Origin of the sequence: Caballeronia telluris (genome assembly GCF_001544495.1) — a bacterium.
Classification (GTDB): Bacteria; Pseudomonadota; Gammaproteobacteria; order Burkholderiales; family Burkholderiaceae; genus Caballeronia; species Caballeronia telluris.
Map to the genome: position 1 here is coordinate 399,270 of NZ_FCNZ02000001.1, position 54,512 is coordinate 453,781.

Annotated in this window: 57 protein-coding genes and 1 riboswitch (2 of these 58 cut by a window edge); of the genes, 40 read left to right on the forward strand and 17 right to left on the reverse strand. The window is 65.7% G+C overall.

Annotated elements, in window-relative coordinates:
* Positions 1–223, forward strand: partial view of a nitrogen fixation protein NifQ gene (locus AWB66_RS01785; protein WP_087628779.1) — the final stretch only. It extends 353 nt beyond the left edge of the window; the window shows 223 of its 576 coding nt (coding positions 354–576); its start codon lies off the left edge, out of view; it ends in the stop codon at positions 221–223.
* 6 nt (positions 224–229) lie between these two features.
* Here the strand turns inward: AWB66_RS01785 and AWB66_RS01790 are convergent, their stop codons facing one another.
* On the reverse strand, positions 230–1,621 hold the full coding sequence (locus tag AWB66_RS01790; RefSeq protein WP_087628534.1) for a TAXI family TRAP transporter solute-binding subunit: 1,392 nt from the start codon (positions 1,619–1,621) through the stop codon (positions 230–232).
* A 146-nt stretch (positions 1,622–1,767) separates the two neighbouring features.
* On the reverse strand, positions 1,768–2,169 hold the full coding sequence (locus AWB66_RS01795) for a GFA family protein (RefSeq protein WP_087628535.1): 402 nt from the start codon (positions 2,167–2,169) through the stop codon (positions 1,768–1,770).
* A 138-nt stretch (positions 2,170–2,307) separates the two neighbouring features.
* Here AWB66_RS01795 and AWB66_RS01800 point away from each other — a divergent pair, with 138 nt between their 5' ends.
* Complete coding sequence (locus AWB66_RS01800) at positions 2,308–2,907, forward strand: GNAT family N-acetyltransferase (protein WP_087628536.1); 600 nt, start codon at positions 2,308–2,310, stop codon at positions 2,905–2,907.
* Between the two features lie 3 nt (positions 2,908–2,910).
* On the opposite strand, the gene AWB66_RS01805 is transcribed toward AWB66_RS01800, so the two are convergent.
* Positions 2,911–3,612 carry a carbonic anhydrase gene (locus AWB66_RS01805; RefSeq protein WP_087628537.1) on the reverse strand — a complete coding sequence of 234 codons (702 nt, stop codon included), beginning with the start codon at positions 3,610–3,612 and terminating at the stop codon, positions 2,911–2,913.
* 252 nt (positions 3,613–3,864) lie between these two features.
* Between AWB66_RS01805 and AWB66_RS01815 the strand changes: the two genes are divergently transcribed.
* The 4 genes from AWB66_RS01815 (at position 3,865) to AWB66_RS01830 (ending at position 7,936) form a co-directional block, all read left to right on the forward strand.
* A complete protein-coding gene (locus tag AWB66_RS01815; RefSeq protein WP_125469642.1) occupies positions 3,865–4,119 on the forward strand; it encodes a hypothetical protein in 255 nt (84 codons plus the stop codon).
* A gap of 105 nt (positions 4,120–4,224) precedes the next feature.
* On the forward strand, positions 4,225–4,863 hold the full coding sequence (locus AWB66_RS01820) for a LysE family translocator (protein WP_087628539.1): 639 nt from the start codon (positions 4,225–4,227) through the stop codon (positions 4,861–4,863).
* Between the two features lie 231 nt (positions 4,864–5,094).
* On the forward strand, positions 5,095–7,332 hold the full coding sequence (locus AWB66_RS01825; RefSeq protein WP_087628540.1) for an NADP-dependent isocitrate dehydrogenase: 2,238 nt from the start codon (positions 5,095–5,097) through the stop codon (positions 7,330–7,332).
* A gap of 319 nt (positions 7,333–7,651) precedes the next feature.
* On the forward strand, positions 7,652–7,936 hold the full coding sequence (locus tag AWB66_RS01830) for a superinfection immunity protein (protein ID WP_087628541.1): 285 nt from the start codon (positions 7,652–7,654) through the stop codon (positions 7,934–7,936).
* A 7-nt stretch (positions 7,937–7,943) separates the two neighbouring features.
* Here AWB66_RS01830 and AWB66_RS01835 read toward each other — a convergent pair whose 3' ends face one another.
* The 3 genes from AWB66_RS01835 to AWB66_RS01845 form a co-directional block, all read right to left on the reverse strand.
* Positions 7,944–8,621, reverse strand: coding sequence for a dihydrofolate reductase family protein (locus AWB66_RS01835; RefSeq protein ID WP_087628542.1), 678 nt, complete (start codon positions 8,619–8,621; stop codon positions 7,944–7,946).
* A gap of 433 nt (positions 8,622–9,054) precedes the next feature.
* Entirely contained in the window at positions 9,055–9,315 is a 261-nt protein-coding gene (locus tag AWB66_RS01840) for a DUF1488 family protein (RefSeq protein ID WP_087628543.1), read from the reverse strand.
* 173 nt (positions 9,316–9,488) lie between these two features.
* Positions 9,489–10,412 carry a LysR family transcriptional regulator gene (locus AWB66_RS01845; RefSeq protein ID WP_087628544.1) on the reverse strand — a complete coding sequence of 308 codons (924 nt, stop codon included), beginning with the start codon at positions 10,410–10,412 and terminating at the stop codon, positions 9,489–9,491.
* 97 nt (positions 10,413–10,509) lie between these two features.
* Here AWB66_RS01845 and AWB66_RS01850 point away from each other — a divergent pair, with 97 nt between their 5' ends.
* Both AWB66_RS01850 and AWB66_RS01855 read left to right on the forward strand, forming a co-directional pair.
* Positions 10,510–11,736, forward strand: a complete 1,227-nt coding sequence (locus AWB66_RS01850) for a CaiB/BaiF CoA transferase family protein (protein ID WP_407642248.1) — start codon at positions 10,510–10,512, stop codon at positions 11,734–11,736.
* Positions 11,729–12,868 carry an acyl-CoA dehydrogenase family protein gene (locus AWB66_RS01855; RefSeq protein WP_087628546.1) on the forward strand — a complete coding sequence of 380 codons (1,140 nt, stop codon included), beginning with the start codon at positions 11,729–11,731 and terminating at the stop codon, positions 12,866–12,868. The genes AWB66_RS01850 and AWB66_RS01855 overlap by 8 nt, the downstream gene beginning before the upstream one ends.
* A gap of 9 nt (positions 12,869–12,877) precedes the next feature.
* On the opposite strand, the gene AWB66_RS01860 is transcribed toward AWB66_RS01855, so the two are convergent.
* Positions 12,878–13,462, reverse strand: a complete 585-nt coding sequence (locus AWB66_RS01860; protein ID WP_087628547.1) for a peroxidase-related enzyme — start codon at positions 13,460–13,462, stop codon at positions 12,878–12,880.
* Between the two features lie 181 nt (positions 13,463–13,643).
* Here AWB66_RS01860 and AWB66_RS01865 point away from each other — a divergent pair, with 181 nt between their 5' ends.
* Positions 13,644–14,090 carry a response regulator gene (locus AWB66_RS01865; RefSeq protein WP_087628548.1) on the forward strand — a complete coding sequence of 149 codons (447 nt, stop codon included), beginning with the start codon at positions 13,644–13,646 and terminating at the stop codon, positions 14,088–14,090.
* Positions 14,091–14,456: 366 nt separating this feature from the next.
* Here AWB66_RS01865 and AWB66_RS01870 read toward each other — a convergent pair whose 3' ends face one another.
* Both AWB66_RS01870 and nudC read right to left on the reverse strand, forming a co-directional pair.
* Complete coding sequence (locus AWB66_RS01870; protein ID WP_087628781.1) at positions 14,457–15,158, reverse strand: HisA/HisF-related TIM barrel protein; 702 nt, start codon at positions 15,156–15,158, stop codon at positions 14,457–14,459.
* A 7-nt stretch (positions 15,159–15,165) separates the two neighbouring features.
* Complete coding sequence (gene nudC / locus AWB66_RS01875) at positions 15,166–16,125, reverse strand: NAD(+) diphosphatase (protein ID WP_087628549.1); 960 nt, start codon at positions 16,123–16,125, stop codon at positions 15,166–15,168.
* A 96-nt stretch (positions 16,126–16,221) separates the two neighbouring features.
* Here nudC and AWB66_RS01880 point away from each other — a divergent pair, with 96 nt between their 5' ends.
* The 3 genes from AWB66_RS01880 to AWB66_RS01890 are packed head-to-tail and all read left to right on the forward strand — an operon-like array spanning position 16,222 to position 18,837.
* A complete protein-coding gene (locus tag AWB66_RS01880; RefSeq protein ID WP_087628550.1) occupies positions 16,222–17,205 on the forward strand; it encodes a 2-dehydropantoate 2-reductase in 984 nt (327 codons plus the stop codon).
* A 32-nt stretch (positions 17,206–17,237) separates the two neighbouring features.
* A complete protein-coding gene (locus AWB66_RS01885; RefSeq protein ID WP_087628551.1) occupies positions 17,238–17,621 on the forward strand; it encodes a nucleotide pyrophosphohydrolase in 384 nt (127 codons plus the stop codon).
* A gap of 37 nt (positions 17,622–17,658) precedes the next feature.
* A complete protein-coding gene (locus AWB66_RS01890; protein ID WP_087628552.1) occupies positions 17,659–18,837 on the forward strand; it encodes an acyl-CoA dehydrogenase family protein in 1,179 nt (392 codons plus the stop codon).
* A gap of 48 nt (positions 18,838–18,885) precedes the next feature.
* On the opposite strand, the gene AWB66_RS01895 is transcribed toward AWB66_RS01890, so the two are convergent.
* The gene (locus tag AWB66_RS01895; protein ID WP_087628553.1) at positions 18,886–19,155 is read right to left on the reverse strand and encodes a DUF4148 domain-containing protein; all 270 of its coding nucleotides are present in this window, start codon (positions 19,153–19,155) and stop codon (positions 18,886–18,888) included.
* A 231-nt stretch (positions 19,156–19,386) separates the two neighbouring features.
* Here AWB66_RS01895 and AWB66_RS01900 point away from each other — a divergent pair, with 231 nt between their 5' ends.
* The 4 genes from AWB66_RS01900 to AWB66_RS01915 all read left to right on the forward strand — a co-directional run bounded on the left by AWB66_RS01900 (position 19,387) and on the right by AWB66_RS01915 (position 22,704).
* Entirely contained in the window at positions 19,387–20,421 is a 1,035-nt protein-coding gene (locus tag AWB66_RS01900) for a M14 family zinc carboxypeptidase (RefSeq protein ID WP_087628554.1), read from the forward strand.
* On the forward strand, positions 20,418–21,215 hold the full coding sequence (locus AWB66_RS01905; RefSeq protein ID WP_087628555.1) for an alpha/beta fold hydrolase: 798 nt from the start codon (positions 20,418–20,420) through the stop codon (positions 21,213–21,215). The genes AWB66_RS01900 and AWB66_RS01905 overlap by 4 nt, the downstream gene beginning before the upstream one ends.
* A 223-nt stretch (positions 21,216–21,438) precedes the next feature.
* Positions 21,439–21,675, forward strand: coding sequence for a hypothetical protein (locus AWB66_RS01910; RefSeq protein ID WP_087628556.1), 237 nt, complete (start codon positions 21,439–21,441; stop codon positions 21,673–21,675).
* Positions 21,676–21,840: 165 nt separating this feature from the next.
* Positions 21,841–22,704: a GNAT family N-acetyltransferase gene (locus tag AWB66_RS01915; protein ID WP_235020946.1), complete on the forward strand. Its 864-nt coding sequence runs from the start codon at positions 21,841–21,843 to the stop codon at positions 22,702–22,704.
* Between the two features lie 42 nt (positions 22,705–22,746).
* Here the strand turns inward: AWB66_RS01915 and AWB66_RS01920 are convergent, their stop codons facing one another.
* Positions 22,747–22,956 (reverse strand): DUF1059 domain-containing protein, encoded by a 210-nt coding sequence (locus AWB66_RS01920; protein ID WP_087628557.1) that lies wholly within the window; start codon positions 22,954–22,956, stop codon positions 22,747–22,749.
* A gap of 205 nt (positions 22,957–23,161) precedes the next feature.
* On the opposite strand from AWB66_RS01920, the gene nthA reads away from it, so the two are divergent.
* From nthA to AWB66_RS01950, 6 genes are all read left to right on the forward strand, one after another.
* Positions 23,162–23,809 carry a nitrile hydratase subunit alpha gene (gene nthA / locus AWB66_RS01925; protein WP_087628558.1) on the forward strand — a complete coding sequence of 216 codons (648 nt, stop codon included), beginning with the start codon at positions 23,162–23,164 and terminating at the stop codon, positions 23,807–23,809.
* Positions 23,806–24,468, forward strand: coding sequence for a nitrile hydratase subunit beta (nthB, locus tag AWB66_RS01930; protein ID WP_087628559.1), 663 nt, complete (start codon positions 23,806–23,808; stop codon positions 24,466–24,468). The genes nthA and nthB overlap by 4 nt, the downstream gene beginning before the upstream one ends.
* The gene (locus AWB66_RS01935; protein ID WP_087628560.1) at positions 24,465–24,857 is read left to right on the forward strand and encodes a nitrile hydratase accessory protein; all 393 of its coding nucleotides are present in this window, start codon (positions 24,465–24,467) and stop codon (positions 24,855–24,857) included. Before nthB ends, AWB66_RS01935 begins: the two co-directional genes overlap by 4 nt.
* Positions 24,854–25,291: a DUF3293 domain-containing protein gene (locus AWB66_RS01940; protein ID WP_087628561.1), complete on the forward strand. Its 438-nt coding sequence runs from the start codon at positions 24,854–24,856 to the stop codon at positions 25,289–25,291. The genes AWB66_RS01935 and AWB66_RS01940 overlap by 4 nt, the downstream gene beginning before the upstream one ends.
* Positions 25,292–25,360: 69 nt before the next feature.
* Positions 25,361–27,343, forward strand: coding sequence for a PAS domain-containing hybrid sensor histidine kinase/response regulator (locus tag AWB66_RS01945; RefSeq protein WP_087628562.1), 1,983 nt, complete (start codon positions 25,361–25,363; stop codon positions 27,341–27,343).
* A gap of 49 nt (positions 27,344–27,392) precedes the next feature.
* On the forward strand, positions 27,393–27,860 hold the full coding sequence (locus AWB66_RS01950; protein WP_087628783.1) for a DUF4126 domain-containing protein: 468 nt from the start codon (positions 27,393–27,395) through the stop codon (positions 27,858–27,860).
* A 12-nt stretch (positions 27,861–27,872) separates the two neighbouring features.
* Here AWB66_RS01950 and AWB66_RS01955 read toward each other — a convergent pair whose 3' ends face one another.
* Positions 27,873–28,379: a YgjP-like metallopeptidase domain-containing protein gene (locus tag AWB66_RS01955; RefSeq protein ID WP_087628784.1), complete on the reverse strand. Its 507-nt coding sequence runs from the start codon at positions 28,377–28,379 to the stop codon at positions 27,873–27,875.
* Between the two features lie 153 nt (positions 28,380–28,532).
* Here AWB66_RS01955 and AWB66_RS01960 point away from each other — a divergent pair, with 153 nt between their 5' ends.
* Together AWB66_RS01960 and AWB66_RS01965 are read left to right on the forward strand one after the other, a co-directional pair.
* A complete protein-coding gene (locus tag AWB66_RS01960) occupies positions 28,533–29,060 on the forward strand; it encodes a metal-dependent hydrolase (protein WP_087628785.1) in 528 nt (175 codons plus the stop codon).
* A 47-nt stretch (positions 29,061–29,107) separates the two neighbouring features.
* The gene (locus AWB66_RS01965) at positions 29,108–29,605 is read left to right on the forward strand and encodes an LEA/WHy family protein (protein WP_087628563.1); all 498 of its coding nucleotides are present in this window, start codon (positions 29,108–29,110) and stop codon (positions 29,603–29,605) included.
* Here the strand turns inward: AWB66_RS01965 and AWB66_RS01970 are convergent.
* Positions 29,602–30,021, reverse strand: coding sequence for a cupin domain-containing protein (locus tag AWB66_RS01970; RefSeq protein ID WP_087628564.1), 420 nt, complete (start codon positions 30,019–30,021; stop codon positions 29,602–29,604). The two genes, AWB66_RS01965 and AWB66_RS01970, sit on opposite strands and share 4 nt — an antisense overlap.
* Positions 30,022–30,154: 133 nt before the next feature.
* Here AWB66_RS01970 and AWB66_RS01975 point away from each other — a divergent pair, with 133 nt between their 5' ends.
* The 6 genes from AWB66_RS01975 to AWB66_RS02000 all read left to right on the forward strand — a co-directional run bounded on the left by AWB66_RS01975 (position 30,155) and on the right by AWB66_RS02000 (position 41,016).
* Positions 30,155–34,999: an NAD-glutamate dehydrogenase gene (locus tag AWB66_RS01975; protein WP_087628565.1), complete on the forward strand. Its 4,845-nt coding sequence runs from the start codon at positions 30,155–30,157 to the stop codon at positions 34,997–34,999.
* Positions 35,000–35,061: 62 nt separating this feature from the next.
* Positions 35,062–35,265, forward strand: a complete 204-nt coding sequence (locus AWB66_RS34955) for a hypothetical protein (RefSeq protein WP_159462867.1) — start codon at positions 35,062–35,064, stop codon at positions 35,263–35,265.
* 239 nt (positions 35,266–35,504) lie between these two features.
* Positions 35,505–36,947 (forward strand): alkaline phosphatase family protein, encoded by a 1,443-nt coding sequence (locus AWB66_RS01985; RefSeq protein ID WP_087628567.1) that lies wholly within the window; start codon positions 35,505–35,507, stop codon positions 36,945–36,947.
* 346 nt (positions 36,948–37,293) lie between these two features.
* Positions 37,294–38,670 (forward strand): PAS domain-containing sensor histidine kinase, encoded by a 1,377-nt coding sequence (locus tag AWB66_RS01990; protein WP_235020947.1) that lies wholly within the window; start codon positions 37,294–37,296, stop codon positions 38,668–38,670.
* Complete coding sequence (locus AWB66_RS01995) at positions 38,667–39,314, forward strand: response regulator transcription factor (RefSeq protein WP_087628568.1); 648 nt, start codon at positions 38,667–38,669, stop codon at positions 39,312–39,314. Before AWB66_RS01990 ends, AWB66_RS01995 begins: the two co-directional genes overlap by 4 nt.
* Positions 39,315–39,627: 313 nt before the next feature.
* A complete protein-coding gene (locus tag AWB66_RS02000; RefSeq protein WP_087628569.1) occupies positions 39,628–41,016 on the forward strand; it encodes an FAD-binding oxidoreductase in 1,389 nt (462 codons plus the stop codon).
* Between the two features lie 78 nt (positions 41,017–41,094).
* On the opposite strand, the gene AWB66_RS02005 is transcribed toward AWB66_RS02000, so the two are convergent.
* Positions 41,095–41,451 (reverse strand): host attachment protein, encoded by a 357-nt coding sequence (locus AWB66_RS02005; protein WP_087628570.1) that lies wholly within the window; start codon positions 41,449–41,451, stop codon positions 41,095–41,097.
* 241 nt (positions 41,452–41,692) lie between these two features.
* On the opposite strand from AWB66_RS02005, the gene AWB66_RS02010 reads away from it, so the two are divergent.
* From AWB66_RS02010 to dhaK, 9 genes are all read left to right on the forward strand, one after another.
* Positions 41,693–42,712 (forward strand): LacI family DNA-binding transcriptional regulator, encoded by a 1,020-nt coding sequence (locus AWB66_RS02010; protein ID WP_200818900.1) that lies wholly within the window; start codon positions 41,693–41,695, stop codon positions 42,710–42,712.
* Positions 42,713–42,849: 137 nt separating this feature from the next.
* Positions 42,850–44,181, forward strand: a complete 1,332-nt coding sequence (locus AWB66_RS02015) for an ABC transporter substrate-binding protein (RefSeq protein ID WP_125469643.1) — start codon at positions 42,850–42,852, stop codon at positions 44,179–44,181.
* A 58-nt stretch (positions 44,182–44,239) separates the two neighbouring features.
* The gene (locus tag AWB66_RS02020) at positions 44,240–45,196 is read left to right on the forward strand and encodes a carbohydrate ABC transporter permease (protein WP_087628573.1); all 957 of its coding nucleotides are present in this window, start codon (positions 44,240–44,242) and stop codon (positions 45,194–45,196) included.
* A complete protein-coding gene (locus AWB66_RS02025; protein WP_087628574.1) occupies positions 45,193–46,146 on the forward strand; it encodes a carbohydrate ABC transporter permease in 954 nt (317 codons plus the stop codon). The genes AWB66_RS02020 and AWB66_RS02025 overlap by 4 nt, the downstream gene beginning before the upstream one ends.
* Positions 46,143–46,337: a hypothetical protein gene (locus tag AWB66_RS02030; RefSeq protein WP_087628575.1), complete on the forward strand. Its 195-nt coding sequence runs from the start codon at positions 46,143–46,145 to the stop codon at positions 46,335–46,337. The genes AWB66_RS02025 and AWB66_RS02030 overlap by 4 nt, the downstream gene beginning before the upstream one ends.
* A 3-nt stretch (positions 46,338–46,340) precedes the next feature.
* Complete coding sequence (locus tag AWB66_RS02035; RefSeq protein ID WP_087628576.1) at positions 46,341–47,417, forward strand: ABC transporter ATP-binding protein; 1,077 nt, start codon at positions 46,341–46,343, stop codon at positions 47,415–47,417.
* Positions 47,410–48,429 (forward strand): ABC transporter ATP-binding protein, encoded by a 1,020-nt coding sequence (locus tag AWB66_RS02040; RefSeq protein ID WP_087628577.1) that lies wholly within the window; start codon positions 47,410–47,412, stop codon positions 48,427–48,429. Before AWB66_RS02035 ends, AWB66_RS02040 begins: the two co-directional genes overlap by 8 nt.
* On the forward strand, positions 48,426–49,055 hold the full coding sequence (gene dhaL / locus AWB66_RS02045; protein ID WP_087628578.1) for a dihydroxyacetone kinase subunit DhaL: 630 nt from the start codon (positions 48,426–48,428) through the stop codon (positions 49,053–49,055). Before AWB66_RS02040 ends, dhaL begins: the two co-directional genes overlap by 4 nt.
* Positions 49,056–49,069: 14 nt before the next feature.
* The gene (gene dhaK, locus AWB66_RS02050; RefSeq protein WP_087628579.1) at positions 49,070–50,059 is read left to right on the forward strand and encodes a dihydroxyacetone kinase subunit DhaK; all 990 of its coding nucleotides are present in this window, start codon (positions 49,070–49,072) and stop codon (positions 50,057–50,059) included.
* Between the two features lie 4 nt (positions 50,060–50,063).
* Here dhaK and AWB66_RS02055 read toward each other — a convergent pair whose 3' ends face one another.
* Together AWB66_RS02055 and AWB66_RS02060 are read right to left on the reverse strand one after the other, a co-directional pair.
* Positions 50,064–50,741 (reverse strand): Fe2+-dependent dioxygenase, encoded by a 678-nt coding sequence (locus AWB66_RS02055; RefSeq protein ID WP_087628580.1) that lies wholly within the window; start codon positions 50,739–50,741, stop codon positions 50,064–50,066.
* 77 nt (positions 50,742–50,818) lie between these two features.
* Positions 50,819–53,080: a TonB-dependent receptor gene (locus AWB66_RS02060; protein WP_087628581.1), complete on the reverse strand. Its 2,262-nt coding sequence runs from the start codon at positions 53,078–53,080 to the stop codon at positions 50,819–50,821.
* A gap of 261 nt (positions 53,081–53,341) precedes the next feature.
* A riboswitch (yybP-ykoY riboswitch) is annotated at positions 53,342–53,510 on the forward strand.
* A gap of 14 nt (positions 53,511–53,524) precedes the next feature.
* On the opposite strand from AWB66_RS02060, the gene mntP reads away from it, so the two are divergent.
* Positions 53,525–54,094, forward strand: coding sequence for a manganese efflux pump MntP (gene mntP, locus AWB66_RS02065; protein WP_087628582.1), 570 nt, complete (start codon positions 53,525–53,527; stop codon positions 54,092–54,094).
* A 65-nt stretch (positions 54,095–54,159) separates the two neighbouring features.
* On the opposite strand, the gene AWB66_RS02070 is transcribed toward mntP, so the two are convergent.
* A protein-coding gene (locus tag AWB66_RS02070; protein WP_087628583.1) for a cellulose synthase subunit BcsC-related outer membrane protein crosses the window boundary here: on the reverse strand, positions 54,160–54,512 show its final stretch. 4,168 nt of this gene lie beyond the right edge of the window; only the last 353 of its 4,521 coding nucleotides appear in the window; its start codon lies off the right edge, out of view; its stop codon occupies positions 54,160–54,162.

Here is a 54,512-nt window from a genome sequence, read left to right on the forward strand (position 1 = left end):
CGATCATCTGTGGCGCGACCTGGGCCTCTCCGGTCGCGACGACGTCACGGCGATCCTTGAGCGCCACTATCCCCGGCTGGTCGAGCGGAACGTGCACGGGCTGCGCTGGAAGAAGTTTCTCGCGCAGGAAGTGGCGCTCGCGCATGGCCGCGCGGTCACGGGCGCGCCCGGCTGCCCGGGTTGCGAGGACGTCGGGTTCTGCTATCCCGACAGCGCGCGCTGAAAAAGCTCACTGCGCGGACGTCACGCTCACCGGCGACTGACGCGCGCGATCCCTCGCGGCTTCGCTCAAACGGTCGCGCACGAATCCGACGTGCTCGCGCAGGACGTAGAACGCATCCGCATGCGCGAGCGGCATGCGCAACCTGTTGAGCGATTCCTCGATCTGGTCGAGTTCGGCGACGAGCGCCTTGCGTTCTTCGGCGGTCGAATGGTCGAAGGCGCGGCGTTCGATCGCGATCAGCGACCCGTAGTAGCGATAGATGCGCGAGCGCACGCGCCACTGGTAGAGCGCCGGAAGCAGCCGCAACGCCGGCACGAGCAGGACCGCGACGGGCAGCAGCAGGAACAGCAGCCGGTCGACCACGCTCGCGACCCAGAACGGCATCGTGCGGAACAGCAGGCTCTTGCCGGAACGGTAGTAGCGCTTGGCGTCGTCGCTGATCGCGTATTCGTGCGTGACCGGGCTCGGGAACTGTCCGGCCCGTTGCAGGAGCCCGGGCCTGCCGTGGATTTCCTGCGCGGCTTCGATGATGAGGTCCGAGATGGCCGGATGCAGATTCGGACGCGCGACGATCTCCACCGTCGGGCTGATCAGATGCACGGTCTCGGGCGGAATGCGGCGGGCGAGATCGAGCACGCCGGGCGCCAGGTCGATCTCGTCGAGATAGGGAAAGAGGCGCGTGTAGGCGGCGGCTTCCGTGAAATCCATCACCGAGATGCCGGGCACGCGCAACAGGCGCAGCATCAGCGCGCGCGTGGCGGAATCGCCGTTCAGGATCGCCGCATCGACTTCGCCCGCGACCAGTTGCTTCGCGGCGTCGAGGCCGTCGCTGGGCAGAAGCGTCGTGCCCGTGCCGGTCCCGTTGGCCGGGTCGATGCCGTTGGCGGCCAGCAGCTTGAGCGAGAGCATGCGCGTGCCGCTGCCTTCGCGGCCGATCGCGATCCGCTTGCCGTTGAGTTGCGAAAGCTGCGTCAGGCCGCGTCCGCGATAGAACACGACGACCGGCACATAGAAGACATTGCCGAGCGAGATGAGCGACGACGTATCGAACCCGTCCGACACGCCGCCCTGCACGAGCGCCAGATCGACGTGCTGCTTCGGGTCGAGCAGGCGCTGGAGATTCTGCACCGAGCCGTCGGAGAGCAGCACGTCGAGCTTGATGCCGTTGCGCGCGAGGATCTTGCGATATTCCTCGGCGGTGACGAAAAACGAACTGTCGCGCGGGCCGGCGCTCATCGTGATGGTGCGCGGCGGAGCCGGATTGATCAGCCAGACGACGAGCACCGCCACCACCACGAAGATCAGCGCGAAGGGCGCGAAGGCCACGGCCATGTCGCGCCAGGCCGCTCTCGCGTGCTCCTGCGGGAAATGCGGCCGCTGCGGACGACGATGCTTCATGAGAGCCTCATCCGGATGGTCTGAACCGGCACGTCACGAGTAACGGTCTTTGCGGGGCACGGTTCGCCGTGTTCTTGCCGCGCTTCGACAGGCCTATCTTAACCCCGCGCCCGCAGCGTTTCGAGCGTGACGCGGCGGCGCGCGCATCATTCGCCGGAGTCTCTCGGTCCCGGCCATTCGGGGCGCGCATCCGGCGTCACGACCGACATGCAGGCGCCCGGCGTCACGCGCACGGGGACCGCGGCAGGGTCGAAGCCGGCGAGGCAAAAAACGTTGACGCCGTAGTGGTCGGGCGCCGCGCGCTTGCGATGAAACGTGTAGATGCCGCAGCGTGAGCAGAAATGGTGACGGGCGCGCCCGGTGTTCCAACGATATGTCGAGAGATGCTGCGCGCCTTCGAGAATTTCCAACTGGCTCTCGTGGACCTTCGTCATCAGCGCGTTTTTCATGCGGCACAGCGAGCAGTCGCAAGTCGTCAGCTCATCGATGTCGGCATCGACGCGAAAGCGCACCGCGCCACAGTGGCAAGAACCGCGATAACTTGTCATGACATGAGGGATCGGCTGGCGCCGTGGTCTTCGTGTTCGTCTTCGTTCCCGCAGATCATCGAGCGTTCGCGCGCGCGTGTCAACGCGGTCTGGACGCCGCGCTAAGATGAGCGCTTCGCGACCAACGCCCGCTTGAACATGACCGACATCGACCCTTCATCCATGCAGCCGACCCTGACCGGCACGACGGTCGAACTGCGTCCGCTGAAGGCCGACGATGCGCCCGCGCTCCTTCAGGCAGCCGCCGACGGTCAGTTGTGGAACATGACGCTGACTGTCGTGCCCGGCCCGGAAACGGTCGAGCGGTACATCGCCACGGCGCTCGCGGGCCGCGAATCGTCAACCGTGATGCCCTTTGTGATCGCGATGCGCGAGACGGGTCGTATCGTCGGCAGCACGCGCTTCTGGAAGATCGACCGCACGAACCGCAAGATGGAGATCGGCCATACGTGGCTCGCCGCATCCGTGCAGCGCTCGGGCGTCAATACGGAGGCGAAGTACCTGCTGCTCTCCCACGCGTTCGAGGCCATGAAGGCGGTCCGCGTGCAGTTCACGACGGACGAACTCAACGAGAAGTCGCGCGCCGCGATCCTGCGGATCGGCGCGAAGCAGGAAGGCATCGTTCGCCACGAGCGGATCATGCCCGATGGCCGCGTGCGCAACTCGGTGCGCTTTAGCATCATCGATTCGGAGTGGCCCGGCGTGAAGGCGACGCTCGAGGCCCGAATGGCGCGCTAGCGTCTACGGCGCGGCCTTGCGCATGAGACGCGCGCGGGCCTCGGCAGTGGTTTCGAAGGCGCCGGCCGCGTCGTTGAACACGGACACTTTTCCGTGCCCGATGTCGTACACCCAGCCTTGCACTTGCAGCGTGCCGAGCGCGAGGCGTCCGGCCACCGCCGGATGCGTGCGCAAATGGTTCAGCTGCAGGCGGATGTTTTCTTCCACCATCGCCTGCACCATCTGCTCGTCGTGCAACTTGCGTGCGAGCGCGACGCTGCGCGCGGCTTCAGCGTTGCGCAGCCACGCGTGCACGGTAGGCATTTCTTCGGCGATGGTCGCGCCCGACGCGAGCCCCTTCATCGCGCCGCAGTCCGAGTGGCCGCAGATCACGATCTGCCGCACGTTCAGCCCGAGCACCGCAAATTCGACGACCGCCGACACGCCGCCGAGCATCTCGCCATACGCGGGCACGATGTTGCCGATGTTGCGGCACACGAAGAGCTCGCCGGGGCCGGTCTGCGTGATCATTTCGGGCGAGACGCGGGAATCGGCGCAGGTGATGAAAAGCGTGTGCGGCGCCTGATGCGCGGCGAGGCTGCGGAACAGGTCTTCGCTGTCCGGGAACACGTCGCGGCTGAACTTGTCCGCGCCCTTGAGCAGATACAGCAGGTCGTGCTCGCCGGAACCGTTGCGGTCTTCGCGGGGGGACGAATTGTCGGACATGGAGAGCGGTTCCTTCTCGGGGTCGTGTCTGGACGATGCAGGGATCATGATACGGCAAGCCGGTTTGCGCCATTTTACCGGCTGCGCGGCGGCGCCGTTTCGGCCGATCGACGGGCGATTCGCGCGATCACGTTCGTTCGCGCGCGTTGTCGCGGCAATGCGAGCGCAAGAAACGGAGCGTGCGCGAAGCTCCGATGCGCTAGCGTGAGCGTCTGGCGCGTGTGCGCGATTGTCCGTCGACGGAGTTCGGTCATGCCGCGATCATCGAAATTTCTTGCACTGTTCGTCCGCGCGGGAGCGATGGCGGTCGTCGTCGGGCTGTGGAGCTTGCCGGCGGCGGGCGCGAAGGCGACGGACATCACCGCGCAGCAGGCGCCGTCCGAGCCTCCGAAGACCCTCAAGGAACGTCTGGGCGACAAGGCGAGCGACGAGCAGCGCGTCGACAATTGCAAGGTGCCGGCGGCGCGCCGCGGCACGAAAGCGCGGCCGGATGCTTGCAAGCGCTAAAGTGCGGCGGCGATTGTCCTGTTTTGCCCCAAACCAACCGTATCTGTGACGAAAAGACGAATTCGCCGACAATCGCTTCACATACGGCAAAAAACAGGCACTCCCATGACCGGCAACACGATCACCACGGCGAACCTGCTGTTCGCCTACTCGGCGTATTTCGTCGGAACGGCCAGTCCAGGGCCGAGCAACCTCGCGATCATGTCCATCGCGACGACCAGCGGCCGCAAGGCCGCGTTCACATTCGCGGCGGGCGTCATCTCCGGGTCGTTCTTTTGGGCGACGCTCGCGACGCTCGGATTGTCGGCGACCTTGATGGCGTATTCGGGCTTTCTCGTCGCGGTGAAGGTGTTCGGCGGACTTTACCTGCTCTGGCTCGCGTTCAGGTCGGGCAGGTCGGCGTTGTCCGCGAAGCCGCGCGCGACGGCCTCGCCCGACGGCGACCGGCCGCTTCGCAGTCTCTATGTGCGCGGCGCGCTTCTGCACCTGACGAATCCGAAGGCCATCCTCGTGTGGATTTCCGTCGTGGCGCTCGCCTCGCCGGCCGGCGCGAGCGGGCAGCACATGGCGGCGGTGGTCGGCGGGTGCCTCGGCATCGGATTGTTCGTTTTCGGCAGTTATGCCGCCTTGTTCTCCACGTCATCGGCGCGCAAAACCTACGCCGCGCTGCGCCGATGGCTCGAAGGATGCCTCGCCGTCGTGTTCGGCATCGCGGGAATCAGGCTGCTGACAGCGCATTCGTGAGGCGCCGGGCAGCGGATCGAACGCGTCCGCGCGGGCGGTGGATGAGACGCGCGACGGCGCCGTCATGGGCCAGCGGCGCTCCCGCCGCACCTCGCTTCCCGGCATCTAAATCCGTCCGGGCGGAAAATCAGGCAAAATTCAGGGTTCGGCACCGGCCTCTGCCTCGCCGCAGCGCCCCTGCCGCCGGTTCCGACCGGCTTCCCAACCCGTTTCTCGAACTTGAGACAAGCGATGAGTACCCAGCAACCGACGATCATCTACACCCTCACCGACGAAGCACCGCTGCTCGCGACCAGTGCTTTCCTGCCCATCATCCGCACGTTCACCGCGCCGGCAGGGATCAACGTCGAGACGAGCGACATCTCGGTGGCGGGCCGCATCCTGGGCGAATTCCCGGAATTCCTGACCGAAGACCAGCGCGTTCCCGACAACCTCGCTGAACTCGGACGCCTCACGCTCCTGCCCGACACCAACATCATCAAGCTGCCGAACATCAGCGCATCGGTGCACCAGTTGATCGGCGCGATCAAGGAATTGCAGTCGAAGGGCTACAAGGTGCCGGATTTCCCGGAAGAGCCGAAGACCGACGCGGAAAACGCGATCCGCCAGCGCTATTCGAAGTGCCTCGGCAGCGCGGTGAACCCGGTGCTGCGCGAAGGCAACTCGGACCGCCGCGCGCCCGCCGCCGTGAAGAACTACGCGAAGAAGAATCCGCACAGCATGGGCGAGTGGAGCATGGCGTCGCGCACGCACGTCGCGCACATGAAGCACGGCGACTTCTATCACGGCGAAAAGTCGATGACGCTCGACCGCGCGCGCGAAGTCAAGATGGAGCTCGTAACGAAGAGCGGCAAGACCATCGTGCTGAAACCGAAGGTCAAGCTGCTGGAAGGCGAGATCATCGACAGCATGTTCATGAGCAAGAAGGCTCTCTGCGACTTCTACGAAGAGCAGATGGAAGACGCGCGCAAGACCGACGTCATGTTCTCGCTGCACGTCAAGGCGACGATGATGAAGGTCTCGCATCCGATCGTCTTCGGCCACGCGGTCAAGATCTTCTATAAGGAAGCGTTCGAGAAGCACGGCGAACTGTTCGACGAACTCGGCGTGAACGTGAACAACGGCCTCGTCAACCTGTACGACAAGCTGGAGTCGCTGACGAGCACGAAGCGCGAGGAAATCATCCGCGACCTGCACGCGTGCCACGAGCATCGCCCGGAACTGGCGATGGTGGATTCGGCGAAGGGCATCTCGAACCTGCACGCGCCGAACGACGTGATCGTCGATGCGTCGATGCCCGCGATGATCCGCATCGGCGGCAAGATGTGGGGCGCCGACGGCCGTCCGAAGGACACGAAGGCGGTCATTCCGGAGAGCACGTTCGCGCGCATCTATCAGGAGATCCTCAACTTCTGCAAGACCAACGGCGCCTTCGATCCGCGCACGATGGGCACTGTGCCGAACGTCGGCCTGATGGCGCAGAAGGCCGAAGAATACGGTTCGCACGACAAGACGTTCGAAGTTCCGGAAGCGGGCGAAGCGCGCATCGTCGACAACGAAACGGGCGACGTGCTGCTCGTGCAGAACGTCGAGGAAGGCGACATCTGGCGCATGTGCCAAGTGAAGGACGCGCCGATCCGCGACTGGGTGAAGCTCGCCGTCACGCGCGCGCGCAACTCGGGCATGCCGGCGGTGTTCTGGCTCGACCCGTATCGTCCGCACGAAGCCGAACTCATCAAGAAGGTCGAGACGTACCTGAAGGATCACGACACCGAAGGCCTCGACATCCAGATCATGTCGCAGGTTCGCGCGATGCGTTACACGCTCGAACGCGTGATCCGCGGGCTGGACACGATTTCGGTCACCGGCAACATTTTGCGCGACTACCTGACCGACCTGTTCCCGATCATGGAACTTGGCACGAGCGCCAAGATGCTGTCGATCGTTCCGCTGATGGCGGGCGGCGGCATGTACGAAACCGGTGCGGGCGGATCTGCGCCGAAGCACGTGAAGCAACTGGTCGAAGAGAACCATCTGCGCTGGGATTCGCTCGGCGAGTTCCTTGCGCTCGCGGTCTCGCTGGAAGATCTCGGCATCAAGACCGGCAACGCGAAGGCGAAGATCCTGGCGAGGACGCTCGACGCCGCGACGGGCAAGCTGCTCGACAACAACAAGAATCCGTCGCCGAAGACCGGTCAGCTCGACAACCGCGGCAGCCAGTTCTACCTCGCAATGTACTGGGCGCAGGAACTCGCGTCGCAGACGGAAGACGCGGGGCTGGCCGAGCAGTTCGCGCCGCTCGCCAAGCGTCTTGCCGAAAACGAGCAGGCGATCGTCGCGGAACTGACGGAAGTGCAGGGCCAGCCGGCGGATATCGGCGGCTACTACAAGCCCGATTTCGACAAGCTCGAGGCTGTGATGCGCCCGAGCAAGACGCTGAACGCGACGCTCGCTGCGACGCGCGGATAAGCCTTCAGGCTACCGAGTTTCAGATGCACGCTGGCCGCCCGCGAGGGCGGCCTTTTTGTTGCCCGCGCCGCCGATCCCTTCCTTCGCGGCCAGTCTTGATGCGGGTATCCTCGATCCGAGTCGCCGCGCACACTCGTGACACGCTTGAGCGCCCGGCGATTGTTCGCCGATCATTAAGAGTGATTTCGTTCTATCAGCATGGTAGTTCGATAGATGCGGCCTAAACTGAATCGTATCAACTGTCGCGAACGACGACCCATGTACGGGCGCGACGCTGCTCAACTCGCCGCCGTCATCGACGGCCATTCAGGGGATCGCCATGTTCGGGATTCTGGAAGCCGTGTCGTACCTCGCGGCGCTCTTGCTGTATCTCACGCCTGCCATCGTCGCGGACATGCGCTCGCGCGACGACGCGTTCGCCATCACGATCGTGAACGTGCTGCTCGGCTGGACGATCGTCGGATGGATTGCGGCGTTCGTGTGGGCGCGTCATCCGGTGAGCGAAAGGCGCCTGTCGCGCGCGGCGAAAAGTACGCGCAGGGCCATTGCAAAGATGACCATCGGCGCGCTGGTCGCACGTTCGCGTCGGCGACGGGTGGCGTGAACGCGCGTCACCGCTTGGTGTAGCGCAGCCAGACCGCGTCGTGCTCGGTCCTCTCGACCGATGCCAGTTTCAGATACGACGGCGCTTTCCACTGCTGCATCGCCACTTCGAACGACGACGGGTGTTCGTCGCGGCCATCGACGAGCGGCAGGATCAGCACGCTGACTTCATCGACGAGTCCCGCCTGAACGAACGCGCCGCTCACGTGCGAGCCGCCCTCGACGATCAGCTTCTTTACGCCCAGTTCGTGCGCGAGCGTCTCGACGACCGAAGCAAGGTCGATGTCCGACTTGCCGCCGAATACATACGATGCGCCGATCGATTGAAGGTAGGCGAGGAAGTCGTCCGGCACTGCTTCGCTCAGCACTTCGACCACGTGCGATTCGAGCGCCGTGTCGCTTTTCCACGCGACTCGCCCTTGCGGATCGATCGAGATCGCGTATTGCGAGGCGTCGCGTTTCACGAAATGGTTAGTGCGCGCAATCGGCGATTTCGCGAGACCCTTCGGATAGTCCTTGCCATGCGAAATTTCCTGCATGGTCACGCGCCCGCAGATCCATCCATCGGCCTCGAACGTCGCGGCGGTGCGCTCGTAGAGATCGCTCGCATAGTCGAGATGCCAGCCGTCGGTGAGACTGCGGCCATCCACCGACGACATCATGTGGGCAACGATATAAGGCTTCATCGGCGAACTCCTTGCAATGGACGGAAGATCCGTCTGCGCAGCAAGTGTCGTTCCGCGAGCCGCGTCCTTAGCACCAGACGACGCGGTCGTAGCCGACCGTGCGGCGGAAGACGTGGCGGTCGCCCCACGTGGTGTACTCCATGTACGCGCATTCGAGCACCACGATCCAGTTACGCAAATTCATCGACGTTCTCCGTTTGCTTGGCCCGTCGCCGTTTCGACATGATTCAAGTCTAGCGACGCCGCACGCGGACAATTGGGCGAACAGAGGCACCTGTCGGGCTTAGTTCGCCTCACGAGCGGAAGGGCGTCACGCGGATTGACCAGCCCGTGACGCGCGATGCAAGGCGGCGCAAAGCCATGGCCGCCCGCAGGAGAAAGATGGGCGCGCTCGGGCCAGACGACCGGCGAGAGCACGGACCCGTGTGGACCGCTATTTGAAGTCGCTGGTTTCCAGTTCCACCGACTGTCCGCCATTGTGATCGAGCACGCGCCGCGCGGCCTCTTCGATGCGCACGCGGCTGCCTTCGAAGGTGCTCAAGAGTGCATGAGAAGACGTGCCGGCATTGCCGAAGTGATCGTTAAGCGCATCGAGAGATACACTGCACCAGACCTCACGGCCGTCGACATTGGCTTCGAACGCGACACGCGAAGCAGCTACGATGTGACGCCGGCCGCTGAATTCAATATTCATGTCATCTCTCCGTGATTGATTCGCAAAGCCTCGTACAGCACGGCGTGTGCCAGCGGACAGGCGCCGGCCCGTAACGCCGGCCGCGCGCAAATCGTCGCGCGGCGCTTCCAATTATAGGAACACCCTACGGCTTTTCCCGGAGCATTTTGCAGACGCCTTGCAACGGGCCGCGATCAGGGCGCACGGCGCCGGCGCGCGCGCCGTTTCAGCGCCTGCGAAACGGCTTCGCGCACGCATTCGGCAACGAGTCCAGACGCCTGCGTAGGCACGGCGCTCGTCGCGCGCGCGATCACGAGCGGCTGGCGCACGGTCGCTTCGCGAATCGGCCGCTCGACGATGCCCGGCACTTGCGTATTCGTAGCGCTCTGCGTAATCAGCAGCGAAACGCCGAGCCCGTTCGCGACCATGCCCCTCACGAGTTCCATCGACGTCGCCCGGTAGCGGACCTCGGGCGCGAGCCCGAACTGCCAGAACGGCGCCATCAGGAAATCGCGGCTGTGTGGCAAGTCGATGAGGATGAACGGTTCTTTCGCGAGTTCGGCGAGCGCAATCGCGCCGCGCTTTCTGGCAAGGCGCGATTGCTCCGGCACGAGCGCGTACGGTTGCAGTTCGGCCAGGCATTCGCGCGCGATGTCGGAGGGCAATGCGACGTCGTAGGTCAGCGCGAGTTCGATGCGGCCGCTTTTTAGCCACGCTTCGATTTCAGCGAGATCGCCTTCGATGAAACGCACTGCGAGGTTCGGATAGCGCTCGCGCGCGATGCGCAGCACGAGCGGCAGATACACCGGCGCGATCGTGCTGAAGACGCCAATCTGCACTTCGCCGCACGCGGGGTCGCCGCCGTCGTCGGCCTCGAAGGCAGCGGCGGCCTTGAGGAGCCGCCGTGCTTCGTCGAGCTTGCGGGTACCGAAGCGCGTCAGCGTCATTTTCGTTCCGGGGCCGCGCGCGAAGAGGTCTTCGCCAAAGAGCGCCTCCAGTTCGCGGACCGCGACCGAGATGGACGGCTGCGACACGCTCAGTTCGTTGGCAGCGGCGGTCGTGCTGCCCGACTGCGCGGCGGCGACGAAATAGCGAAGCAGGCGCAACGAGACGGTCATTAGAAAATCCTATAAGACCTAATTCAATCCGATATTTTACTTGATAGGTTACAGCGAACAGAATCGGCCGATCGACGAATCTGAGAAGGAGATGGACGTGAGCGAAGACGCGCTGCCGCTGGCCGGCATCCATGTGATCGACTTTTCCCGCGTGCTCGCGGGCCCTTACTGCACCGCGCTGCTCGCCGACCTGGGCGCGGAAGTCATCAAGATCGAGCCGCCCGACGGCGACGATTACCGCGCGGTCGGCCCGTTCAGCGACGGCGAGAGCGGCCTCTTCGGCGCGCTGAACCGCAACAAGCAGAGCATCGTCATCGACCTGAAGACCGACGCCGGCCGCACGCTCGCGCAAACACTGTGCGCCTGGGCGGATGTCGTCGTGGAGAATTTCCGGCCGGGCGTCGCCGACAAGCTCGGCATCGGCCATGCGCAGTTGAGCGAAGTGAATCCGGCGCTCGTCTATGCAAGCGTGTCGGGGTTCGGGCAGACGGGACCGCATGCGCACCGGCCGGCCTACGACATCATCCTGCAAGCGATGTGCGGCCTGATGGACGCGACCGGTTCGCCCGACGGCCCGCCGACGCTCGTCGGCGAATCGGTGTCGGACGTGGTGAGCGGACTCTTCGCGTCGTGGGGCGTGCTGGCCGCGCTGCTGGCGCGCGAAAAGACCGGGCGCGGCACGCACGTCGACGTGTCGATGTTCGACGCGACGCTCGCGCTCTCGGCCACGCTCGTCGCGCGCTATGCGGCGACGGGCATCGCGCCCGTGCGCACGGGCAACCGGCATGCGTCGTCGGCGCCGTTCGGGGCATATCGTGCCGCCGATGGGTTCTTCGTCGTGGCGGTGCTGAACAACCGGCTCTTCGATGCGTTCGCCCAGGCGATCGACGCCCCGCAACTCGCGAGCGACCCGCGCTTCGCCGACGATCAGTCGCGCTGCGAGAACGAGGCGGCGCTGCGGGACGCGATCGAAAGCTGGTCGCGCGAGCGGTCGGTGGAAGAGGTCAACGCGATGCTCGAAGCCGCGCGCATTCCGGTCGCGCCGATCCGCAACGTCCAGCAGGCGCTCGAAAGCGAACACGCCGCCTTTCGCGGCTTGTTGAGCGAGACGCCGCATGCGAGTGGCCGCGCGCGGCGGCTGCCTTCGCAGCCGGTGAAGTTCTCGGGGTACGCGGGCAATCGCGTGACGCGCGCACCCGCGCTCGGCGAGCATACCGACGCGATCCTGCGCGACCAGCTCGGCATGAACGCGAGCCAGATCGAAGCGCTGCGCAGGCTGGGCGCCTTCGGAAACGCCTCGCAAAAGGAGCGCGATCATGCTTAAGCGACTCGGCATCGAAGACGGCGACATCGAAATCGCCGATGCGATCGCGCGCTTCGCGCAGAGCGAGCTTGCGCCGCAAGCGGCCATCGTGGACCGCGACGAGATCGCGACGACGCGCTACGTTGCTCAACTGGGCGAACTCGGTGTCATGGGCATGAACGTGCCTGAGCGCTGGGGCGGCAGCGGTGCAACGCCTGCGTCGATCGTCCTGGCGCTCGTCGAGATCGCGCGTGCGTGCGCGGCCACGTCGTCGATGATCGGCGCGCACTATCTCGCGACCGATTCGATCCTGATCGGCGGCGACGATGCACAGCGCGAGCGCTTTCTTCCCGACGCAGCGGCGGGACGCAAGCTCGGCGCGTTCGCGCTCACCGAGCCGCGCGCGGGCTCGAATCCCGCCGACATGGCGACGCGCGCCTTGCCCGAAGGCGAGGGCTACCGGCTCTGCGGCGTGAAGCACTTCATCTCGAACGCGCACGCGGCCGACTTCATCGTCGTCTACGCGAAGACGAACGTGGACGCGGGCGCGCGCGGGATCAGCGCGTTCGTGGTCGACCGGCACGCGACGGGTGTCGATGTCGGGCCGCCCGAGAAGCTGATGGGCATTCATGGGGCGCCCGCGCACGAAGTGTCGTTCGACTGCTTCGTGCCCGCTCTCAACCGGCTCGGCGCCGAGGGCAGCGGCTTTCGCACGGCGATGAAGGTGCTGGACAGCAGCCGACTCGACGTGGCGGCGACGGCGCTCGGCATCGCCGAAGCGGCGCTCGCGCACGCGGTCGGCTGGGTGAAGGAGCGCCGCGTGGGCGGCGAGCCGCTCGCGCACAAGCAGGGGCTGCAGTGGGTTCTCGCGGACATGAAGACGCGCCTCGAAGCCGCCTGGCTCCTCACGCTTCAGGCGGCGGCGCGGCGCGCGGCGGGCGGACCGTTCACCGACGCTGCATCGATGGCGAAGCTCTACGCCACAGAGATGGCCGGCTTCGTCACGGATGCCGCCTTGCAGATGCACGGCGGTTACGGCTACACGCGCGAGTTGCCGCTCGAGCGGCTCGTGCGCGATGCGCGCATCCTGCGCATCTACGAAGGATCGTCGGAAATCCAGCGCACGGTCATCGCGCGGGCGTTGCTGGCGTGAGCGACGTCATCACGACTTCGGAACGCGGCCCATCAAAAAGAACTCGTCGTTGGGCTGCATCGAAATCACGTTCGCCATCCGGTTCGAGAGCCCGAAAAACGCCGTGATAGCGGCGATGTCCCAGATGTCCTCGTCGGAGAAGCCGTGCTCGCGCAGCGCCGCGAAATCCGCTTCATCGACACTGCCCGACGCGCGGCACACCTTCAGCGCGAAGTCGAGCATCGTCTTTTGCCGGGGCGTGATGTCTGCCTTGCGATGATTGACCGCGACCTGATCGGCGACCAGCATATTTTTTTCATAGATGCGCAGGATCGCCCCATGCGCGACGACGCAATAAAGACACTCGTTCACCGCGCTCGTCGCGACCACGATCATTTCGCGCTCGCCTTTGGTGAGACCGCCTTCCTTGAGCATCAGCGCGTCGTGGTACGCGAAGAACGCGCGGAATTCGTCGGGGCGGTGCGCGAGCGTGAGGAACACGTTCGGCACGAAACCGGCCTTTTCCTGCACTGCGACGATGCGTGCTCGGATATCCTCGGGCCAGATAGCGGGATCGGGTACGGGGTAGCGGCTGATCGGCTTCGCGTTCGTCATGGGGGTCTCCGTGGTCGGGAATCTCGCGCCAGAGGGGCGTCGGCCGATTGTAGCGGCTCGTGGTTCGGGAACGCCGAAGGCGCGGCGTCGGCGTTTTCCCGTAGAAACGCGTCGAAGGTATGCCGGTTGCTAACAGAGTGCTTTCTTGGACAACCGACGCAAAAGGGCGCAACGACGGCGCATGGAACCCTACGAACGCACTCCGCGAGAAACGATCTGGCGCATTCCGCAAGCGGCATCGCCGATCGAGGAAAAGCGCGTCCTGATCGCCGACGACGACCTCAGCGCGACGCGCGCCACGATGCTCGCGCTGGAGGATGCGGGCTTCGTCGTGCGCGCGGCGCACACGGGGCTCGATGCGGTCGGCGTGGCGCGCAAATGGCGGCCGGCCACCGTGCTGCTCGACCTGACGATGCCGCTCGGCGACGGCTGGGAGGCGGCCGAAGTGATCCGCGCGTCGGACCCCGGCATGCTGCTGATGGCGCACACGAGTTCCACCGACTACGCGGACTGGCAGCGCTCGCGTCGCAGCGGCTTCGACGCGTACTTTGTCAAGCCGACCGAGCCGGCGCGGATCATCGAAGTGATCGAGCAGTATTTCCTTCAGCAGCCGGCTTCGGGCGCGTAGGTTGCGCGCGCGGCGACGCCTTGTGTTGTTGAAATCGGTGAAGAGCGGAGCCGGAAGAGCTTTAGATGCTCCGCGTTCGGATCGCGATGATAGTCGGCGGCGAGGTGCTTTTTCTCTTTGCGGAACGTGAAGACGTGTACGAACTCGCTGGTAACGCCTTCGTTTGATCGGCTATTCGTCGCGTGGGAGCGGTGCCTGGGTCGCGGTCATGTATTGGGCGAGGTGACGGTGCGAGAGCGCGAGCACATTCAGAAGCGGATGGCGGTTCGGCGCAGATGGTCGCATGATTTCAAGCACGCGGCGTACTCGTGTCCGCGCGCATTCGTTGCCAAAAAGAAGCTGACCCGTAAAAAGTAGGTTAGCTAACTAAAGATCGGCAGCATCAGACGGCGCGATACTGCGGTCATGCAAAGCCGACGCGATGAGCCACGCGTTCGCGCCGGCGGCTTCAGCCGCGCGCAAGTCGTCGATGTGACGCACGCCGCCCGCGCCTGCGATCGTACGATCGTTTCCCGCGCGGCGCCGGATTTCGGCGAGCGTCGCGAGATCGGGGCCGCTGTACGAGCCGACCCGGTCGAGCGACATCGCGATCACGCGCGCAGGCCAGCGCGATGCGTCGTGCCACAGTGCGGGATCGCCGAGCGGCGCATCGAGCCGGCGGTCGAGCGAGAGCACCGCATCGTGCGCGAACGCGTGAACCGGCTCGGCGCGCAAGGTTTCGCTGCCGAAGACCGGCGTGACGACCGCGCCTTCTTTCCGCAACGAGGCAATCGTGTCGAGCGCGGACGCGCCATCGGTGAAGCCCGCATCGAGCCACAATTCGACGCCCGGCAGCGCGCGGGCGAGACGCGCGAGCGCGGCCCGCTGCGGCGCGCCGCGCATGATGCCGTCGAGGTCCGCGACGTAGAGCACGGGCGCCGCGCAATAGTCGACGAGCGCGCGCGCGACGACGGCCGGATCGCTGCCGCTGCACAGTTGCGACTGCACCGGCCGATAGCGGCTGCGCTCGCCGCGCACCGCATGGACGGCGACGCCGTCCAGAAGATCGACGACGGGGATGATCCGCATCGCGGCGTCAGTGGCCGAGCACGGCGGTGCCACGGTCGGCGAATGCGCGCAGCAGGTGATGCGCGATCGCGAAGGGCTTCGGCGCCGTGAGGCCGTCCGGATGCGTGCCATCGAGCATCGACGCGACTTCGGCGCGCGAAAACCAGCGCGCGTCTTCGAGTTCGACCGTATCGACGACGATCTGCGTGTCGTCGGCGTGCGCGAAGCAGCCGATCATCAGCGAAGACGGAAACGGCCACGGCTGCGTGGCGAACTGCGTCACGCCGGAACAGCGCACGCCGGCTTCCTCCAGCACTTCGCGCACGACGGCGTCGGCGGCCGTCTCGCCCGGCTCGACGAAGCCCGCGAGCGCCGAATACATGCCCGGCGCGAACTGGCGCTGGCGGCCGAGCAGGCAGCGCTCGCCGTCGATGGCGAGCATGATCACCACCGGGTCGACGCGCGGAAAGTGCTGCGTGCCGCAGGCGTCGCAGTGACGGCGCCAGCCGGCCGCCGCCGCGCGGCTCGGCTGTCCGCAGTTTGCGCAGAAGCGGTGGCGACGGTGCCAGTCCAGCATCGACTTTGCCTGACCGAGCGCGCCGACGAGCGCAGGCGCAACGAGCCCCCGCATCGCGATCGAGCGCAGGTCGATCGGCTCGACGTCCGCAGGCGGCGCCGGTGCCTCGATCGCGTCCTTCTCGAACCCCAGCGCGAAGAGCGCGCGGCCCTCGTGCTCGCCGTCCGTTTCCTGGCCGAGAAAGACCGTCTGCACCGGCTCGCCGAAGCGGGCGGCTTCGTCGGCGGAAAAGAGCGCGTCGTGTCCGTTCGACGCTTTCAGCAGCGGAACATCCGTGCTGAAAACGACGAACCGCGTCGACGGATCGCGATAGAGGCGCTCGATGAACGCTTCGTCGTCGCGTTTTTCGGAATGCCGGTTGAGCGGGTTGAACGCAAAGCCAAGGGCGAGGAAGGGATCTGGAAGGGGCATGGAAAGATTTTTCGGTACGATCGCGCAGGTTGCAACTTACCATGACGCGTGGGATGCGGCAGGCGCGCGCATCGCACGGGACAAAGGAGCGAGACGATGAAGGTGTGCATTTACGGCGCGGGTGCGATCGGCGGATGGATCGGCGTCAGGCTGGCTCAGGCGGGGCACGACGTGAGCGTGGTCGCGCGCGGTGCGACGCTCGACGCGCTCGCCGCGCACGGCCTGCGCCTCGTGGAAGGCGGCGCGACCCACGCGGTCGGGGTGCGCGCGAGCGCCGATCCCGCTGACCTCGGTGCGCAGGACGTCGTCGTGGTGGCGGTGAAGGCGCCGGCGATGGCGTCGGTGGCGGCGCGCATCGCGCCGCTTCTCGGCGCCGGCACGGTCGTCCTCACGGCGATGAACGGCGTGCCGTGGTGGTTCTGCGACGGCCTGCGCGGCGATTTCGCGGGCAAGCGGCTCGCCTCGGTCGATCCGCACGGCGAAATCGCGGCGGCCATTCCCGGCGCGCGCACGCTCGGCTGCGTCGTGCACGCGGCCTGCGCGACGGATGCGCCCGGCGTGATCCGTCACGTTCAGGGAAACGGCCTGATCGTCGGCGAAGCGGCGGGGCGCCCGAGCGAACGGGTGGAAGCACTGTGCGCGCGGCTGAACGAAGCCGGTTTCGAGGCGAGCGCGTGCGACCAGATTCAGCGCGAAGTCTGGTTCAAGCTGTGGGGCAACATGACGATGAACCCGATCAGCGCGATCACCGGCGCCACGACCGACCGCATTCTCGGCGACGACCTCGTGCGCGGGTTCGTCACGAGCATCATGCTGGAGGCGAAGGAGATCGGCGCGCGCTTCGGCATTCCGATCGACCAGGCGCCCGCCGACCGGCACGCGGTCACGCTGCGGCTCGGCGCGATCAAGACGTCGATGCTGCAGGATGTCGAGGCGGCGCGGCCGGTCGAACTGGATGCGCTGGTGGCGGCGGTGTGCGAACTCGGCCGGATGACCGGCGTCGCGACGCCGTTCACCGATGCGCTCTTCGGACTTGCGCGGCTGAAGGCGCGCACGCTCGGGCTGTATCCGGCGAACTGACCGCACGCGCAACCAAAAGTAGGAACCTCGACATGAACGAACCGCAGGACCCGCCGCCCTCGCGTGGCGAATTCGACGAACTGCGCGCGCTTACGCGCGAGTTCGTCCGCGAGCGCGACTGGGCGCGCTTTCACACGCCGAAGAATCTGGCGACCGCGATCAGCGTCGAAGCGAGCGAGTTGCTCGAACCGTTCCAGTGGCTCGCCTCGGGCGAGCGCGACGAACTCGACGACGCCAAGCTCACCGCCATCCGCCATGAGATGGCCGATGTGCTCGCCTACCTCGTGATGCTGGCCGACCGGCTCGACGTCGATCTGTATCGCGCGGTGTTCGAGAAGATGGCGTTGAACCGGGCGAAATATCCGGCGCACAAGGTTCGCGGCGACGCGCGCAAGTATAGTGAGTACGAAGATTGAGGCTGCAAGCCGTCACGTCAAACGACAGGAACCGCCGATGGACTTCTCGCTTTCCCCCGAACTGACCGAGTTGCAGGCACGCGTGCGCGCCTTCATCGCCGACGAAATCGTGCCGTTCGAACGCGATCCGCGCTGCACGCCGCATGGACCGAACGAGTCGCTGCGCGCGGAACTGATCGCCAAGGGACGGCGCGCGGGACTGCTGTCGAGCCATGTGTCGCCGGAATTCGGCGGCCTCGGGCTCGGCCATGTCGCGAAAGCGATTCTTTTCGAGGAGGCCGGGTATTCGCCGCTCGGCCCGGTCGCGCTCAACATCGCCGCGCCCGACGAAGGCAACATGCATCTGCTCGAAGCGATCGCGACGCCCGAGCAGAAGGAACGCTGGCTGCGTCCGCTCGCGGCGGGCGAGATCCGCTCGTGCTTCTGCATGACCGAGCCGCCGCCCGGCGCGGGCGCGGACCCGTCGATGCTGCAGACCGTCGCGACCCGCGACGGCGACGATTACGTGATCGACGGCCGCAAATGGTTCATCACGGGCGCGGAGGGCGCGGCGGTCGCGATCGTGATGGCGAAGCTCTCGGACGGCCCCGCGACCATGTTTCTCGCCGACATGACGAGCCCGGGCATCGTGATCGAACGCGCGATGGATTCGCTCGACACGTGTTTTCCGGGCGGCCACGCCGTCGTGCGTTTCGAGGGCCTGCGGGTTCCGGCGGCGAACGTGCTGGGTGAAGCTGGCGAAGGCTTCCGCTACGCGCAGGTGCGGCTTTCGCCCGCGCGTCTCACGCACTGCATGCGCTGGCTCGGCGCGGCACGGCGCGCGCACGACGTCGCTTCGGCGTATGCGCGCGAGCGGCAGGCGTTCGGGCGCGCGCTCGGCGAACACGAGGGCGTCGGCTTCATGCTCGCCGACAACGAAATGGACCTGCACGTCACGCGCCTCGCGATCTGGCACTGCGCGTGGGTGCTCGACCAGGGCGTGCTCGGCAAGCACGAATCGAGCATCGCGAAGGTGGTGTCGTCGGAGGCGCTGTGGCGCGTGGTCGACCGCTCCGTGCAGGTGCTGGGCGGACAGGGCGTGACGCACGAGACCGTCGTCGCGCGGATCTTCGCGGACATGCGCGCGTTTCGCATCTACGACGGCCCGTCGGAAGTGCATCGCTGGAGCATCGCGCGACGCATCCTGCGCGGCGACAAGCGCGCGGGCCGGGAATGAGCGCGGTGGAACGCGTCGCGTGAGCGGGCCGCGTGCGTCAACGGGACGTCACTGCGGGCGCATCTGCGCGCCGCCCGCGCCCGCTTCCTGCGCACGCTGCGCCGCGACGATGCGTCCGGCGCGCTGCGCGTTGTCGGGATAGTCCCACCAGTTGTTCGGATCGTAGCCGGCGGCGAGCCAGGCGAGCGTGTCGGCCTTGACCTCGGCGCGGGTCTTGGGCGCGGACGGATCGGACTTCGACGGCGGTTGCGCATACGCCGAAGCGAAACACGACGCGCCGAACAGCGCGCCGGCCAGCAGGCAGGGAAGGTTTTTCATGGCGGGAGCCTCGCACCGTCGGAAGACGGTTTTTTCATTCTAGGCGAGGCTCGGCACAAGGCGAGGCGCGATTGAGGTCCGAAATGCTAGCCTCGGCCCGTCCGATGCAAACGGCTGTCCCGTCGTGCGCCGCGCTGTACGCAGTCATCCGGCCGCGCGAAAATCGGAGCACGCGGCGAGCGCCGGCCGCGCACGAGTCCATCGGAACAATCACACGACAGGGGCGTGACCATGAGCACGTTGCGGGTTGCCTCGGACAGCTTTGCGGAACTCGACGACCTCCGGTCGCTGCTCGATGCCGGCCGCGCCTGGTTCGTCGAACGCACGGTGACCGAAGTGCGGACCGGCCGCCACACGTTCCCGATCCTCATCGCGACCCTCGGCGCAACCGATCCCGCCGCGCCCGCGATCGGCTTCTTCGGCGGCGTGCACGGACTGGAGCGGATCGGCACGCAACTGATCCTCGACTACATGCGCGCGCTTTTGCGCCGCCTCGAATGGGACGATCTTTTATCCGAGCAATTGCGTTCGATCCGGCTCGTCTTCATGCCGATTGTGAACCCTGGTGGCATGTGGGCGCGCACGCGCTCGAACCCGAACGGCGTCGACCTGATGCGCAACGCGCCGCAAAGCGCCGAAGGCCGCGTGCCGTGGCTTGCGGGCGGACAGCGCATCGGGCCGTGGCTGCCGTGGTATCGCGGCAGTCGCGACGCATCGATGGAAGTGGAAAGCGCGGCGCTCCTTTCCGTCGTCGAGGAGGAACTGATGTCGCGGCCGCTCAGCTTCGCACTCGACTGCCATTCGGGTTTCGGCTGGGACGACAGCATCTGGTTTCCCTACGCGCGCACCGACCGGCAGATGCCGCATCTCGCCGAGATGTTCATGCTGAAGACGATGTTCGAGCAGTCGTGTCCGCATCACGGCTACGCGTTCGAGCCGCAGAGCCATCAGTATCTGCTGCACGGCGATCTCTGGGACTGCGCCTACGACCGCACGCGCGCGCCGAACATTTTCCTGCCGATGACGCTCGAACTCGGTTCCTGGCGCTGGATCAGGAAGAATCCGCCGCAGTTGTTCTCGCGCTTGGGCATCTATAACCCGATCAAGGCGCATCGGACGAGGCGCGTGCTGCGGCGGCATCCCAATTTCTTCGACTTTCTGACGCGCGCGGCATTTTCGTCGCATCGATGGCTGCCGCGCGGCGATTTCCGTGAGCAGGCGATGGCGCGCGCCGCCGAGCACTGGCGAAGCAAGGGCGCGCCATGAGCCAGTGGCTCCTGCTGCGCGGACTCACGCGCGAGGCGCGCCACTGGGGCTCCTTCGCCGACGATTTCCGCACGCGGATCGCGGCTGCCGGCGGCGTTCTGTCGATCGACCTGCCGGGCAACGGCACCGCGCGCGCGATGCGCGTGCCCGCGAACGTGGACGGCATCGCGGAGTCGGTCCGCTCGCGCGCGCAGGCAGCGGGAATCGCGGCGCCGTACCGGCTCCTGGCGATGTCGCTCGGCGCGATGGTCGCGACGCAGTGGGCGGCGCGTCATCCCGGGGAAATCGACCGGCTCGTGCTCATCAATACGAGCATGCGGCCGTTTGCGGGCGTCGGCGAGCGTTTGCGGCCGTCGGCGTGGCCCGCGCTGGTTCGCGTCGCGGCTTGCTGGACGCGCGGCGAAGAATGCGAGCGCATCATTCATGCGCTGACCTGCAACCGGCACGACACGCTCGACGCCGATCTCGCCGCGTGGACGCAGGTGCGCGACACGGCGCCCGTGAGCGCGGCGCGCGCGTTGCGCCAGCTTTCGGCGGCGGCGCGCTTTCGCGCGCCGCGCGAAGCGCCGCGTTGCCCGACGCTGCTGCTGTCCTCGACAGTCGACAAGCTCGTCGATCCGGTGTGTTCCGGGCGCATCGCCGCGCAGTGGGGCGCGACGCACGCGCGCCATCCGTGGGCGGGACACGATTTGCCGCACGACGACCCCGCCTGGACCTGCGACACAATCGCCGACTGGCTGCGTTTAGTCGATGAATCTAAACACGAAGCCAGCAGTCGTCGCGAGCCCGCCTGATCGCTTTCGACGCGCTTTTGTCCAATTGAGGACCGTACGATTTGCACCACGTCCGGGCGATCGGGATGTTGCAACGCAACAATGCGCCGCGTATCCTGTGTTGGCTGGGCAGGATCGCGTGGCCCTTGCATCGAGCGCCGTGATGGCGCCCCGGCGAGCCGGATCTCCGTCCAGACGATGCAAACGAGGCGCCGCGCAGTGGCTTGCCGCAAGGAGTCGAATCATGGACGCTCAGAAGTCGTCTGACCCTACGCTGCACATTTTCGAGCAGGATGGCGAGTGGCACTGGGCCATCACCATCCCCCGGCCGACAGGCAACGGGATGAAAGTCGTCTCGTATAGCTACGAGGGCTTCGCTTCCGAGGAAGACGCCCGCGAAGACGGCCAGCGCGCGGTCCGCGAGGGCGAATGGCGCGCGTCCGGAGCGCGCCAGGCCGAACCGAGCCATTCCGGCGTCTGAACCGCCGTCCGCGCGCCGTGTCGGCCGGCGTCGTCGGACCGATCGCCGTACTTCTTCTTTCCCCTTCCGCCTGTTTCCCCCGCTTGCCGTCGCGTGACGAATCGCGCGACACTCGGCGCATCTGCGCAACTCATCCGCGCAAACCCATCCGCCGAGGTGCACGGCATGAACGCGACCGCCCATCGTGACGCGGCCTACACGATCCGCCGAATGCGCGCCTACGAAATCGGACTCGCGCTGGATTGGGCCGCCGTCGAAGGCTGGAATCCGGGTCTGAACGACGCGCTCGCTTTCCGTGCCGCCGATCCGCACGGCTTTTTCATCGGCGAACTGGACGGCGAGCCGGTCGCCTGCCTGTCGGCCGTCGCTTACGGCGATACGCTCGGCTTCATCGGCCTCTACATCGTGGCGCCCGCCTTTCGCGGACGCGGATTCGGCCTGCGTCTCTGGAACGCCGGGATCGCCCGTCTCGGCGAGCGCACTATCGGGCTCGACGGCGTCGTGAGCCAGCAGGCGAATTATCGGCGCTCGGGTTTTCGGCTCGCGTACCGGAACGTCCGGTTCGAGGGACTCGCCCGCGACGGTGCGCCGACGCCTGCGGGCATCGTGGAGGCATCGGCGGTGCCGTTCGAATCAATCGCCGCCTACGACCGCCGGATGTTTAGCGCGCCGCGCGAAGCGTTCCTGCGCGCGTGGCTCGCCCAGCCCGAAGGCGCCGCGCTCGCCGCGCTGGAAGACGGCCGCGTGCGCGGTTACGGCGTGCTGCGCGCCTGCCGCAGCGGCTACAAGATCGGCCCGCTGTTCGCCGACGACGCGCGCATCGCCGACGATCTGTACGGCGCGCTCGTCGCCCGTGTGCCCGGCGCGGCGGTGTTTCTCGATGTGCCCGAGGCCAATCCCGAGGCGGTCGCGCTCGCCGTGCGTCACGGCATGTCGAGCGTCTTCGAGACCGCGCGGATGTACACGAAGGCGCCGCCCGCGGTGCCGCTCGATTGCGTGTTCGGGGTGACGTCGTTCGAACTCGGATGAGCGCATCCGGCGCGGTGCGGAGGGTGCGCTCGTTGAACGCGGTTACTTGCGGGGTGTATCGACGGGCGGCGTGCCGTCGTGGAAGAACGTCTTCAGTTGCGAACGCAGTTCCGGCGAATCCGTATGCTGATGCGCTGCGACCGCGTGCTGCACGGCTGCCTCGAGCAATTCGTCGTCGGAATCCGCGGAGAGTGCCACCGAGCAGTTGTTGTCGCTCGGCACTTCGCGGCAGTCGATGTACTTGCGCGTCATGATGTCTCCCTTCAACGGGTCATCGGCCCGCAGGCATCGCCGTGCGGGCCCGGAAAACGCGGTAAAAGCGATGCGATGCCGGAAGGCGTTCCGCTTGGAAACGCTTCTGAAAGTATAGATGTCGAAAGGCTGTGTTGCGGTGCGTTTGCGGAGGTCCGCGCGCTCCGGTAACGTATGGAAGTCTTCGCGCAACGGAGTTGCACCGATGAGCCACGACCACGAACATGATCACGCCGGCAGCGCGCTGCCGGAGATGGACCTGCGCGTGCGCGCGCTGGAGTCGCTTCTGGTCGAGAAAGGTTACGTGGACCCGAAGGCGCTCGACGTCCTCATCGACACCTACGAGCATCGGGTCGGGCCACGCAACGGCGCGCGCGTGGTCGCGAAGGCGTGGGCCGATCCGGCCTACCGCCAGTGGCTTCTCGACGACGCCAGCGCCGCCATTGCCTCGCTCGGCTTCACGGGGCGGCAGGGCGAGCACATGGTCGTGCTCGAAAACACGCCCGCGGTGCACAACCTCGTCGTCTGCACGCTGTGTTCGTGCTATCCGTGGCCGGTGCTCGGCCTCCCGCCCGTGTGGTACAAGTCGGCGCCGTATCGCTCGCGCGTGGTGATCGATCCGCGCGGCGTGCTGGCGGAATTCGGCGTCGAATTGCCGGCCGAGGTCGAACTGCGGGTGTGGGATTCGACCGCCGAGGTCCGCTATCTCGTGCTGCCGATGCGCCCGCCGGGCACGGAGAACATGGACGAAGCCGCGCTGGCCGAACTGGTCACGCGCGATTCGATGATCGGCACGGGCCTGCCGGCGACGCCCGGTTCGTCGGCCACCCGGACACAGCGGGAGCCAGCATGAACGGAGCGCAGGACATGGGCGGCATGCAGTCGTTCGGGCCGATCCGCCCGCGCGAGAACGACTTGCCGCTGCACGACGACTGGGAGCGCCGCGTGCTCGCCATGACGCTCGCGATGGGCGCGACCGGCGCATGGAACATCGACGCGTCGCGGGCCGCGCGCGAGAGTCTCCCGCCTGCGCAATACCTGTCGAGCAGCTATTTCGAAATCTGGTTCGAAGGTCTGAAGACGCTGCTGGTGAACGCGGGTCTCGCCACCGTCGAAGAAATCGAATCGGGCGAGTTGCGCAGCGCGGCGGCGCGCGTGCAACGCGTCCTTCACGCGGATCAGGTCCAGGCGGCGCTTCTGCGCGGCAGTCCCGTCGATCGCCCGGCGCGTGCGCCAGCGCGTTTCGCGGCCGGCGATCCGGTGCGCGCGCGTCAGATTAATCCGCCGACGCACACGCGCCTGCCGCGCTATTGCCGGGGCAGGCGCGGCGAGATAGTGGCGGTGCGGGGCGCGCACGTCTTTCCCGATACCCACGCGATCGGCGCGGGCGAAGAGCCGCACTGGCTCTACACCGTGCGCTTCGATGCGGCCGAGTTGTGGGGCGCACAGACGTCGGCGGCGTCGGTGTGCGTCGATTGCTGGGAGCCGTATCTGGAACCCTGTCCGGCATGAAATCTCACGATACCGAACCGAACCCGCCCGAATGGCGCGCCGCGTTGCCCGAACTGCCCGCCGACGCCGCCGGTCCCGTCTTCGATGCGCCGTGGCAGGCGCAGGCCTTCGCGATGACGCTCGCGCTGCACGAGCGCGGGCTCTTCACCTGGAGCGAATGGGCGCTCTACCTGAATCGCGCGATCGCCGACGCGCAGTCCGCGGGCGATGCCGATCGCGGCGATACCTATTACGCGCACTGGCTGACGGCGCTCGAGCGCATCAGCACGGCGAAGGGATTGGTGACGGGCGGCATGCTGTCGAGCCGCCGCGCCGACTGGGACGAGGCCGCGCGCGCGACGCCCCACGGCGAGCCGATCGAACTGCGCCGCCGCCCGGAGCGGACGTGAACGGCGAGACGCTCGCGGCTTACCGGGCGACGCGGTATCGCGTGTTCGCGCCCATCCCGATCGACATGCGTATCGGCGAAACGAGCGCTGCGATGGCCGCGCTGCTCGCGCAACATGGCGCCGGAACGGCGGTGTTCGTGACGGCGTTCAACCCGTTCAGCCGGCGCCTTTGCGACGACGACAACGCCGCGCGCCAGCGCAGACTGAAGGCACATCTCGCGCGTCTTGGCTTGGCCACGATCGAAGGCGCCGGCATCGACCCGACCGGGCAGTGGCCGTCCGAGGAAAGCGTGCTCGCGCTCGGCGCGGACCGCGCGGCCGCCGACGAACTGACGGTGAAGTTCGAGCAGAATGCGGTCGTGTTCGTCGAAGGCGATGGCGGCGCGCGCTTGCTGCTGCATCCGCGACTGCGCGATTCGACCGGCGAGACTTGAGCGCGCTCGTCACCGAACCCGGACGGTGTATGCTCGTCAACGCCTGAGCTTCTACAAAAATACGACGCTATGACCCAACCCGCTTCTTCCCCGAGTCCCGAGGACACTCCCGCCCTCGAGCCGCGCGAGGACGCCGACGTCCGCGATTCGCTCTACCGGACGCTCGTCCAGGAAATCGAGGACTACGCGATCTTCATGCTCGATCTCGACGGCCGCGTGCGCACCTGGAATGCCGGCGCGCAGAAGATCAAGGGCTATGCAGCGCGCGAGATCATCGGCCAGCACTTTTCGCGCTTTTATCCCGCGGAAGCGCTCGCACGCGACTGGCCCGCCTACGAATTGCGCGAGGCGCTCGCCGTCGGACGCTTCGAGGACGAAGGCTGGCGCGTGCGCAAGGACGGCTCGCTCTTCTGGGCGAACGTCGTGATCACGACGATGCGCGACCCGGACGGCACGCCGATCGGCTTCGCCAAGCTCACCCGCGACCTGACGCTGCGCCGCCAGGAAGAGGAGCGCCTGCGCCAGAGCGAGGAGCGCTTTCGCCTGCTGGTCGAATCGGTCGAGGATTACGCCATCTTCATGCTCGATCCGGACGGCCGCGTCGCGAGCTGGAATGCCGGCGCCATTGAGATCAAGGGCTATCGGCCCGAAGAAATCATCGGGCAGCACTTCTCGGTCTTTTACCGCCCCGAGGACAACGCCGCCGGCAAGCCCGCCGGCGAACTCGCGCGCGCGTCGCGCTTCGGTCGCGTCGAGGACGAAGGCTGGCGCGTGCGCAAGGACGGCTCGCTCTTCTGGGCCAACGTCATCATCACGGCGGTGTACGATTCATCCGGCACGCTGCGCGGCTTCGCGAAGGTCACGCGCGACCTGAGCGAGAGAAAGCGCCTGGAGGAACTGGAGCGGTCGAGCCAGCACGTCAGCGAATTCCTCGCGACGCTCGCGCACGAACTGCGCAATCCGCTCGCGCCGCTGCGCAACGCGGTCGGCGTGATGCAGCTCGAACCGCAGCTCTCGCCGACCATCGCCTCGTGCCGCGACATGATCGACCGTCAGACCATTCAACTGTCGCGGCTCGTCGACGACCTGCTCGACATGGGCCGCATCACCACCGGCAAGATCGATCTGCGCATGGCGAGCGTCGATATGGCCGAGGTCGTCGCGCATAGCGTCGAGGCGGTGCGCCCGCTCGCCGACCAGCGCCAGCAGGTGATCGACGTCCGGCTGCCGGCGGAAGGCGTCGTGGTGGAGGGCGACTTCGTGCGGCTCGTGCAGGTGCTGCAAAATCTGCTGAACAATGCATCGAAATTTTCGCCGACGGGCGGGCGCATCGCGATCGAGATTGTGAACGAAGCGCGCAACATCGTGCTGACGGTGAGCGATCAGGGACGCGGCATCTCGCCCGGCTCGCTCGACACCATCTTCACGCTCTTCGCGCAGGAAGACCGGCTGCTCGACCCGACGCACAACGGGCTCGGCATCGGCCTCACGCTGTCGCGCTCGCTCGTCGAACTGCACGGCGGCATGATCTCGGCGCAAAGCGAGGGACGCGGCATGGGCAGCGTCTTCACCGTGCGCCTGCCGCGCGCGCGGCGGCGCGCCGTCCGCTCCACGAACGCCGCCGGTCGACCGACGGCGGCCATGCCGGCGAACGCGATGCGCGTGCTCGTGATCGACGACAACCGCGATTCCGCCGACAGCCTCGCGATGCTGATCGGCATGAAGGGCCACGAGTCGCGCGCGGCCTACGACGGCGCGAGCGGCCTGACCGTCGCCCGGGAGTTCCTGCCGGATCTCGTGCTGGTCGACCTGGCGATGCCGGACATGGACGGCTTTACCGTGCTGCGGGCGCTGCGCGCAAACGCGGCGTTCGCGCGCACGGTGACTGCGGCGATGACGGGCTTCGGGCAGAATCAGGACCGCGAGCGTTCGATCGGGGAAGGCTTCGACGCGCATCTCGTCAAGCCGGTGGAGATGGTGCTGCTCGACGCGCTGCTCGCCGATGCGAAGCGCCGCTTCCTTGCCGCCGGCACGGGGCGGCCGCTCGCCTGATCGTCCGCATCGCCGATCGTTCATTGGCTTTTCGCCCGGGGAGGCGTCCGTGTCCGTGTATCTGATCGCGTTGCTGATGGGTATCGTCGCGGGTCTGCGGGCGATGACCGCGCCCGCCGCCGTGAGCTGGGCCGCGCATCTCGGCTGGCTGCCGCTCGCGGGCACGCCGCTCGCCTTCTTCGGCTACGCCGCGACACCGTGGATTTTCACGGCGCTCGCCATCGTCGAACTGGTCACCGACCAGTTGCCGCGCACCCCGAGCCGCAAGGTGCCGATGCAGTTCGGCGCGCGCATCGTGCTCGGCGCGTTGTGCGGCGCGGCGCTCGCCATGCCGGCGGGTGGGTGGATCGGCGGGCTGGTCGCGGGCGTCGCGGGGGCCATCGCGGGGACGCTCGGCGGCGCGAAGGCGCGCGCCGCGCTGGCGCGCTCGTTCGGACGTGATCTGCCGGCGGCGCTGATCGAGGATGTCGTCGCGGTCTGCGGTGCGGTGCTGCTGGTGCTCGCCATCCCGCGATAGCGCGTTGGCGTCTCAGGCCGCCTGGATGCGGCACAGGTCCCGATGCGTGAGATAGAGCCGCAGATCGAATTCGATCTGATGGTAGCCCGGCTGCATGAATTCGCAGAGCCGGTAGAACGCCTTGTTGTGATCGCCTTCCTTCAGATGCGCGAGTTCATGCACGACGATCATCTTCAGGAATTCGGGCGCGGTGTCCTTGAACAGCGACGCGATCCGGATCTCCTTCTTCGCCTTCAGCTTGCCGCCCTGCACGCGCGAAATGGCCGTGTGCAGGCCGAGCGCATGACGCAGCACGTCGAGCTTGCTGTCGTAGACGACCTTGTCGATGGCGGGCGCGACGCGCAGGAATTCCTGTTTCAGTTCGCAGCAATATGCGTAGAGCGCGCGGTCCGACTGCACGGCATGACGATGCGGATAGCGCGCTTCGAGATAGGTGCCGAGCCGACCCTCGGCGATCAGGCGGCGAACCTTTTCCTGCAGCGTGGCGGAATAGGCGCTCAGGTATTTCAGATGTTGCATGGCGGTCGGAAGGGGCAAAAGGGCGGCGAACAAGACTCGATTGTAACGAGCGCAGCCAAACGCGTAAGTTTGTGTACGGATCGTCGTCGAGAACACGTGCGGCGTGGCAAGATGCGCGACCTGATTTCATCATCGCAGCGCGGCATCGACATCATGGCTTCAAACAAGGCGCATCGCGCCACCGGCTGGGCGGCCGGCATTATCGCGGCGGCGCTCGTCAGCAAGACGGGCGGCGCGGGTCCTCACCAGCTTTGCAGCGTGCTCGCGCTCGCTGCGGGCGTGCTCGGCAGCACGGCGCCCGACTGGCTCGAAGTCGCGTGGTGGTCGCGCGCGAGGCGGCTCTGGATCACGCATCGCACGCTCACGCATTGGGGTGTCGGATGGATCGCGCTCTGCGTGATTTCGTATCGGCTGCTCGGCGTGCATCCGTTCGCGGCGGTCACGTTCGGCTTCGCGTGCGGCGGCCTCATGCATCTTTTCGCCGACTGGCCGAATCCGCTCGGCGTGCCGTGGATCGCCGCGCGCCATTCGCTGAACCTCTGGACGAGCGGGCGTTGCGATCTGCTCGTCGTCGGCGCTGCGTGGACCGGCGCCGGGCTCACGGCCGATCACATCTGGCTGCATGGTGCGTTGCTGCATGGCACAGAAAGCCTGCGCCTTTTTCACGCGATCAGGCTTTAGGGCGCGCCAGTACAATGGTCCGTTCAACTCAAACCGGTGACCCGTTCATGCAATCCGCTTTCGCCGTCCGTACGAGCCGACGCTTCGTCTTTGCGTGCCTCACGTTGTTCGCGGTGTGTTCGCTCGGCGGCTGCGCGGGCCTCTTCAATCGCGAGGAAATGCGCGTGAACGTGGTCGGACTCGAACCGCTCGAGGGGCAGGGGCTCGAAGCGCGTTTCAACGTGAAGCTGCGCGTGCAGAATCCCAACGACGCGCCGATCGAGTACAACGGCATCTCGCTCGATCTCGACCTGAACGGCCGGCCGTTCGCGAGCGGCGTGAGCGACCAGAAAGGCAGCGTGCCGCGCTTCGGCGAAGCCGTGCTCGCCGTGCCGGTGACCGTTTCCGCCTTCACGGCGGCGCGTCAGGCGCTCGGCTTCGCGAACGCCTCGCAGTTCGACAACATCCCGTACGCGTTGCGCGGACGGCTCGCAGGCGGCCCGTTCGGCGGCGCGACCTTCAACGACAAGGGCACCCTGAGCCTTCCGTCCGGCGGCGGGTTCTAAAGCTCGTCCGCCGGATCATAGGGATCGACGCGCTCCTGCTCGTTCGCGTCGTTGCGCGCCACGATCGCGCGGGCAGGTTCGGTCGCGCTCAGGTTGAACGCCTGATGCGGCACGCCCGGCGGGACGAACAGGAAATCGCCCGCCTCGTTGATCACCGATTCGCGCAGGCCCGGCCCATAGCGCGTCTCGACGCGCCCTTCCAGCACATAGATGCCCGTCTCGTAGCCGCGATGCACGTGCGGCTCGGCATGCCCGCCCGGCGGCACGACGACGATATGCATCGACAGCCCCCGCGCGCCCACCGACGCCGCCGAAATGCCGACGAAGTAGGGTAGCCGCTGACGCGTCGCAATCTCGCGGTCGGGCCGCACGGTGACGAGCGTGGGCGGTGCGGCATCGTGTTCATCGTTCTGCATGTCGTCTTCTCCGAAGCGTCGCGCGCTCGCGTTCCATTCCCATGCCGCGCGCGTGTCGCGCTAACCGGCGCATAATCGCAGAAAATGCGATGCGGGTGCAGTGCACGCCATCTCGGCGAGCCAGGAGGACACCATGCTGGTCAAGAACGAAGAGCGCGTCGAGCGCCTGCTCGACGATGTCGTCGAGTTCGCGCGGGGACGCTTGCCGCAAGAGACGTTCGCCGTCATCGAACCCTTCCTGCGCGGCTACTACGAACTGGTGGACGTCGAGGACATCCAGAGCCGCGACATCGCCGACCTGTACGGCGCCGCGATGGCGCACTGGCAGACGGCGCAGAAGTTCGTGACGGGCCGCGAAGTGCTGCGCGTCTACAACCCGAATCTGGAGCAGCACGGCTGGCATTCGGACCACACGGTGGTCGAGATCGTCAACGACGACATGCCGTTCCTCGTCGATTCGGTCACGATGGAAATCAACCGCCTCGGCCTCTCGCTGCATTCGGCGATCCATCCGGTGTTTCGCGTGTGGCGCGGCAAGTCCGGGGCAATCGAGAGGATCGGTCCCGGCCACGCCGATGCCAGCGACAAGGAGGCGTCGTCGCTCGCATCCTTCATACATTTCGAAGTGGACCGCTGCGGCGAAGCGTCGAAGCTCGACGAACTGCGCGTGAACATCGCGCGCGTACTCGGCGACGTGCGCGCGTCCGTGGAAGACTGGCCGAAGATCGTCGACGTGGCGCGCGCGACCATCGGCGAAATGAAGACGCGCGACACGAGCCCGGACGGCATCGAGGCGCGCGCATTCCTCGAATGGATGGTGGCGGATCACTTCACGTTCCTCGGCCATCGCGACTACGAACTCGTGACGCAGGACGGCGCGTTCGCGCTGCGCGGGTTGCCCGGCTCGGGCGCCGGCATTCTGCGCGAGTCGCTGCGCCCGCCCTCCGCGGACGACGTCACGGCCCTGCCGCCCGCAGCGGCGTCGATCGTCGAAGGCGCTTCGCCGATCTTTCTCACCAAGGCCAATTCGCGCGCGACGGTGCATCGTCCGGGTTATCTCGACTATGTCGGCGTGAAGCGCACCGGACCGGACGGGAAGGTGATCGGCGAGCGCCGCTTTCTCGGGCTCTATACCTCGACCGCGTATCTCGTGCCGACGTCCGAGATTCCGATCGTGCGCCGCAAGTGCGCGAACATCGTGCGACGCGCGGGCTTCCTCGCGAAGGGACATCTGCACAAGTCGCTTATCACGGTGCTCGAACAATATCCACGCGACGAACTTTTCCAAGCCGACGAAGACGTGCTCTTCGACATCGCGCTCGGCGTGCTGCGCCTTCAGGAGCATCAGCGCACACGGCTCTTCGTGCGGCGCGACCGCTTCGACCGCTTCGTGTCATGCCTCGTCTTCGTGCCGCGCGACAAGTTCAACACCGACCTGCGGCGGCGCATTTCGAAGGTGCTGATGGAAGCGTTCAACGGCAAGAGCATCGAATTCACGCCGCTCTTGTCGGAGTCGCCGCTGGCACGGATTCACATCGTCGTGCGCGCGGCCACGGGCGGCATGCCGGAAGTCGACACACGCGAACTCGAAGCGCGCGTCGTGCAGGTGGCGCGCCGCTGGCAGGACGATCTCGCCGATGCGCTGATCGACAGTCACGGCGAAGAAGCGGGCAACCGCCTGCTGCAACGTTACGCGGATTCGTTTCCGGCCGGCTATCGCGAGGACTATCCGGCGCGCACCGCCGTGCGCGACATCGAACTGATCGAAGAGACGCAGACGCGCGCTAGCGGCCTCGCGATGAGTCTGTATCGCCCGATCGAAGCGGGGCGGCGCGCGTTTCGCTTCAAGGTGTATCGCGTGGGCGAGCCGATCGCTTTGTCGCACAGCCTGCCGATGCTCGAACATCTCGGCGTGCGCGTCGACGAAGAGCGGCCTTATCGCATCGAGCCGACCGGCGCGCCGCATGCGTGGATTCACGACTTCGGCCTCGAACTCGCGGATGACGTGGAGTTCGACATCGACCTGGTGAAGGCGCTCTTCGAAAACGCGTTCGCGTGCGTGTGGACGGGCGAAGTGGAGAACGACGACTTCAACCGGCTCGTGCTGCGCGCGCAATTCGGCGCACGCGATGTCACGATCCTGCGCGCCTACGCGAAGTATCTGCGGCAAGTGGGCTCAACCTTCAGCGACGCTTATATCGAGCGCGCGCTCACGGGCAATCCGGGCATCGCGCGCATGCTGCTCGAACTGTTCCTCGCGCGATTCGATCCGGCACTCGCGGATGGCGGCGCGCGCGAGACGCTCGTCGAGCGCATGCTGAAGGCGATCGAGGCGGCGCTCGACAAGGTGCCCAATCTCGACGAAGACCGCATCCTGCGCCAGTTCCTCGGCGTCATCAATGCGACCGTGCGCACCAATCATTTCCGCAAGGGCGACGACGGCCGGCCGCGGCCTTATCTGTCGTTCAAGCTCGATCCGTCGAAGGTACCGGGGCTGCCCGAGCCCAAGCCGATGTTCGAGATCTGGGTCTATGCGCCGCGCGTCGAGGGCGTGCATCTGCGCGGCGGGCGCGTCGCGCGCGGCGGGCTGCGCTGGTCGGATCGCCGCGAGGACTTCCGCACGGAAGTGCTCGGTCTCATGAAGGCGCAGATGGTGAAGAACGCGGTGATCGTGCCGGTGGGATCAAAGGGCGGCTTCGTCGTGAAGAATCCTCCGCCCGCGAGCGATCGCGAGGCGTTCATGCAGGAAGGCATCGCGTGCTATCAGATGTTCCTGCGCGGCCTGCTCGATGTCACCGACAATCGCGTGGCAGGCGAGATCGAACCGCCGCCGGATGTCGTGCGCCACGATCCGGACGATCCCTATCTCGTCGTCGCCGCCGACAAGGGCACGGCCACGTTCTCCGACTACGCGAACGCGATCGCGCGCGAATACGGCTTCTGGCTCGACGATGCGTTCGCGTCGGGCGGCTCGGTCGGCTACGACCACAAGAAGATGGGCATCACCGCGCGCGGCGCGTGGGAATCGGTCAAGCGGCACTTCCGCGAAATGGGCGTCGATACGCAGACGACCGACTTCAGCGTGGTCGGCATCGGCGACATGTCGGGCGACGTGTTCGGCAACGGCATGCTGCTCTCGCGTCATATCCGGCTCGTTGCCGCGTTCGATCACCGGCACATCTTCCTCGATCCGCATCCGGACACCGAAACGAGTTTCAGGGAACGCGAGCGGCTCTTCGCGCTGCCGCGCTCTAGCTGGGCCGACTACGATGCCGCGCTGATCTCGGCGGGCGGCGGCGTGTATCCGCGCACCGCGAAAACCATCGGGATCACAGCCGAGGTGCAGGCGATGCTCGGCATCGCGGCGGCGACGCTCGCGCCGAACGAACTGATCCGCGCGATCCTGCTCGCGGATATCGATCTGCTTTACAACGGCGGCGTCGGCACCTATGTGAAGTCGGCGCGCGAGACGCATGCGCAGGTCGGCGACCGCGCGAACGAAGCGGTCCGCGTGAACGGTGCCGAGTTGCGCTGCAAGGTCGTGGGCGAAGGCGGCAATCTGGGCTTCACGCAACTCGGACGCATCGAGTTCGCGCAGCACGGCGGGCGCATCAATACGGACGCGATCGACAACTCGGCAGGTGTAGATTGTTCGGACCACGAAGTGAACATCAAGATCCTGCTCGGACTCGTGGTGGCCGACGGCGAGATGACCGAGAAGCAGCGCAACAAGCTGCTCGCCGAGATGACCGACGAAGTGGGCTTGCTGGTGCTGAAGGACAATTATTCGCAGACGCAGGCGCTCTCGATCGCGAAGCGTTACGTGACCGAGATGCTCGATGCCGAGGCGCGCCTGATGCGCTCGCTTGAACGCGCGGGGCGGCTCAAGCGCAAGATCGAATTCCTGCCTTCCGACGACGAGATCGCCGAGCGGCAGGCGGCGAAGCAGGGGCTGACGTCGCCGGAACGGGCGGTGCTGCTCGCCTACAGCAAGATGTGGCTGTACGACGAACTGCTCGACTCCGACGTGCCCGAAGATGCGCTCGTCGCCGACATGCTGCTCGACTATTTTCCGCAGGCGCTGCAGCAGCGCTATAGCGAACCGATGCAGCGTCATCCGCTCAGGCGCGAAATTCTCGCGACGCATCTGACCAATGCGTTCGTCAATCGCGTGGGATGCACCTTCGTGCAGCGTCTGATGGAAGAAACCGACGCGTGTCCGAGCGACATCGTGCGCGCGGCGCTGATGGTGCGCGATGTCTTCGATCTGAACGACCTGTGGAAACGCATCGACCTGCTCGACAACGTCGTCGCCGATGAAGTGCAGGCGCGCATGTTCGTCGAAGTGGTGCGGCTGCTCGAAGGCACGACGCTCTGGTTCCTGCGGCGTCTGAAGGAGCGCACGGGCGACGGCTCCGTGCTGCTCGCGCGCTGCCGCGAGGCGGCGGCGCGGCTTGCGCCGCAGTTGCCGGCGCTTTTGCCGGTGGCGGACCTGGAGTCGTGGTACGCGCGCAGGCGCGAGCTGGAAGACGCGGGCGTGGAAAGCGGGCTCGCGGCGCGGGTCGCGAGCGGCGACATCTCGACGGCGGTGCTGGACAGCGCCGAAGTCGCGGCAAACTGCGATCGTCCGCTGGAAGTCGTCGCGAGCGTGTACTTCGCGATCGGCACGCTGCTCGACTATGGCTGGATCGCCGAGCGGGCGATGGCGCTGCCCACAGCCACGCACTGGGACCTGCTTGCGCGCGCGGCCGCGCTGGAAGAACTCGCGCGGCTCAAGCGCGCGCTCACCGTGAGCGCGCTCGAAGCGTCGCGCGGAATCGATTCAGCCGATGTGATCGTCGATAGCTGGCGCGCAAAGCGTGCGGATGCGCTCGAACGCTATGCGCGGCTCCTCGCCGAACTGCGCGCGGCAGGCGGCGCGAGTCTTTCGATGCTGCTCGTCGTGGTGCGCGAGATGGCGGTGCTCGAACGCGCCTGAACGGCGCGTTCTGCGGCGCCGCGCTGGCTCATCGGCGCTTCTTTCTTGCCGGTTTGGGCGGCGTGAACGCGGCCGTCCAGAAATCGGCGATCTGCTTGTTTCCTCTTCTCACGGCCGTCGACGCCTGCCGCTTCGCGGCGGCGTTCGCATGTCCGCGCGCTGAACCGGCCACGGCATTCGCGCCGCTCAGCCACATGCTCATCAACGGGTTCTTCTTTGTCCACGGATTCTTCATGACGGTGCTCGCAGGTTGGCAACGCCTGTGACGACGCTGGAATGGAAGTGAAAGGGACGAGGTGCGCGGCTTGCTTCCTTGTGGCTGCCGCGCATTCGATCAGACACCTTCCGCACGGGCCGTGCCTGCGCCTTGGTTGCGCAGCCGGCTTACGCAAGGTTGCAGCGGGAACTTCAACCGCGCGGCAATCCGTACAAGACAGCCATCCCTACACTCGAACAAAAGCAGGAGACAGTCGTGACTGATCAATCTTCCAGACAGCCGGATCTCATGCGCCGCCAAATCCTCGCCGCGCTGGCGAGTTCCGTCGCGCTGTCCGCATGCGGCGGCGGCGACTCGGAATCGGGCGGTTCGGGCGGCACGCCGCCTGCCGTGGGCACGATTCCGCCCGACCGCGCCGGCTTGCCGCGTCCCGCGTTGCCCGATCCGGCGACGTCCGGCATCGACCATATCGTGCTCGTGACGATGGAGAACCGCTCCTTCGATCATCTGTTCGGCTGGGTGCCGAATGCGGAAGGGCTGCCCGCGAATCGGCAGTTCCGGGATGCGTTCGGCACGACGCAGACGCCCTTCGCGCTCGCGGCGAACGCGAGCTTCGGCTTTCAGGCCTGCAATTACGCCGATCCGAATCACGCCTACGATGCCGGCCGCGTGCATCTCGCGAACGGCGCGATGAACGGCTTCCTGCTGACGACAGGCACGAGCCTCACGCGCGGCGACCTGCTGCCGGTCGGCTACTTCCGCCCCGAGGACATGGACTTCTATCGCGGCGCGGTGAGCCAGTACACGGTCTGCGATTACTACATGAGCGGCATCCTCGCGGATACCTTTCCGAACCGTCTCTACCTGCACAGCGGCGCGACGGACCGCATCAGCGATACGCTCGATTCGTCGTCGCTGCCGACGATCTGGGATCGGCTCGACGCGAAGAACGTATCGTCGGCATATTACTTTCACGACGTGCCGTTCACGTCGCTCTACGGCACGCGCTATGTGGGCCGCTCGAAGCTCTTCGCGAACTTTCTCGCCGACGCCGCGGCAGGCACGCTGCCGTCGTTCTGCATGGTCGATCCGCGCTTCGGCGGCGAAGCGGTTGGCACGTCGAACGATGACCATCCGCACGCCGATATCCGCAACGGACAGGTGTTGCTCGGCCAGATCTACGAAGCGCTGCGCACGAGCCCGACCTGGAGCCGCACGCTGATGATCATCGTCTACGACGAGTGGGGCGGCTTCATGGAGCACGTCGCGCCGCCCGTGAAGCCGGTATCGGCGGCGGAACAGGCGGTGGGCAACGACGGACGTCTCGGTTTTCGCGTGCCGTGCATGCTGCTCGGACCGCGCGTGCGGCAAAGCTACGTATCGCGCTATCCGTTCGATCCCAGCTCGATTCATCAATTGATCGCATGGCGCTTCGGCCTCGATCCGCTCGGCGTGCGTGCCAGCGACCCGTCGACGTTCAACATGGCCTACGCGCTCGATCTGCAGAGCGCGGCGCGTACCGACGCGCCGGCCATCGCGGTGACGCAAGGCGTCTTCGGAGCGGCCTGCCCGCTCATCTCGACCGGCTCGATCACGAGCGGCATCGGGCAACTGGATCACCGGCAGCCTGCATCGCCGAGCGACGGCTCCATGGCGACGAGCGATGCAGGCGGCCGCTTCGCGGACCTGCACGCGAAGGCGGCCGCACTGGGCTTTCCGGTCGCGCCTTGAGTCTCCGAGGCGTCGCGTGCAACGAACGCGCGCTTGATTGCGTCGAGCGAAACGTCCGGTACATGCAAGCGTCATGCTCGCATGGACCGGGCCGCTCCGACCGAAAGGCACGGTTTACAAAGCCTTATGCGCCGCCTACCATTCGTTGACCCCCTCACGTTTCATCGCTCACTGTGGCGCTTTGCGAATACCGCTGCACGGGAAAACAACGCATGTAAGCGCGGTGCATGACGACGCAGTCGTTCCAGCGATACCCTGAACGTCGACTTGCCTTGCTTCCGGTTGTCCCTTGAGTCTTCCAGTACCGGCTCGCGCGATGCGAGTTCAACGACAGGAGCGCGGGGCCATGACCATCGTTCACGCCGCTGCATTCAGCGAGGCCATGCTGATCGCCGCGTTGATCGTGCAGCGCGTCCTGCGCGGGCGCACCGCGCACGCGGCGCCGCCGGCTGCGTCGGCCGTCGTCCACGCGGGCGAACGAGCCGCGTTGTCCGGCCGGCCGCGCGCATCGCAGACGGCGCTGTTTCAGGAACTCTTGCGCGACCGGTGGCAGCCGGTGCGCCGGCGCATCGCCATGTTGCCCGTCGGCCGCATGCGCAGGACGCCCAGACACGTGAGTCCGGAGCCGCTCGACGCGCATTGTCGCGAGTCGCTCGAACGCCTGCCGCTGGCAGCGCTCATCGTGGACGAAGAGGGCCGGATCGAACTCGTCAATGCGGTGGCGGAAAAGCTCTTCGGCTATGCGCGCGCCGAGATGATCGGCGCGGCGGCGGAGTGGCTCGTGCCCGGCTTTCTCAACGACGCTCACGCGAGCGTGCCTGCGCGCGACGACGCGCCCCTCATGCAGCACCACTTCGCGCGACGCAAGGACGGCACGCAGTTTCTCGTCGAGGTTGCGCGCAATCCGGTTCCGTCGATGGACACGCGCTTCACCTGCGCGCTCGTGATCGACCGCACCGATCGATACGAGCTTCAGCGCAACCGGCAGGAACTCGCGCATCTTACGCGCGTGTGCGCACTCGGCGAACTCACGGCGTCGCTCGCGCACGAACTGAATCAGCCGCTTACCGCGATCCTGAGCAACGCGCAGGCGGCACAGCGTTTCATGACGCGCGAACCCATCGACCTCGACGAAGTGCGCGAGATCCTGAGCGATCTCGTCGAGGACAACAATCGTGCGAGCGGCATTCTGCGCCGCATTCGCGCGCTCGTGAAAAAGGGCGAAGTCGAACTCGCGCCGCTCAATCTCGCGAGCGTGATCGGCGACGTGGCGTTGCTCGTCCACAGTGATGCGATCGTGCGGTCGATGCGCGTGACGCTCGACGTCGATGCGTCCCTGCCACCCGTGCGCGGCGACAAGGTGCAGTTGCAGCAGGTCGTGCTCAACCTGCTGCTCAACGCATTCGATGCCATGGCCCATTGCGCGCCGAGCGAGCGTGAAGTGGTCGTGTCGGCGGTTCCGGACGGCACGGACCGCGTGCACGTCGCGGTGCGGGATCGCGGAGCGGGCTTGTCCGCCGACGACCGCGACCGCATCTTCAAGCCGTTCTATACGTCCAAGCGCGATGGCCTCGGTCTCGGACTGTCGATCAGCCGGTCCATCCTCGACATGCACGGCGGCCGCATCTGGGCCGAGAACAACGAAGTGCGCGGCGCGACCATTCATTTCACGTTGCCGGCAGCAGTCGAGCCGCGCGACGCATCCTGGCGGCCCGCATCATGATCGACCTGGAGCCCGTCGTATTCGTCGTCGACGATGATGACGCCGTGCGCCGGGCGCTCTGCCGCCTGATCGGCTCGGCGGGCTATGGCGTGCAGGGCTTCGCATGCGCAAGCGAGTTTCTCGCGTTCGAGCTCGCGTCGGGCCGGCCGGCATGTCTTGTCCTCGACGTGCGACTGCCGGATTTCAGCGGCCTCGAATTGCAGCAAAGGCTCAACCGCGCGGGCGCGGCGTTGCCCATCGTGTTCATCACGGGTCACGGCGACATTCCGATGACCGTCACCGCGATGAAGGCCGGTGCCGCCGACTTCCTGGAAAAGCCGGTGAGCGAGCACGACCTGCTTCGGGCGATCGACGTGGCCTTAGCGCGCTCGCGGGAAGCGCTAAGCGATAGCGTCGAGATCGACGCGATCCGGCTGCGTCTGACGAAACTCACGCCGCGCGAGCGAGAAGTGTTCGCGCTGGTGGTAAAGGGGCGCCTCAATAAACAGGTGGCGTCCGAACTCGGCACGGTCGAAAAGACCATCAAGGTGCATCGCGCACGCGTGATGGAGAAAATGGGCGCGCACTCGCTTGCCGAACTCGTGCGCATTTCCGACAAGGTGGGCGACCTGTCCATTCGCTCGATGCAAGGTTCGTCGGACTAAACGCGATAAAGCTGGATGCAGCATCGCATTGAAGCACTTAATTGGCGATCCTTAATGCGCTATCGCTCATAGCAGGGGCGAATGTCCGATCGATGCTAGATGTGATGCGCGCTCGCGCTTGCCCGAGTCTTTACATCCGCGCGGCGCAATCCTTAAATGAGCTTGGGCAAACGATTGCCCGTCTTCGGCTCATAACGCTCCAGTCTCTTCCAACCATCCACAACATGAGACAGGTGATCCGCACCGGCGGTGCTTGCGGCTGTGCGCACGTCCGTCATCGCGCCATTCTTGAAGTATGCAGTGAGGTAAAGCCATGGTCAGTCTGACAAGCGAAGCAATCGACACTCTCAAATCCCAACTGCGCGGCGCCGTGCTGACGCCGTCCGATCCCGGCTACGACGCAGCGCGCACGGTCTGGAACGCGACCATCGACCGGCGTCCGGCGATCATCGTGCGTTGCGCGGGCTCGGCCGACGTGATCGCCGCCGTCGGGTTCGCACGCGACAACGGCCTCGTGCTCTCGATCCGCGGCGGCGCGCATAACATCGCGGGCAGCGCTGTCTGCGACGATGGCGTGATGCTCGATCTCTCGGCGATGAAGTCGGTGCGCGTGGACCCCGAAGCGAAGCGCGCATATGTGGAACCCGGCGCGACGCTCGGCGACCTGGACGGCGAAGCGCAAGCGTTCGGTCTCGCCACGCCGCTCGGCATCAACTCGACGACGGGCGTCGCAGGGCTCACGCTCGGCGGCGGCTTCGGCTGGATCAGCCGCAAGTTCGGAACGGCGGTCGACAATCTCGTCGCTGCGGAGATGGTGACGGCGGACGGCAAGTGGCGTCGCGTGACGGCCGAGCAGGATGCCGATCTCTTCTGGGCGATTCGCGGCGGCGGTGGCAACTTTGGCGTGGTCACGCTGTTCGAGTATCGCCTGCATCCGGTCGGTCCGCAGATCTATGGCGGGCTCGTCGTGTATCCGCTCGAAGAGGCGAACAAAGTGCTGCCGAAGTATCGCGACTTCGTCGCCGCGATGCCCGACGAACTGACCGTATGGGCCGTGATGCGCCTCGCGCCGCCGCTGCCTTTCCTGCCCGAAGACGTGCACGGCAAGCCGATCATCGTGCTGGCTTCGTGTTATGTCGGTCCGCTCGAAAACGGCGCGGAGGCCGTCGAACCGCTGCGTCACTTCGGCACGCCGTACGGCGAACATCTTGGCGCGATGCCGTTCACCGCGTGGCAAAAGGGCTTCGATCCATTGATGACATCCGGCGCGCGCAACTACTGGAAGTCGCACAACTTCGCGGCGATGGACGACGACGTGCTCGCGTCGCTTGCGAAATATACGAGCGAGCTGCCGTCGCCGCATTGCGAGATCTTCATCGGCGCGATGGGTGGCGAGACGAATCGCGTGCCGGTGGATGCGACGGCCTATGCGAACCGCGATTCGCTCTACACGGTGAACATCCACTCGCGCTGGACCGAACCTGCCGAGGACGAGACCTGCATCGGCTGGGCACGCAAGGTGTTCGACGCCCTCACGCCGCATGCGATCGGCAGTGTCTACGTGAACTTCCTGACGGGCGACGAAGGCGATCGCGTGAAGGCGGCATACGGACCGAACTACGCGCGGCTTACGGAGGTAAAGAGCCGCTACGATCCGCATAACCTGTTCTGCACCAACCAGAACATCAAGCCGGCGGCCTGAAGCGCGCTTGCGTCAATGTGAAAACGGGCCAGCGTAGAAGCTGGCCCGTTTCGTTTGCAGCGTTGCCATTCCAGGGCATCAAGGCCGTCCCAGATGCCGCTCGATGCCTCGCGAGTCGAGCTTGGAAATGTCGTGGTTGACTTCCTCGTAGACGAGCTTGCGCGTTTCGCTGCTCAGATGTTCGCGCAAGAGGCCAAGAAACCTGGGTTCCACGGCAAGGCGCAAACGATCGAATCGATGCTGCAAGCGCGCCTGTTCCAGATGACTCGCGACATTCCTCGCGAACTTCTCGCGATCCTTGTCGCTGAGTTCGGTCGAGCGCGCAACGGGGTTCGTGAGGTCTTCAATTTCCTGAAGGTCGAGCTTGAGTCCATGCGTCTCGAAGATCCGGGCGCGGCAGCCGTCGGCGGCAAGAACCCAGGTGATTGTGGTCATGTGCTCCTCCTGTTGCCCTTTAGCGAAAGCGCAGGCAACCGCCATTCTCGCTCAAATTGACATACGGATGCTTTGTCGATGAACTATATTCGTCATCCGAATTAAATGGCTAAAGAATTAGCAGCCGAATGCGCGCACACATGCAATCAATGACGGATTTTTCCGGCAAAAAAAGCTTGCATTTCTCGCGGAAAAAACTACCTTGATTAAACAAAAGCGATGAAGCGCGGCGGAGGAGACCATGCCGGCGACACGGATGATGATTGCGCGGCGAGCCGGCGTCAGTGTGGCGACGGTCGATCGTGTGCTGCGCGACGATCAGGCCGTGCGGCCCGAGACGGCCGAGCGCGTGCACGTGGCGCTCGCCAATCTTCGCGACGAACGCGCGAGCCGTGGACGTCCTCCTAAGCCGAGCACGTTTCGCGTGGCCTTCGTGCTGCCCCAGATCAACTCGCGCTTCCTCGATCACGTTGAGCGCGACATCGCGTTGTCCGCCAGCTTCTTCCGCGAGCATCGCGTGACGCCTTCGTTCTACCGGTGCGACTTCGCGAGCCAGCGCGAGACCGTCGCGTTCGCCGAAAAGGCACGCGACTACGACGCGCTCGTGCTCGCGCCGCTCGATTACCCGTGGGTCGAGCGCCTGATCGAAGAACTCGCCGAGGCCGACGTGCCCGTGGTCACCGTCTTTTCCGATCTTCCCGGGAGCAGTCGCGCCGCGTATGTGGGCGTGGACAACCGCATCGCGGGACGCACCGCGGGCCTTCTGATGGGCCGCTTTCTTGGCAGCCGCATCGGCACGGTTGCCGTGGTGTCGGGATCGTCGCGGCTTCATGATCAACTCGAACGGCGCACCGGCTTTTCGCAGGTGCTCGAAGAGGACTTCCGCAACCTGCGCTGGATCGCGGAGCCCGACTTCGCCGAAGACAGCGACGGCGCGGCCCTCGCGACCGCCGGGCTCCTCGCGCGGCATGAAGACCTCGCGGGCGTCTATGCGACGGGCGGCGGCATCTCGGGCATCGCGTCGGCGTTGCAGGAGGCGGGCGACAAGGCGCGCGTCGTCGTGATCGGCCACGGCCTCTCGCCCGAGACGCGCGCGCGGCTTGCCGAGCGTGCGATCGACGTGATCCTCGATCAGGACGTGCGCGGCATCGTGCATTGGGCGGGCATCGCGGCCGTCAACTTTCTGAACGACGTGCGGGGCGCGCTTGCGATCCCGACGCCGGATACCCGGATTTATCTTCGTGAGAATGCGCATGCCTAACGATCGCGAAACGGATCGCGAGACGGATCGCGACACGCGGACCGGCGGCTGACCCCGCAAGTGCCGAAGCACGGCGCCCGGCGCATGGGCGTCGACCGTCATCAGGATGGAGACCGCAAGCAAGAAGGAGAAGACACATGTTACGGCTTACACCACGAAGGATGGCCGCTGCTCTCGCGTTGTCGCTAGGGCTTTGCATGGCGGGCGGCGTGCAGGCGCAGGGCAAGCAGCTGACGCTCTGCTGGGCGGCATGGGACCCGGCGAACGCACTCGTCGAATTATCGAAGGACTTCACGGCGAAGAGCGGCATACAGATGAAATTCGAGTTCGTTCCCTGGACGAGCTACGCGGACCGCTTCCTCAACGAACTGAATTCGAAGGGCAAGCTGTGCGATCTCATCATCGGCGACAGTCAGTGGATCGGCGGGGCGGCGGTCAATGGGCACTACGTCAAGCTCAACGACTTCTTCGCAAAGAACAAGATCTCGATGGACGACTTCATGCCGGCGACGGTCGTCGGTTACGCGGAGTGGCCGAAGAACACGCCGAACTACTGGGCGTTGCCCGCCATGGCCGACGCGGTCGGCTGGACCTATCGCAAGGACTGGTTCGCACGGCCCGAGCTGCGCGCCGAGTTCAAGCAGAAGTACAAGCGCGAACTCGAACCGCCGCAGACCTGGGACGAGCTCAAGCAAACCGCCGAGTTCTTCCAGGGTCGCAAGATCGACGGCAAGACGGTGTATGGCGCGTATATCTTCACCGAGCGCGGTTCGGAAGGCATCACGATGGGCGTGACCAACGCGCTCTACAGCTTCGGCTTCGAGTATCAGGACCCGAAGAAGCCCTATCACCTCGAAGGTTTCGTAAATTCGCCGGATGCGGTGAAGGGACTGGAGTTCTATAAATCGCTCTACAAGTGCTGCACGGCGCCCGGCATGACGAACGCGTACATGCAGGAAGGGCTCGATGCGTTCAAGTCGGGTCAGGTGGCGATGCAGATGAACTGGTTCGCGTTCTTTCCCGGCCTGTACAAGGACCCGAACGTCGGCGGCGACAAGATCGGCTTCTTCGTCAATCCGCGCGAGAAGAAGCAGTTCACGCAACTCGGCGGACAGGGCATCTCGGTCGTGTCGTACTCGGATCACAAGGACGACGCGCTCGAATACATCAAGTGGTTCGCCCAGGCCGACGTGCAGAAGAAGTGGTGGCAACTGGGCGGCTATTCGGCGGCGAAGTCGGTCGTGCAGGACCCGAGCTTTCCGGGCAGCGCACCGTTCGCGCCGGCCTTCCTGAAGTCGATGGAGATCGTCAAGGACTTCTGGGCCGATCCGACGTATGCGGAGCTTCTGCTCGACATGCAAAAGCGCGTGCACGACTACGTGGTCGCGGACAAGGGCACGGCGAAGGAAGCGCTGGATCTGCTCGTCAAGGACTGGAACAAGGTGTTCAAGCAGGCGGGCAAGAACTAAGGCTCGGCAGCATGACGGCGGCTCGCCGGAGCCGCCGCTCGATAAGAAGGAGACACGCATGCAGGCAGACAGGCCTTTCGTCACGCAGGACGTCGACGCGACACAGTCGCGCCGCGCGCTCAGCAAGCTGCGCGGGCTGTCGGACCGCACGATTGCGTGGCTCTTCATTCTTCCGACGATCCTGCTGCTTCTGGCGGTCAACATCTTCCCGCTGATCTGGGCGCTCCGGCTGTCGTTCACAAACTTCAAGTCAAACATGCCGAGCGTGGCGCCGCGCTTCGTCGGCATCGACAACTACGTGGACATCCTGACCGACGAAGACATCTGGTACGCGATGCAGGTCACCGCGCGCTTCGTGTTCTGGTCGGTGGGGCTTGAAGTGCTGCTGGGCTTCGGTCTCGCGCTTCTGATCAACCGGCAGTTTCGCGGTCACAGCTTTTGGACCACGCTGATCCTCTTGCCGATGATGCTGTCGCCCGCGGTCGTCGGCAACTTCTGGACCTTTCTGTTGCAGCCGCAGACGGGTCTCTTCAACGACATCGTGAGCTTTCTCACCGGCATCCCGCCCGGTTCGTTCCAGATGATCGGCGACGTGCCGCTTGCGCCGTGGACCATCGTCATGGTCGATGCATGGATGTGGACGCCCTACGTGATGCTGATCTGCCTGGCGGGACTGCGCTCGATTCCCGACTATATCTACGAGGCGGCGGAAGTGGATCGCGCGAGCCCGTGGCGCCAGTTCTGGTCGATCACGCTGCCGATGACGATGCCGTTCCTGATGCTCGCGGTGCTCTTTCGCGGCATCGAAAACTTCAAGATGTTCGACATGGTGAACCTGCTGACATCGGGCGGCCCGGGCTCGGTGACGGAAACCGTATCGATCACGCTCAAGCGCGCCGCGTTCGAGAAATGGCAAACGGGTTATTCGTCGGCGCTCGCGATCATCCTCTTCGTGACGGTGTTCGGCGCGGCGAACATCTATATCAAGGCTCTCAACCGGATCAAACAGCGATGAGACCGTCTGGCAACGCCTATTCCGTGGTGGCCGCATCGGCGGGCGGCAAGCGCTTCGCGGCGATCGTCGTGATCGCCTATGCGCTCGTGACGACGCTGCCGATCGCGTGGATCTTCATGACGAGCTTCAAGACGCAGGAGGATGCGATCGCGTATCCGCCGGTGTTCGTGTTTCATCCGTCGCTTGAAGGCTATGTGAATCTCTTCACGATCCGCTCGCGGCAGACGCCCGAGTTCATCGCGAGCCTGCCGCCCGCGACGACCTGGTACGAACGCGACGTGAGAAAGCGCAACATGGTGATCGCGGGACCGTCGAAGGTCTTGCCGCGTTTCATGAACTCGCTCGTGATCGGTTTCGGCTCGACGTTTCTCGCCGTGTTTCTCGGCACGCTCGCGGCGTATGCGTTCTCGCGCTTCAAGGTGCCGCTCGCGGACGATCTGCTGTTCTTCATCCTTTCGACACGCATGATGCCGCCGATTGCCGTGGCGATTCCGATCTACCTGATGTATCGCGCGCTCGGCCTGAGCGACAGCTATGTCGGCATGATCGTGCTCTACACGGCGGTGAACGTCTCGCTCGCGGTCTGGCTGCTCAAGGGTTTCATGGACGAGATTCCGCGCGAGTACGAAGAGGCCGCGCTCGTCGACGGCTATACGCGGCTGCATGCATTCGTGAAAGTGGTGTTGCCGCAGGCGATCACGGGCATCGCGGCGACCGCGATCTTCTGCCTGATCTTCGCGTGGAACGAGTACGCGTTCGCCTCGTTGCTCACGAGCGGCGATGCGCAGACGATGCCGCCGTTCATCCCGTTCATCATCGGTGAGGGCGGTCAGGACTGGCCCGCGGTCGCGGCGGCGACGACGCTCTTCGTGCTGCCGATCCTCTTCTTCACCGTCGTGCTGCGCAAGCACCTGCTGCGCGGCATCACCTTCGGAGCGGTGCGCAAATGAAACGCGACCTGACACTGCCGCGCGTCAACCTGCTGAGGCGCGGACCGGGCGAAGCGCTTTCGACCATTCTGATCGGCGCGGGCGTCGCGATGCTCGTGCAGCCGTTCTCGCTTGCGCTCTTCACGTGGTCGTTTCCCGTGATCCTCGTTGGCGCGTTAGCGTTTCTCGTCACCAGCCATTTCCCGGACTGACTCATGTCGCAGATCGTTCTCGTCAACCTGCACAAGCGCTTCGGCGATTTCACCGCCGTGCGCGGCACCGATCTCACGGTCGGCGCGGGGCGCTTCGTCGTGCTGCTCGGACCGTCGGGTTGCGGCAAGACGACGACGCTGCGCATGATCGCCGGGCTGGAGTTGCCGACCTCGGGCCAGATCCTGATCGACGGCGAGGACGTCACCGCGTTGCGCGCGCGGCAACGCGACATCGCGTTCGTGTTCCAGATGTTCGCGCTCTATCCGCACATGACGGTGCGCGAGAACATTGCGTTTCCGCTAAAGAACGAGCATGTGCCGCGCCGCGATATCGCGACGCGCGTGGATGCCGCTGCGCGCATGCTGCGCATCGAGCAGCTGATGGATCGCAAGACGGGCGGCCTGTCGGGCGGCGACCGGCAGCGCGTCGCGCTTGGCCGCGCGATCGTGCGCCAGCCGAAGGCGTTCCTGATGGACGAGCCGCTCGGCACGCTCGACGCCGACTTCCGCGAACTGATGTGCCTCGAATTGCGCAAGCTGCACAACGCGCTCTCGGCGACGACCGTCTACGTGACGCACGACCAGAGCGAAGCGATGGCAATGGCCGACGATCTCGTCGTGATGAATCAGGGCGAGGTGTTGCAGGCGGGGCCGCCACACGAGATCTATCACTATCCGGCGACGGTGTTCGTTGGCAACTTCATCGGCAGTCCGCCGATGAATTTCTTGCCGGTCGATGGCGCCGTGCAGGCCGGCGACGAAACCGTGCGCCTGCACGATGCGCCGGTTGCCGTGCCGCGTTGCGCAGCTACGGCCGAGCGCGTGTTGCTCGGCATCCGGCCGGAGCATGTGATGATCGACGACACGGGGCCGCTGCGCGGCAAGGTGATCGCCGATGAATATCTCGGTTCGCATCAGGTGCTGGTCATCGAGACCGCGGCGGGCGTCGTGCGTGCACGCACGAGCAAGGACGCGAGGCTCGCGGCGGGCTCGGCTGTCGGGTTGTCGATGCGCCGCGACCGCACGCTGCTCTATGACGCGGCGAGCGGCCGGTTGCTTCCGGGAGCCGCTCATGGCTGAGATCCAGTTGCGCAACGTCTCGAAGCGTTTCGGCGCGATCGTCGCGGTCGACGATCTCTCGCTCGATGTGAAGGATGGCGAATTCGTCGTGATCCTCGGTCCGAGCGGCGCGGGCAAGACGACTACACTGCGCCTCATCGCGGGTCTCGAAGGCCCCGATGCAGGCGACGTGCTGATCGACGGCGAGATCGCGACCGACGTGCATCCGTCCGAGCGCGATGTCGCGTTCATCTTCCAGCAGTATTCGCTGTATCCGCATCTGAGCGTGTTCGACAACCTCGCGTTTCCGCTACGCTCGCCGCGCCGCCGCACGAGCGAGAGCGAGGTGCGCGCGTGCGTGCAGAAGGTCGCCGCGATGCTGCACATGGAGACGAAGCTCGCCAACATGGCGACGCATCTGTCGGGCGGCGAGATGCAGCGCGTCGCGATCGGGCGCGCGCTCGTGCGCGAGCCGCGCGCGTTCCTGATGGACGAGCCGCTCTCGTCGCTCGATGCCAAGCTGCGCGAGGAACTGCGCATCGAACTCAAGCGGCTGCACCGGCAGATCGGCGCGACCATCGTCTATGTGACGCACGATCAGGTTGAAGCGACAACGCTCGCGGACCGCATCGGCATTCTCGAACACGGGCGTCTGGTGCAGATCGGCACGCCGCGCGAAGTCTATGGCGATCCCGAATGCCTGTCCGCCGCGCGGCGTCTCGGCTCGCCGCCGATCAACCTGCTGCCGCCCGCTTTCTTCGAAGCGTCCTCGTTGCCGGACGATGCGTCCGTCGTCGCGATTCGTCCGGAGGACATCGTGCTCGAAGCGGCCGACAGACCGAGCGCGCTCGAACTGAAGGTGCTCGAATATTCGCCGCTGCGGCATCTGCTGATTCTCGATCGCAACGGCACGCCGGTCGTCGCGACGACCTCGATGGAGCGCAACTTCAGCCCGGGACAGACGGTAGGCATCTCGCTGCCCGCGCGAAGCCTTTTATATTTTCGCGCCGACGGCAGGAGGATCCGGACATGAACGGCGAGACGGTCATGACATGCATCGACGCCGCGCACGCAGCGCTCGTGGCGAACACCGACGAGATCGCGCAACTCGACCAGCAGATCGGCGACGGCGATCACATTTTCAACCTGCTGCGCGGCATGGAAGCGCTCGTCACGGCGCGCGTGCAGATCGAAGCCGCCGCGTTTGGACCTGCGCTCGACCTGGCCGCGATGAAGATCCTCTCGACGGTAGGCGGCTCGTCGGGTCCTTTGTTCTTTTCGTTGCTGAACGGCATGGGAAAGGCGTCCGCGAACGAAACGCTCGACATCGGTGCCTTGGCGCGCATCTTCGCAGCCGGCGTCGATGCGGTCGGTCAGCGCGGCAAGACGGGCGAGGGCAGCAAGACGATGATGGACGTGCTGATCCCGGTTGCCCGGCGTTTCGAGGAACTGGCTGCGGCGGGCGCGTCCGCCGGCGATGTGCTCGCCGCGTTGCCGCGAACCGCCGAAACGTCGATGCTCGCCACGCGCGACATGCTGGCGACGAAGGGGCGCGCGTCGTTTCTCGGCGAACGCTCGCGCGGCCATATCGATCCCGGCGCGCGGTCCAGCCAGCTCATGATCGCGGCGGTGTGCGCGCGGCTCGCCCAATCCAGTTGAAAAGGAGTGGAAACATGAAGAAGTTCATCAACCACGTCGACGACTTTCTCACGGAAAGCCTCGCCGGCTTCGCGGCCGCCCATGCCGATCTGGTCGTGCTCAACGAAGATCCCGTGTTCGTGCGGCGCCGCGAACCGAAGCCCGGCAAGGTCGCGCTGATCTCCGGCGGCGGCTCGGGACACGAGCCGCTGCATAGCGGCTTCGTCGGCTACGGGATGCTCGACGCGGCGTGTCCGGGTCAGGTCTTCACCTCGCCGACGCCCGACCAGATGATGGCTGCCGCGAAGGCGGTCGATATGGGCGCAGGCGTGCTGTTCATCGTGAAGAACTATTCCGGCGACGTGATGAACTTCGAAATGGCGTCGGAGATGTGCGAGGTCGAGAACACGATGGTGCTCATCAACGACGATGTGGCCGTGGAGAATTCGAGCTATACGACGGGGCGTCGCGGTGTGGCGGGCACGGTGATCGTCGAGAAGCTGGTGGGCAGCATGGCGGAGAGCGGCGCGAGTCTCGAACAGTGCAAGACTTTCGGGGACCGCATCAACACGCGCACGGCGTCGATGGGCGTCGCGTTCACGAGTTGCACGGTGCCGGCGGCGGGCACGCGCACGTTCAAGATCGGCGACGATGAAATCGAGGTGGGCGTGGGCATTCATGGCGAGCCGGGACGGCGACGCGCGCCGATGGCCTCCGCCGATGCGATCGCGGGCGAGTTGCTCACGGCAATCGTCGACGATCTCGCGCCGGAGGCCGGCGCGCAATTGCTCGTGCTCGTGAACGGGCTCGGCGGGACGCCGCTTGGCGAGCTTTATCTGCTGTTCAACTCGACGCGTCTTTGGTTGCAGCAGCGCGACCTGCACGTGGCGCGGGTGCTCGTCGGGCCGCTTACGACATCGCTGGAGATGGCGGGCGCGTCGATCACGTTATGCGTGCTCGATGACGAGATGACCGCGCACTGGGACAGCCCTGTGCATGCGCCAGGGCTGCGGTGGGGGATGTAGCCGCTTACGTGTCGCTCCACATGCGCAGCAGGTTGTGATAGCAGCCGACGAGCGTGCGGCGCGCGTGATCGTCGGCGGGAAGACGCTGAATGGCCGAGTCCATGTCGAAGAGCAGCGTGCGACGCGCGTCGTCGCGCACGAGGCTCTGCACCCAGAAGAAGCTCGACACGCGCGCGCCGCGCGTCACGGGGCGCACCTGATGCAGGCTCGTCGCCGGATAGACGACCGCGTGTCCGGCGGGCAGCTTCACTTCCTGCACGCCGTAGGTGTCCTCGATGACGAGCTCGCCGCCTTCATAGTCCTCCGGCCGCGAGAGAAACAGCGTGATCGACACGTCGGTGCGAACGCGCGCGCCATGTCCGGGCACGATGCGAATCGCGCCATCCACATGACTGCCGAAATGCATGCCGCCTTCATAGCGGTTGAAGAGCGGCGGATAGACGCGATTCGGCAGCGCCGCGCTGATGAACAGCGGATTGTGTTCGAGCGCGCCGATGATGACGTCGCCCATCTCGCGCGCGATCGGCGAGTTCTCCGCGATCTGCTGGTTCTGCTTGACGGGCGCGCTCTGATAGCCCGACGTCACGCGTCCGTCGACCCAGGAGTCGGCGGCGGCTTCGAGCCGGGCGCGCATCGCGGCGGCGTTCTCGGGGCTGATTACGTTAGGAATGCATATAATCATGATTCGGTTCTACATGCGTAAAAGCCGCCCGCTTCCGGCAGAAGCGGGCGGCGTAGGTGAATCGTCGTCTCAGGCGATCACAGGAAACGATAGTTTAGCGTTCCGATGAACGTGCGTCCGACACCCGGCACCGCGCGTCCGCCATCGGACGGGACCAGCGCGTCGTAGTACTTCTTGTCGGTCATGTTGAGCACGTTGAACTGGATGTCGAACTTCTTCGCGTGATACGCGGCCATCGCGTCCCAACGCGTGTAGCCCGGCACCGATACATAGTTCGTGTTCGCCGCATAGCGCGACGACATGTACGTCGGACCGCCGCCGATCTCCCAATTCGGCGTGAACGCATAGGTCGTCCACAGCGTCAGCATGTTGCGCGGCGTGTTCGCGAGCGAGTGGCCGGTCGTGCCGTCGAGCGCCTTCAGCACTTCGCCGTCCATGTACGTGTAGCCGCCGAACACCTGCCACTTGTTGGTGATGTGGCCCGCGACGCCCAACTGATAGCCACGCACGCGGACGTCGCCGTCGAGATGGTAGCCGCCCGTCGAATCGGCGGTGCGCGCGTTGGTCTTCTCGATGTTGAAGAGCGACTGCGTGACCGACAGCCCGCCGCCGAGCAGGTCCCACTTGGCGCCGACTTCATAAGAGCGGTTGTTCTCTGGTGGCAGATTCTGCTGGCCGTTGGTCAGCGTCAGCGCTTCGAGCGACGGGTTGAACGACGTGCCGTACGACACGTAATACGACTGCCAGTCGGACGGCTGCCAGATGATGCCGCCGCGCACGCTCGTAAAGAAGTTCGTCTGCGTGGCATACGGGGGCTGGTTGATCGAATTGTTGATCGCCGCTTCATAGCGGTCCCAGCGCACGCCGCCCACGACCTTCCAGTGCTCGCCGATAGAAACCGTGTCGTTGACATAAAGGCCGATGCCATTCGCGCTCGATTCCGCGAGATTGGTCGCGACAGTCCGCGTGCTCGCGGGCCGCGTCGTGTACACCGGATCGACGAGCGGCACGATCGCGAGCGTGTTGAGCGGCAACCCCGCAGCGGTCGCGGTGAAGGTCTGGTTGCTGTACGTCTCGTGACTCAGGTCCACGCCGGTCACGACGTCGTGCTTGAGGAAGCCGGTGTCGAACTTCGCTTCGAGATCGGTCGAGTTGTAGACCGAGTGATCGTTGATCGTGCGGTTCTTGCCCTGCAACTTCACATACAGCGACGACAACGGCAGCGTCGTGTAATTGCCGTTCGTCAGCGCGGTCGATGTTCCGAGCGGACCGGTCAGCACGGCGGCCGGATTGGTCGCGCGCGCCTCGGTGCCGTAGTGGCTGAACTGCGTCTGGTTGCGCAGCGTGAGGTTGTCGTTGAAGCGGTGCTTGATGCGCGCCGAAACGGTTTGCACGTCCTGAATCGTGCGGTCGTCGGTGAAGCCATAGAAAGTCTTGCGATCGACGGGCGCCGGATGACCGTTGAGCGCCGGCACGCCGTAGTCGGGCTGGTCGCGGTTGTGCTCGATCAGCGCGGTCAGCGTGACTTCGGTCGGCGTGCCGATGCCGAACTTGATCTCCGGCGCGATACCGTAGTCCTTGCTCTTCATCACGTCGCGCGTCGTGCCGATGTCCTGACCGAACGCGTTGACGCGCACCGCCGTCGTATCGTTGATCGGCTGGTTCACGTCGACGGTCGCGCGATAGCGATCATGCGTGCCAGCCATCAGGGAGACGTCGGCGCGCGGCTTGAGGTTCGGCTGCTTGCTGACCTGGTTGATCACGCCGCCCGTCGAGCCGCGTCCGAAATAGAGCGACGACGGGCCGTACAGCACGTCGATCGATTCGAGGTTGAACGTGTCGCGATAGTACTGGCCGCGGTCGCGAAAGCCGTCGAGGTAGATGTCGGTGCGCGCCGAGAAGCCGCGCAGGTTGATGTTGTTGCCGATCTGGCCGGCTTCGGCCGCGCCGATCGTGATGCCGGGGACGTTGCGCAGCGCATCGCTGAACGACGTGACCGCCTGCGATTGCAGCAGGGCCTTCGGCACCACGGTCACGGCCTGCGGAATGTCGCGCAGCGCAGTCGGCACCTTGGCGCCGACGCTCGACGTGTCCGCCTGGAAGTCGCCGCTCGTGTCGGCGTGACCGTTAACGCGCACGGCGGGCAGTGTGCTGCCTTCGGCGGGCGCGGCGGTGTCGGCGGCGGCCGGGGCCTGCGCCTGTGCGCTTTGCGTGGCCGGTGTTGCCGGTGCGGTGGCCTGCGGTGCAGCTTGCGGCGCGGTCTGAGCGTAAAGCGGCGCGGCGACGGGCGCGGCGACGATCGTCATCAAGGCCGCGGCAAGCGGCGTCTTCCTCAACATGCGAATCCCCGATACTTGAAGTTTTTTTGCTCGCGGGCGCGACCGATGTCGCCTCCCGCGGCTGGATGCCAAACTGGCCGGAATGGATAGGCTGCCGCCGTCGCGCCGGACTCGCTGGCGGAAGCCATCGATAGTTAAATGCGAATCGTTATCATTACATGAGTAAGAATTATTAACAAGATGCCGAAAAGGGGAATCCCTGCTGAAAGCAGCAATCAGATGAGTCGAGTTATTACATATTGCTTTCTGTGTGGTACGCTCTCGGCTGTCTTTGGGGAGTAGCCGGCTTCCGTTTCCGGAAGCGCTCATGTCAACACGCTTGGTCGGATCGACCGTGGCATGAGCAGCCGTCGCACCTTTTCAGGTTGGCAAGACCATCGACATGTCAGCGCGGCCGGGCGCGCGGGCATGTCGCATGTTCACGCCCGGCGCGCACCCTCCTGCATGAATATCGCCTCCACACTTCTGCTTGCCGTCGCCATGTCGACGGATGCCTTCGCTGCCGCCGTCGGAAAAGGCGCCGCGCTCAACCGGCCGCATCTGCGCGAGGCGCTTAGGACGGGTCTCGTCTTCGGTCTGATCGAGGCCGCGACGCCGCTGATCGGCTGGGCGCTCGGCCGGGCCGCCGCGCCCTATGTCGCTTCGTGGGATCACTGGATCGCGTTCGGACTGCTCGCGCTGCTCGGCTTGCGGATGATCCGCTCAGGGTTCGGCACGCCTGAGCCGCACTCCGAAAAACCGAGCCGCCATTCGTTCTGGCTGCTCGCGCTGACCGGCTTCGCCACCAGCATCGACGCGATGGTGGTCGGCGCCGGCCTCGCGTTCATCGACGTGAACATCCTTTCGACGGCCGCCACCATCGGCCTCGCGACCATGGTGATGGTCACGCTCGGCGTGATGGTCGGGCGCTTTCTGGGCGCGGTCGTGGGACAGCGGGCGGAAATCGGCGGGGGCATGATACTGATCGCGATCGGCTCGTTGATTCTCGCCGAGCACCTCGGATACATGGGATAAGCGCGCCGGCCTTGCGGCGGCGCGTGCAGGCGGCGATCAGCCGGGGAACGTCCGGCTGATCGCTGTTAGTTGGACAACGAGAGGAACGGCGAAACGAGCGGATTCGGCGGGAAGGACGTAATACCCGACTGCTTCGAGAAGCTGTAGCGGACATACACCGCCGCGAGCCACTCGCGATACTGATACGCGTTGCCAAAGGCCGCCGTCGCGCCGAACGCGAGCTGCGGCGCGAGCTGGTACTCGCCCGTCGCGTTGAGCGAGTAGGACACGCCGGTCTTGCTCTGCTCCGGATAGACGGCGCCGGCGTCGGGCGCGAATCCGAGCCTCGCGTAAGCCGCCTGATAGCTGGCGTTGGTCGGGAAATAATCCGACTTGTCCTGCCGGTAATGCTGCACGCCGATCGATCCCTTCAGATCGT

What these genes read in the sequence shown, in the direction of transcription:
- AWB66_RS01790 (WP_087628534.1), bottom strand. Translation starts at nt 1,621, where the DNA reads ATGAAGCATCGTCGTCCGCAGCGGCCGCATTTCCCGCAGGAGCACGCG.
- AWB66_RS01795 (WP_087628535.1), bottom strand. Translation starts at nt 2,169, where the DNA reads ATGACAAGTTATCGCGGTTCTTGCCACTGTGGCGCGGTGCGCTTTCGC.
- AWB66_RS01800 (WP_087628536.1), top strand. Translation starts at nt 2,308, where the DNA reads ATGACCGACATCGACCCTTCATCCATGCAGCCGACCCTGACCGGCACG.
- AWB66_RS01805 (WP_087628537.1), bottom strand. Translation starts at nt 3,612, where the DNA reads ATGTCCGACAATTCGTCCCCCCGCGAAGACCGCAACGGTTCCGGCGAG.
- AWB66_RS01815 (WP_125469642.1), top strand. Translation starts at nt 3,865, where the DNA reads ATGCCGCGATCATCGAAATTTCTTGCACTGTTCGTCCGCGCGGGAGCG.
- AWB66_RS01820 (WP_087628539.1), top strand. Translation starts at nt 4,225, where the DNA reads ATGACCGGCAACACGATCACCACGGCGAACCTGCTGTTCGCCTACTCG.
- AWB66_RS01825 (WP_087628540.1), top strand. Translation starts at nt 5,095, where the DNA reads ATGAGTACCCAGCAACCGACGATCATCTACACCCTCACCGACGAAGCA.
- AWB66_RS01830 (WP_087628541.1), top strand. Translation starts at nt 7,652, where the DNA reads ATGTTCGGGATTCTGGAAGCCGTGTCGTACCTCGCGGCGCTCTTGCTG.
- AWB66_RS01835 (WP_087628542.1), bottom strand. Translation starts at nt 8,621, where the DNA reads ATGAAGCCTTATATCGTTGCCCACATGATGTCGTCGGTGGATGGCCGC.
- AWB66_RS01840 (WP_087628543.1), bottom strand. Translation starts at nt 9,315, where the DNA reads ATGAATATTGAATTCAGCGGCCGGCGTCACATCGTAGCTGCTTCGCGT.
- AWB66_RS01845 (WP_087628544.1), bottom strand. Translation starts at nt 10,412, where the DNA reads ATGACCGTCTCGTTGCGCCTGCTTCGCTATTTCGTCGCCGCCGCGCAG.
- AWB66_RS01855 (WP_087628546.1), top strand. Translation starts at nt 11,729, where the DNA reads ATGCTTAAGCGACTCGGCATCGAAGACGGCGACATCGAAATCGCCGAT.
- AWB66_RS01860 (WP_087628547.1), bottom strand. Translation starts at nt 13,462, where the DNA reads ATGACGAACGCGAAGCCGATCAGCCGCTACCCCGTACCCGATCCCGCT.
- AWB66_RS01865 (WP_087628548.1), top strand. Translation starts at nt 13,644, where the DNA reads ATGGAACCCTACGAACGCACTCCGCGAGAAACGATCTGGCGCATTCCG.
- AWB66_RS01870 (WP_087628781.1), bottom strand. Translation starts at nt 15,158, where the DNA reads ATGCGGATCATCCCCGTCGTCGATCTTCTGGACGGCGTCGCCGTCCAT.
- nudC (WP_087628549.1), bottom strand. Translation starts at nt 16,125, where the DNA reads ATGCCCCTTCCAGATCCCTTCCTCGCCCTTGGCTTTGCGTTCAACCCG.
- AWB66_RS01880 (WP_087628550.1), top strand. Translation starts at nt 16,222, where the DNA reads ATGAAGGTGTGCATTTACGGCGCGGGTGCGATCGGCGGATGGATCGGC.
- AWB66_RS01885 (WP_087628551.1), top strand. Translation starts at nt 17,238, where the DNA reads ATGAACGAACCGCAGGACCCGCCGCCCTCGCGTGGCGAATTCGACGAA.
- AWB66_RS01890 (WP_087628552.1), top strand. Translation starts at nt 17,659, where the DNA reads ATGGACTTCTCGCTTTCCCCCGAACTGACCGAGTTGCAGGCACGCGTG.
- AWB66_RS01895 (WP_087628553.1), bottom strand. Translation starts at nt 19,155, where the DNA reads ATGAAAAACCTTCCCTGCCTGCTGGCCGGCGCGCTGTTCGGCGCGTCG.
- AWB66_RS01900 (WP_087628554.1), top strand. Translation starts at nt 19,387, where the DNA reads ATGAGCACGTTGCGGGTTGCCTCGGACAGCTTTGCGGAACTCGACGAC.
- AWB66_RS01905 (WP_087628555.1), top strand. Translation starts at nt 20,418, where the DNA reads ATGAGCCAGTGGCTCCTGCTGCGCGGACTCACGCGCGAGGCGCGCCAC.
- AWB66_RS01910 (WP_087628556.1), top strand. Translation starts at nt 21,439, where the DNA reads ATGGACGCTCAGAAGTCGTCTGACCCTACGCTGCACATTTTCGAGCAG.
- AWB66_RS01915 (WP_235020946.1), top strand. Translation starts at nt 21,841, where the DNA reads ATGAACGCGACCGCCCATCGTGACGCGGCCTACACGATCCGCCGAATG.
- AWB66_RS01920 (WP_087628557.1), bottom strand. Translation starts at nt 22,956, where the DNA reads ATGACGCGCAAGTACATCGACTGCCGCGAAGTGCCGAGCGACAACAAC.
- nthA (WP_087628558.1), top strand. Translation starts at nt 23,162, where the DNA reads ATGAGCCACGACCACGAACATGATCACGCCGGCAGCGCGCTGCCGGAG.
- nthB (WP_087628559.1), top strand. Translation starts at nt 23,806, where the DNA reads ATGAACGGAGCGCAGGACATGGGCGGCATGCAGTCGTTCGGGCCGATC.
- AWB66_RS01935 (WP_087628560.1), top strand. Translation starts at nt 24,465, where the DNA reads ATGAAATCTCACGATACCGAACCGAACCCGCCCGAATGGCGCGCCGCG.
- AWB66_RS01945 (WP_087628562.1), top strand. Translation starts at nt 25,361, where the DNA reads ATGACCCAACCCGCTTCTTCCCCGAGTCCCGAGGACACTCCCGCCCTC.
- AWB66_RS01955 (WP_087628784.1), bottom strand. Translation starts at nt 28,379, where the DNA reads ATGCAACATCTGAAATACCTGAGCGCCTATTCCGCCACGCTGCAGGAA.
- AWB66_RS01960 (WP_087628785.1), top strand. Translation starts at nt 28,533, where the DNA reads ATGGCTTCAAACAAGGCGCATCGCGCCACCGGCTGGGCGGCCGGCATT.
- AWB66_RS01965 (WP_087628563.1), top strand. Translation starts at nt 29,108, where the DNA reads ATGCAATCCGCTTTCGCCGTCCGTACGAGCCGACGCTTCGTCTTTGCG.
- AWB66_RS01970 (WP_087628564.1), bottom strand. Translation starts at nt 30,021, where the DNA reads ATGCAGAACGATGAACACGATGCCGCACCGCCCACGCTCGTCACCGTG.
- AWB66_RS01975 (WP_087628565.1), top strand. Translation starts at nt 30,155, where the DNA reads ATGCTGGTCAAGAACGAAGAGCGCGTCGAGCGCCTGCTCGACGATGTC.
- AWB66_RS01985 (WP_087628567.1), top strand. Translation starts at nt 35,505, where the DNA reads ATGCGCCGCCAAATCCTCGCCGCGCTGGCGAGTTCCGTCGCGCTGTCC.
- AWB66_RS01990 (WP_235020947.1), top strand. Translation starts at nt 37,294, where the DNA reads ATGACCATCGTTCACGCCGCTGCATTCAGCGAGGCCATGCTGATCGCC.
- AWB66_RS01995 (WP_087628568.1), top strand. Translation starts at nt 38,667, where the DNA reads ATGATCGACCTGGAGCCCGTCGTATTCGTCGTCGACGATGATGACGCC.
- AWB66_RS02000 (WP_087628569.1), top strand. Translation starts at nt 39,628, where the DNA reads ATGGTCAGTCTGACAAGCGAAGCAATCGACACTCTCAAATCCCAACTG.
- AWB66_RS02005 (WP_087628570.1), bottom strand. Translation starts at nt 41,451, where the DNA reads ATGACCACAATCACCTGGGTTCTTGCCGCCGACGGCTGCCGCGCCCGG.
- AWB66_RS02010 (WP_200818900.1), top strand. Translation starts at nt 41,693, where the DNA reads ATGCCGGCGACACGGATGATGATTGCGCGGCGAGCCGGCGTCAGTGTG.
- AWB66_RS02015 (WP_125469643.1), top strand. Translation starts at nt 42,850, where the DNA reads ATGTTACGGCTTACACCACGAAGGATGGCCGCTGCTCTCGCGTTGTCG.
- AWB66_RS02020 (WP_087628573.1), top strand. Translation starts at nt 44,240, where the DNA reads ATGCAGGCAGACAGGCCTTTCGTCACGCAGGACGTCGACGCGACACAG.
- AWB66_RS02025 (WP_087628574.1), top strand. Translation starts at nt 45,193, where the DNA reads ATGAGACCGTCTGGCAACGCCTATTCCGTGGTGGCCGCATCGGCGGGC.
- AWB66_RS02030 (WP_087628575.1), top strand. Translation starts at nt 46,143, where the DNA reads ATGAAACGCGACCTGACACTGCCGCGCGTCAACCTGCTGAGGCGCGGA.
- AWB66_RS02035 (WP_087628576.1), top strand. Translation starts at nt 46,341, where the DNA reads ATGTCGCAGATCGTTCTCGTCAACCTGCACAAGCGCTTCGGCGATTTC.
- AWB66_RS02040 (WP_087628577.1), top strand. Translation starts at nt 47,410, where the DNA reads ATGGCTGAGATCCAGTTGCGCAACGTCTCGAAGCGTTTCGGCGCGATC.
- dhaL (WP_087628578.1), top strand. Translation starts at nt 48,426, where the DNA reads ATGAACGGCGAGACGGTCATGACATGCATCGACGCCGCGCACGCAGCG.
- dhaK (WP_087628579.1), top strand. Translation starts at nt 49,070, where the DNA reads ATGAAGAAGTTCATCAACCACGTCGACGACTTTCTCACGGAAAGCCTC.
- AWB66_RS02055 (WP_087628580.1), bottom strand. Translation starts at nt 50,741, where the DNA reads ATGATTATATGCATTCCTAACGTAATCAGCCCCGAGAACGCCGCCGCG.
- AWB66_RS02060 (WP_087628581.1), bottom strand. Translation starts at nt 53,080, where the DNA reads ATGTTGAGGAAGACGCCGCTTGCCGCGGCCTTGATGACGATCGTCGCC.
- mntP (WP_087628582.1), top strand. Translation starts at nt 53,525, where the DNA reads ATGAATATCGCCTCCACACTTCTGCTTGCCGTCGCCATGTCGACGGAT.